This window comes from Bradyrhizobium sp. B117, from assembly GCF_038969555.1.
Lineage (GTDB): Bacteria > Pseudomonadota > Alphaproteobacteria > Rhizobiales > Xanthobacteraceae > Bradyrhizobium.
Window position 1 is genome coordinate 7508751 of record NZ_CP152414.1, and the last position, 54466, is coordinate 7563216.

Sequence of the window (54466 nt, forward strand, 5' to 3'; positions counted from 1 at the left end):
CCGAATTCCTCGCCAACATGAGCCACGAGCTGCGCACGCCGCTGAACTCGATCCTGATCCTGGGGCAGCAGCTCACCGACAACCCGGACGGCAACCTCACCCCCAAGCAGGTCGAATTCGCCCGCACCATTCATGGCGCCGGCACCGACCTGCTCAATCTCATCAGCGACATTCTCGATCTCTCCAAGATCGAGTCCGGCACGGTGACGGTCGACGCCGAGGAGATTCTGACTGCGAACCTTCTCGAGACCGTCGGCCGGCCGTTCCGGCACGAGGCGGAGAACCGCAATCTGTCGTTCAAGATCGACGTCGATCCGAACCTTGCGCGCAGCATCGTCACCGATTCCAAGCGGCTGCAACAGGTCCTGAAGAACCTGCTCTCCAACGCCTTCAAGTTCACCGCCGAAGGCGAGGTGCGTCTGACGGTCGCCGGCGCAGTCGGCGGCTGGGGCACGGATCACCCGGTGCTGAACTCCGCGCCGGCCGTGATCGCGTTCGAAGTGTCCGATACCGGCATCGGCATTCCCCTGGAGAAGCAGAAGCTGATCTTCGAGGCGTTCCAGCAGGCCGACGCCGGCACCAGCCGCAAATACGGCGGCACCGGCCTCGGTCTAGCCATCAGCCGCGAGCTTGCAAGCCTGCTCGGCGGCGAAATCCATCTGCGCAGCGCGCCGGGCAAGGGCTCGACCTTCACGCTCTATCTGCCGCTGAAATATTCCGGCCCGACGCTGGCGCCGCGCGCGTCCGCGCCGCAGGCCTACAGCCAGCCGCCCGCACTCCAGCCGTCCGCGCCCGAGCAGCAGCGCGTCATCGAGCAATTGCCCGACGACCGTCTCAACCTCGAACCCGGCGACACCATTCTGCTCATCGTCGAGGACGATCCTCACTACGCGCGCGTGCTGGTCGATCTCGCCCGCGACAAGGGCTTCAAGGTCCTGGTCGCCGCGCGTGGCGCGGAGGCGCTGGAGCTTGCCAAGCAGTATCAGCCACGGGCCGTCTCGCTCGACGTGTTCCTGCCCGACATGCTCGGATGGACGGTGCTGAGCCAGCTCAAGCACAATCCGCTGACCCGCCACATCCCCGTTCAGATCATCACGCTCGACGAGGACCGCCAGCACGCACTGGCTCGCGGCGCCTTCTCCTTCGTCAACAAGCCGACCACGACGGAAGGCGTGGCGGCCGCGCTGTCGCAGATCAAGGAATATGCGCGGCCGCGGCGTAAGCGGCTGCTGATCGTCGAAGACAACGAGGCCGAGCAGCTCTCGATCCGCGAGCTGCTGCATCATGACGACATCGAGATCGTGGCGACCGACACCGGAGCCGGCGCGCTCTCGACGCTGCGCGAGGCGCCCTGTGATTGTGTCGTGCTCGACCTCAGGCTGCCCGACATGAGCGGCTTCGAGGTGCTCGACCAGATCCGCAAGGACGAGGCGCTGTCGAACATTCCGGTCGTGGTCTTCACCGGCCGCGAGCTCTCCGCGGAGGAAGACGCGGAACTTCACACCATGGCGCGCAGCATCGTGGTCAAGGGCGTGGAATCGCCGGAGCGCCTGCTCGACGAGACCGCTTTGTTCCTGCACCGCGTGATCACGGAACTGCCGGTCGAGAAGCAGCGCATGCTGGAGAAGCTGAACAGTTCCGACGAGGATTTGATCGGCAAGACCGCCCTATTGGTCGACGACGACGCCCGCAACATCTTCGCGCTGTCGAGCGTGCTGGAACGGCGCGGCATGAAGGTGCTGACGGCGACGACCGGCAGCGAGGCGGTCACGCTGGTCGAATCCAACCCGGAAATCGCCATCGTGCTGATGGACATCATGATGCCGCAGATGGATGGCTATCAGACCATCGGCGTCATTCGCGAAAACCCGGCCTTCGCCCGGCTTCCGATCATCGCGCTGACCGCCAAGGCGATGAAGGGCGACCGTGAAAAATGCCTGGAAGCCGGCGCGTCCGACTACCTCGCCAAACCCGTCAACACCGATCAATTGCTGCTTGCGATCCGCATGTGGCTGCATCGTTGAGCTGGATCCGCGAATGGACCACGAAAAGGTCAACATCCTCCTCGTCGACGACCAGCCGGCCAAGCTGCTCGCCTACGAGGTGATCTTGAAGGATCTCGGCGAGAACCTCGTAATCGCTTCGTCCGGTCGCGAGGCGCTGGAGGTGCTGCTCAAGACCGAGATCGCGGTGATCCTGGTCGACGTCTGCATGCCCGAGCTCGACGGTTTCGAGCTCGCCGCGATGATCCGCGAGCATCCACGCTTCCAGAAGACCGCGATGATCTTCATCTCGGCGATCCAGGTCAGCGACATCGACCGGCTGCGTGGCTACGAGATGGGCGCGGTCGACTACGTCCCCGTGCCTGTCGTGCCCGAGGTGCTGCGCGCGAAGGTCAAGGTATTTGCTGAGCTCTATCGCAAGACGCGGGAGCTCGAGCGGCTGAACCAGGACCTCGAGGACCGCGTCCGCGCCCGTACCGCGGAACTGGAGAACTCCACCGCGAAGCTGCGCGAGAGCGAAGAGCGGCGCAGCATGGCGATTGCCGCCGGCAAGATGGGCTCCTGGGACTGGGACTGGGTCACCGGCGACTGGATGTGGGACGAGGGCCAGTACCGCATCTTCGGCGTGAGCCCCGAGAGTTTCGACGTCAACCCCGCCAACGTTCAGGCCCTGTTGCATCCCGACGACGTCGATCAGCTGCGCAATGCCGTCGCCGAATTCAACAAAGGCACGCGCGCTTACGAGACGGAGTTCCGGATCGTGCGGCCCGACGGCGAAGTGCGCTGGTGCGTCGGCACGGCCGCCGCGACGGCGGACAATAGCGGCCGTGTCGTGCGCGTGAGTGGTGTCACGGTTGATATCACCGAACGCAAGCGGGCCGAGGAGCGGCAGAATCTGCTGGCGCGGGAGGTCGATCATCGCGCCAAGAATGCGCTGGCGCTGGCGCAATCGATCGTGCGTCTGACCCGCGCCGACGAGGTCAAGGCCTATGTCAACGCCGTCGAGGGCCGCATCAACGCGCTGGCGCGCGTGCATACGATTCTGTCGCTGTCGAGCTGGCAGGGCGCCGAGCTCTCCAGGCTGATCGACGAAGAGCTAGCGCCCTACTCGCTCGGCGGCCAGATCAAGCTCGCAGGTCCCGAAGTTCAGTTGCTGCCGGCCACCGCCCAGACGCTGGCGCTGGCGCTGCACGAGCTTTTCACCAATTCGGCAAAGTATGGCGCGCTCTCGACGCGGTCGGGGCGGCTGATGATCGGCTGGCAGGTCGAGGACGACCTGCTCAAGCTGACCTGGGAGGAATCCGGCGGCCCGCTGGTCAGGACGCCGAAATCGCGCGGCTTCGGCACGCGGAGCCTGCTTGCCAGCGTCGAGTCCCAGCTCGGCGGACAGGCGCAATTCGATTGGCGGGCCGAGGGCCTGTTGTGCCGCCTGGACGTGCCGCTGACACGCAAGTCAGCAGCAACGACGACACCCGGCAAGTTCGAGGCGCCCAGCTCCGTCGAATTGCAGCGCGCATCCGGTTAGCCTGACGCCGCGCTGGTCCTGCGCTGCGCCGTCCGCGGTTCGCGCGCGACGCGCCCCTCGAGCCAGGCTTCCGTTCGGGCGAGATCGCGTAGCGCCTTCGCATAGCGGCGGGCCGCGCTTCGCTCCGCGCCGCGCGGCAGCTTGCGTGCTTTGCGCAGGATGTCCGCAGCGGCATTGCGATAAGCCAGCGAGCGGTAAAGAAAAACTACCTTACCCATATCGAATGTTCCCGTGTTGCTGGCCCATATCCTCGCAAGCCCGGCATGAACGTCGGATGAAGCGCGCGACGAAATTCCTTGATCCGGAGGGAACCAAAGAACGTGTCGCGCATTTGTCTGCTGGATTCGGGACGCGGTTCCATGCGCACGAAAAAGTCGTCGGATCTGATTTCTCCCACTGGCCTCATCAAGCTGATGACGCATGCGATGATGGGCGCAGCCCTCGGCCTCGCCTTCAGCCTTGCGCTCATCCTGTCCAATCCAGCCGTCGCCAACCTCGTGAATGACGGCGGACGTCAGGCGGTTCTCGTCTTCACCCTCACGCTCGTGACGACCTTCGCGATCGGCGCGACGCTCACCGGCGTCGTGTTCATCCTCGCGGAGGACAAGCAATCTTGAAGTTTGCCTGACACCTGGGACATCTTTGTTGGGAACTCCTGCGGCCAACGGCGGTTGGCAGCCTGCGTCATTTTAACCCAGGGAGTTCCCCCGCATGAAGACAACCAAGCTCGCTCTCGCCGTGATGCTGGCAACCGGCCTTGCAGCCGCTCCGTTCGCCGCGCAGGCCAAGTCGCACAAGGCCAAGCATGGATCCTCGATGTCATCGTCGCAGACTACCGGCGCGAACACCAAGCCCTCGAAAGGCCCCGACGCCTCCGGCCAGGGCGGTTCTGGCCCGGGCTCCGATCAGGGCGGCACGATGACGAACAGCAAGGGCGGCATGAGCAAGTAAGCTCACATAGCTTCGGCCGCATCTCAAACAAAAGCCCCGCGGCAATGCGGGGCTTTTCGTCGAAGCGGTGCAGCAAAGGTCACGCAGCGCTGCGCTGGACGTGACGGCCTTCCTTCACCTCTTCGATGATCTTGGCGCTGAAGGCGTCGAGGTCGCCGGGGTTGCGCGAGGTGATGACGCCTTGGTCGACGACGACTTGTGAGTCTTGCCATGTCGCGCCGGCGTTGATGACGTCGGTCTTGATCGACTTGTATGACGTCATCTTGCGACCCTTGGCGATGCCGGTCTCGATCAGGAGCCAGAGCGCGTGGCAAACGGCGGCGACGATCTTCCTGGCGTTGAAGATCTCCTTGATGAAGGACAGCGCCTTCGGCTCGACGCGCAAGAGGTGTGCGGCTTCGCGCAGCGGCATGATGGCGGTCAAATCACCACGCCGAGCGCTAGCGCCACATCGTCGGTGCGCGGACCAGAGCATCTCGCGCAGCCTGCTTTAGATCCTCGATCGAGCGGCGTCCTGTTTGCGCGGCGTCACGCAGCCGCGTGGCGACACGCTCGCGCGTCGCGAGTTCGGAGAGAGGAAGCCCGGCGCAGACGTCGTCCAGCACGGCCTGTATCAAAGCGGCCATTTCGGCATCGTGCATCGGCGAGCTCCAGCGTGTCGCGTAGCGCGCTCGCTTTAGCTGCGTCGGATGTCAGGGATGTTAAAGGCGCCCCGGAGCGTTGGCTTTCACGAGCTGCTCGAGCTGCGCTCGCTTGCGTGCAATCAGGAGCTGGGCCGCAGCATCATCGAGCCCCTCGCGCTGCAATTGCCGGATCGCGGAGCCGAGCTCGAGGATTTCGGCGCGCAGTCTTAGAATCCGGTACGTGTCCGGGTCTTCCTCCACCGCGCGCCTCCGGAACTATCAGCGGCGCGCGATGGCGCGCACCGGATTGACGGCTGTCTTCATGGGACGAAGGCGCACCCGGTCGCGGACTTCAGGCAGGACGTCGCCACCGCCGGCGGCTTTCCATTCGCCGATCAGCAGATTGATCCTCCGGCGCAGATCCATCTGCGCCAGGGCCTTTTCGGTGCAGTCGCGATCGCGATTGACGAGGTCGCGGACGGACGCCTCGATATCGGCCATCTCTCGCCTCAAGGCACTGATTTTACGTCGAATTTCATTAATTCTGTTGTCCATGGCTTGTTAGAACAAAATAAGAACATATAGTCAAGTCACGATTTCAGGACGGAGCAGCGACATGCAGGTTCAGGGTAAATACGACGCCAAGGCTTTTCTCATGGAGCAGATGACCCGCGCGCAAGGCTTGAGGTTGAAGCGGCTCAGCGAGGAGACCTACCAGCCGGCACAATACGATCGGGATCTGTCCTTCGCTGAAGCTGCGCGCCGCATCCGCGCGCTGGAGGCGGAGATCGAGCTCGCGAATTCTTTCTAGGCAGGCGGAACGCTCCGCACGCTCAGGGAACCATGCTTGTGTCCAATGGTTTTTCCCCGGCCAAGGGAGAAAATGCATGGCACGCAAGGCAAAGAAACGCCGCTACTCGCGCAGCTCCGGCAGCGACGTCGAAAGCGAGATGCGGCGCTACAAGAAGGGCACCGCGAAGAGCGGACGTGGCGGTCGTGGCGGACGCGTGAAGAGCCGCAAGCAGGCGATCGCGATCGGACTGTCGAAGGCGCGCAAGAAGGGCAAGAAAGTCCCGAAGAAGGCGTCGAAGCGCAAGACGTCCAAGAAAAAGACGTCCAAGAAGTCATCCAGGAAATCATCCAAGAGGTCGTCGAAGCGCAAATCCTCCTAGCGCTCGCGCCGGTCCGTGTCAGATCATGCTGCCCGGCATGAAGCAGCGGATCGAAATCCCGAACGCCGTCTTCACCGGCCACACCATGGTGCGGCCGGCCCGGTTCGGCTCGGTAATAACGGCTTCATCCGGCACCTCGACCCATTGCCCGTCGAGCCGCACCCGATAATGCCCGTTGTGCGACTCCCAGTCGGGATCGGCAACGGCAAAACCATCCGCATCCGAACAGCACGGGCCAAGATGGCTGCGCAGGCTGTCGAACCATGGCTTGAGCGGGGAGTCGGCGTAACGGCCGTCATCACGCCCGAGGGCGTTTCCGCTCCACAGCACCAATGGCGCCACAAGCAACGCACGCCTCAGCGAGAGCTTCAATCGATCCATGTTCGGCACCGATCAAATGCGAACCACCGACCGGTTCCAAAAAGCGGCGGCAGTTCGAAGGTCCACGCTTGCAACCGTCTCGGCGGCTCCGTTGCCGCCAGTCAGATATACGACTCGGAACAGTGATCAGCGAACACGGCTTTTTCGGACGAACCGCGTCATCGTCCCTGCCGTTAACGAGAATGTTATCGGATATCCCGGGTACTTCTCAAGGCGAACAGAAAAGGCGGCCCCAAGGGCCGCCTTTGGATTTGGTCCGGTCGACGTTCGCCTTACGCGAGCGGCACCGCGACGAACCGGGTCGCCTCCGCGCTCTTGACCTGCAACAGCACGCTGCGCTTACCGGACGACTTCGCCTGCGCCAGCTCCGAGCGGACGTCGCCGACATTGGCAACGGCCTTGCCGCCGACATTGAGGATGACGTCGCCGGTCTGGATGCCGCGCTGTGCCGCCGGCCCTTGCGGATCGACCTCGGTGACGACGACGCCTTTCTGGCCGGCGCCCTGCACCTCGCCGGCCGGAGCCAGGCTCAGCCCGAGGCGCGGCGTGCCGGAATCAGGCTGCACCTTGCCCTCGCCGGTCTTGCCTTGGGCCTGCCGCTCGTTCGGCAGCTCGCCGAGCGCGAGCGTCACCGTCTTGGCTGCGCCCTTGTGCAAGACGTCGAGCTTCACGGAGGTGCCGGGCGCCAGCGTGGCGATGGTGCGGGCGAGATCGCGGGAGTCCTTGATCGCGGTGCCGTTGACGGCGGTGATGACGTCGCCGGCCTCGATGCCGGCCTTCGCCGCCGGGCTGCCGTCCTGCGGATTGTCGACGATCGCGCCGCGCGCTTCCTTGAGGCCGAGGCTGTCGGCGATCTCCGAGGTCACCGGCTGCACCTGCACGCCGAGCCAGCCGCGCGTCACCGCACCCTTGTCCTTGAGCTGCGCGACGACGAGCTTCGCGGTCGAGGCCGGAATGTCGAAGCCGATGCCGACTGAGCCGCCGGAGGGCGAGAAGATGGCGGTGTTCACGCCGATCACGTTGCCGCTCATGTCGAAGGCCGGACCGCCGGAATTGCCCTTGTTGATGGGCGCGTCGATCTGGATGAAGTCGTCATAGGGTCCGTTGCCGATGTCGCGGCCGCTGGCCGAGACGATGCCGGCCGTGACGGTGCCGCCGAGGCCGAAGGGATTGCCGACAGCGACCACCCAGTCGCCGATACGCGGCTTCTGGTCGGAGAACTTGACGAACGGGAAGTCCTTCTTGCCGTCGACCTTGATCAGCGCAAGATCGGTCTTCGGATCGGTGCCGACCACCTTCGCGGTGTAGACCGTGCCGTCATCCATCGTCACCTGCACGGACTCGGCATGATCGACGACGTGGTTGTTGGTCACGGCATAGCCGTCGGCGGAGATGAAGAAGCCGGAGCCTTCGCCGGTGATGACCTGATGGCGCTGGCGCGGCATGCCGTTCATGCCGGGGCCGCGGAAACCGAACTGCCGCGAGAACTGGTCGAACGGCGAATCCTCGTCCGAATCCATCCGGTTCTGCTGCATCATCGCGCTCTTGTCGTTGTCCTGGTCGATCTTGACCCGCACCGAGATGACGGCGGGTTTGACCTTGGCAACGAGATCACCGAAGCCCTGCGGGGTCGCGGCGCCTTCCGCGGCCTGGGCCGGCGCGACGAAGGAGGTGATGCCGAATTGCGAGGAAGCAGGAGAGGCTGCGAGCACGGCCACGCCGAGCGCGGCCACGGTGCCGAGCAGCGCGAGCCGGCGCGGCTTCAGGATCGTGCGGGGGGTGTCGGAATTGACGCGATCGTTCATGTCGAAATGTCCATGTTGGGTAAGTCGCCTTGAACCCAACATGGACATCGTCACCTTACGACGTCCCGTCCACGCGATTAAATCTTGGCAAAGAAAGGCGCAGCCGAAATCGACGACGGACGCCCGAATCGCTCGGCCTGCTGCCCGCCCCTTCTAACGAGGCGGTGCCAACAAGCTCTTCACGCGGCGACGTGAGTCTCCCACGCTGCGGCCGCGGCGGCGTCCTCGTCGCGTTGTGCGTTGCAGGCGTCGAAATGCGCCTTCAGCTCGGTCTCGGCGAGATGTTCGAAATGCTCGGCCTGGCCGAGGAGTTCCCAGTTCTGGAGCGGCCGATAGGCCGCCTGCTGACGACAGAGGGACGCCAGTGCCCGGTAGCGACGTACGTTCTCCATGAGACCCTCCCTCGCATTCACTGGGCTTATTGCCCTGATTTGCGTCAGGCCGATGGCGGCCGTGCAACAGATTTGCTGCACGCACGGCCGGCCGGATCAAAGTTAACTTTTCAGAAATGCGCAAGCGAAGATTGGTTCCTAGCGCAGAACCAGGGTGGAACTCGCAAGGCCTCAGGCGTAGCGGCGGCGCTCGACGGTAATGCCGATCAGATCGAGATACCGTTCGATCGGTTCGGGCCGGCCGATGAGGTAGCCCTGCATCTCGTCGCAAGCCTCCCCCGCCAGGAAGGCACGCTGGGCTTCCGTCTCCACCCCTTCGGCGACGACAGGAATGTTCAGGGCGCGCGCAAGGCTGAGGACCGCGCGGACGATCTCGGCCGATTGCGGACTCGCCTCGAGATTGGAGATGAAGCTGCGGTCGATCTTGATCTTGTCGAACGGAAACGACTGGAGATAGGACAACGACGAATAGCCGGTGCCGAAATCGTCCATGGCGATGCGGATGCCGAGCGCCTTCAAACGCCGCAGCAGATTCAGCGCGCGCGTGAAATCGCCGATCAGCACGCCCTCGGTGATCTCGACCTCGAGCCGGCCTGGCGCGAGGCCCGTCTCCACTGGTGGATCGAGCGCTCGAGGTCGCCGGCCTGGAACTGGACCGGCGACAAATTGACCGCGACCGGCAGCGGCCGCGGCCAGGACGCCGCCTCGCGGCACGCTTCGCGCAGGACCCATTCGCCGATCTGGATGATCAGCCCGTTCTCCTCGGCGAGCGGAATGAACTGGTCCGGCGGCACGAAGCCGCGCGTCGGATGGTTCCAGCGCAGCAACGCCTCGAAGCCGACGACCTCGCCATTCATCCGGGCCTGCGGCTGGAAGTAGACGAGGAGCTGGTTCTGCTCCAGCGCCTGACGCAGATCGTGCTGCAACAGCCTGCGGTCGCGCAGCTCCTGGTCCATCTCGGATTCGAAGAAGCGGACCCGGCCCCTGCCCTCGCGCTTGGCGCGATAGAGCGCGGAATCGGCGTTGGCGAGCAGTGTCGCCGCGTCCACTCCGTCATCGGGGTAGACCGCGATGCCGACGCTGAGGCCGACATGGGAGAGATAATCGTCGACCTCGAGCTCGGTGCCGATCGCCTCGACCAGACGCTCGCCGAGCGCCAGCACCGCGTCACGGCGGGCACCGTCCGGCATCAGGATCATGAATTCGTCGCCGCCGACGCGGGCGATGAAGGCGCCGTCGGCCTCCGCTGCAAGACGGTCCGCCGCCGCCCGCATCAGCATGTCGCCGACGGGGTGGCCGAATACGTCGTTGACATCCTTGAAGCGATCGAGATCGAGGCTCAGCACCGCAAAACTGGTCGAGGCCTCCTGCGCCCGTTCCAGCCGCTCCGCCAGCGCGACATTGAATGCACTGCGGTTGGGCAGATCGGTCAGCACGTCGTGATGTGCGAGATGGCTGATGCGTTCCTGCGTGTTGACGCGCTCGGTGACGTCCTCGATCACGCCGACCAGATATTGCGGCTCACCCGCGCCGTCCGTGATCAGCATCTTGCGCGAATTGACGACGCGGTCGTGGCCCTTGACGCCGACTTCGAGCAGGTGCTCCTCCAGGAACATCGGCATCCCGCTGGCGACCACCCGGCGGTCCTGCTCGTTGACCATGCGGGCGACGTCGGCCGGGAAGATCTCCTCGGGAGTCCTGCCCAGCATCTGCTCACGCGGCACGCCGTAATAGTCTTCGCCGGCGCGGTTGAGCAGGATGTAGCGCGAATCCTTCGCGCACTTCGCGAACACGGCGATGGGAATGTTCTCGACGATGGTGTCGAGGAATTCCTGGGTCCGCAGCAGATCCTGCTCGACCTCGTCATGGGTGTGCCCGCGCACGTCCGTCAATCTCTGACGGCCGCGATCGCTAGCCTCATAGGCCGCGCTGACGAGCTCGCCCAATTTGACGAGATCGACCTGTCCGGCGGCATCGGTGGCGCAGCGGAGCTGCTCGGCGAACAAGCGGTGCATCATGCCATCGCTCCGCGCCGCGTGCAGGCCTCATGCCTGCAAATATCTGCGTTCCGCATCCCCGCGCTCTCATAGCGTTCCTGAACCGCAGATTGAGGCGCTCAGCATTGCGTGGGCGTTAATCGAACTCGCGTCCCGGCCGCGTTGGTTACCCCGGCCTGAAAGGAATCGGTCGGTTTGCGCGGCATCCTCCGTAGAACCCCGGAGAAAGATGGCGCGCTTGGGCACGATCGGAACCGCGACGACATCGCCGCGCGTCTGATCCGTCGTCTACCGGATGAGCGCGCCCTCTCCGGCCCGCATCGGCTGGGCGGAAATTTCCTGCAATTTCGGAACCCGCCCGACTTCCGCAGCAGCGCGAATGGCGGCAATGTTGGTGGCATAATCGGCGCGGCTCCTGCCGCGGAACACCGCCGATCCCGCGACCAGCGTATCGGCGCCCGCGGCGGCGACGGCACCAGCATTGTCGCGCGTGACGCCGCCATCGACCTCGAGCCGTATCGGCCGGTCGCCGATCATGCTGCGAACCCGCCTGATCTTCTCGATCTGGGAGCCGATGAAGGACTGGCCGCCGAAGCCGGGATTGACCGTCATCACCAGCACCAGGTCGAGCCGATCGAGCACATATTCGATCACGCTTTCTGGTGTCGCCGGACACAGGCTGACGCCGGCCTTCTTGCCGAGCGCGCGGATTGCCTGGAGCGAGCGGTCGAGATGCGGGCCGGCCTCGGCGTGGATCGTGATGACGTCGGCGCCTGCCTTTGCGAATGCCTCGAGGTAGGGATCAGTCGGTGCGATCATCAGATGCACGTCGAAGATCTTCGACGTCACCGGCCGGATCGCCTTGATGACGTCGGCGCCAAAGCTGATGTTCGGCACGAAATGTCCGTCCATCACGTCGCAATGGATCCAGTCGGCACCGGCTGCGTCGATCGCTGCGATCTCCTCGCCGAGACGGGCGAAATCCGCCGCCAGGATCGAGGGGGCGATGATGATCTCCCTGCTCATGGCTTTGCACTCCGCGCATCTGCTCCACCGGTGAACACGCGGCTTGCAAGGACATCCATAGGATCGATGGTTTCGAGATCGGCGACATCGAGCATGCGGTCGAGATCGGACACCAGTCGATCGGCCTGGCGCAGGCGGATGCGGTCCACAGCGTTGCGGATCGAGCGCGCATTGGAGAAGAACGGCTGGGTCCGGCGCAGCGCGATGTATTTTTCGAACGCTTCCCGCGCTGCCGCCGAGAAGCGATAGCCGCGCTCCTTCAGCATCAGCTCGGCGATGACGAGCAGCTCAGATTCGGCATAATCCGGGAATTCGATGTGGTGGGCGATGCGCGAACGGAAGCCAGGATTGGAGGCGAAAAAGCTCGTCATCCGCTCGCCATAACCGGCGAGGATCACGACGAGATCCTCGCGCTGGTTCTCCATCACCTGGAGCAGGATCTCGATCGCCTCCTGGCCATAGTCGCGCTCGTTGTCTGGCCGGTGCAGATAATAGGCCTCGTCGATGAACAGCACGCCGCCCATCGCCTTCTTCAGGATCTCCTTGGTCTTCGGCGCGGTGTGGCCGATATATTGGCCGACGAGATCGTCGCGCGTCACCGAGATCACCTGCCCGCGCCGCACGAAGCCGAGCCCGTGCAGAATCTTCGCCATGCGCAGCGCCACGGTGGTCTTGCCGGTACCGGGATTGCCGGTAAACGACATGTGCAGCGTCGGCGGCGCGGCGGCAAGGCCCGCGCGCTGCCGGATGCGCTCGATCAGCAGCAGTGAAGCGATCTGGCGTACGCGGTTCTTCACCGGCTTGAGCCCGATCAACTCCTGCTCGAGCTGTTGCAGCGTGTCGGTGACTCCGGCGGCTTCAGCTTCCTTGCGTAAAACGAAACTGGTCTCGCCGGGTTCGGTTGTCGTGGCGTGGGGGACATCCAGCATGGCTACCCTCGAAGAAAAGAGCTTCGCCGCGGGGGGATGCGGCGAAGCAGTGGTCCGCCAAGGAAACGGAGCAGCGAGTGCTCCGCGCGGAGGGAGAATGGCTATTGAGAAGCGTGCGCGGCGAGCTTCCGCACGGTGGTGTAGCGGATGGCGCGTCCGCCCACCTCCTGCCGCACCAGCTCGAACTCCGCCTCTTTCGGAGGCCGGTTGACGATGAACGAGATCCGCACCGATTCCCAGCCATGACTGGAATCGAAGCCGCTGATGCGGATGTAGCGGTCACCATACACCCTGCGGCATTCGGCGAGCTCCATCATCACGCCGGCAGCGTCCTGGAGGTCGAACATCGGCAGGCCCCACATCTCCCAATAGGTGCTGCGGGGATGCGGGTCGTCGGTGAACTCGATGTTCACCGCCCAGCCGTTCGTGAGGCAATACTGCACCTGCTTGTAGATCTGGTCGTCGGTGAGATCAGGCAGGAACGAGAAGCAGCCCTGGGTCAGTTTCATCTCAAAACTCCTCAGACGGTTTCCAGCGCCGTCGGCACGAAGTCCGGCGTGTCGGTGGATTGATAGTTGAACGTGACGTCCTTCCAGACCTCGAGCGCGGACTTCAGCGGCGTGCAGGTCTGCGCAGCCTTCGCCAGGATCTCCGGGCCTTCATGGACGTAGTCGCGGCCCTCGTTGCGGGCGAGGATCATCGCCTCAAGCGCAACGCGGTTGGCGATCGCACCGGCGGCGATGCCCATGGGGTGGCCGATGGTGCCGCCGCCGAATTGCAGCACGACGTCCTCACCGAGGAGATCGAGCAGCTGATGCATCTGGCCGGCATGGATGCCGCCGGAGGCCACCGGCATCATCTTGTTCAGGCTCGCCCACGACTGGTCGAAGAACAGCCCGTGTTCGAGCTTCATCGGGTTGAAGTCCTCACGGCAGACGTCGTAATAGCCGCGCGTGGTGTTGGGATCGCCTTCGAGCTTGCCGACCACGGTGCCGGCATGGATGTGGTCGACGCCGGCGAGCCGCATCCATTTGGCGATGACGCGGAACGACACGCCATGGCTCTTCTGCCGCGTATAGGTCGAGTGACCGGCGCGGTGCAGATGCAGGATCATGTCGTTGCGGCGCGCCCATTTCGCCATCGACTGGATTGCGGTGTAGCCGATCACGAGGTCGATCATGACGATCACCGAGCCGAGCTCCTTGGCGAATTCCGCGCGCTCGTACATGTCCTCCATGGTCGCCGCGGTGACGTTCAGATACGTCCCCTTCACCTCGCCCGAGGCGGCCTGCGCGCGGTTCACCGCCTCCATGCAATAGAGGAAGCGGTCACGCCAGTGCATGAAGGGCTGCGAGTTGATGTTCTCGTCGTCCTTGGTGAAGTCGAGTCCGCCCTTCAGCGCCTCGTAGACGACGCGGCCGTAGTTGCGCCCGGAGAGTCCGAGCTTCGGCTTCACTGTTGCACCGAGCAGCGGCCGGCCGAACTTGTCGAGCCGCTCGCGCTCGACCACGATGCCGGTCGCCGGCCCCTGGAACGTCTTCACATAGGCGACCGGGAAGCGAATGTCCTCCAGACGCAGCGCCTTGAGCGGCTTGAAGCCGAACACGTTGCCGATGATCGACGCCGAGAGATTGGCGATCGAGCCGGGCTCGAACAGGTCGAGGTCATAGGCGATGTAGGCGAAATAGGAGCCCGGCGAGCCCGGCACCGGATCGACGCGGTAGCACTTCGCGCGGTATTTCTCCGCAGCGGTCAGGCGATCCGTCCACACCACCGTCCAGGTCGCGGTCGAGGATTCGCCCGCGACTGCGGCGGATGCCTCGATCGGATCGACGCCCTCCTGCGGCGTGACGCGGAACAGAGCGATGACATCGGTGTCCTTTTGCGTGTAGTCGGGCTCCCAGTAGCCCATGCGCTTGTATTCCATCACGCCCGAGCGATATCTCTCCTTGCCGCGGACGGTTCCTGCGTGTGCATTCATGGCTCTCTCCTGCTCTTCTCTCTCTGAATGATTAGGCTGCGACCGGCTCGCGGGCGCCGATGCGCGGATCGAGCTCGCCGGCGCGGTAGCGCCGCGCCATCTCGCTCAGGGGAATGACCTTGATCTTGCTGGCATGGCCCGCGGTTCCGAACTGCTCGAAGCGGTCGCGGCAGAGCTCGCGCATCGCGTCCATCGCGGGCTTGAGGAACTTGCGCGGATCGAACTCCGAGCGCGCCTCAGTCGCGACTTTGCGAAACACGGCGGTCATGGCCAGGCGACAGTCGGTGTCGATATTGACCTTGCGCACGCCACTCTTGATGCCGCGGACGATCTCCTCCACCGGCACGCCCCAGGTCTGCGGCATCTCGCCACCGAACTGGTTGAACATGTCCTGGAGCGGCTGCGGCACCGAGGAGGAGCCGTGCATGACGAGATGCGTGTTCGGCAGCCGGCGATGAATCTCCTCGACCACCCGCATCGCCAGGATGTCGCCATCCGGCTTGCGGCTGAACTTGTAGGCGCCGTGCGAGGTGCCCATCGCGATGGCGAGCGCATCGACCTTGGTGGCGCGGACGAAGTCGACGGCCTGGTCGGGATCGGTCAACAGCTGATCGTGGCTGACCTTGCCTTCGACGCCGTGACCATCCTCCTGCTCGCCGCCGCCATGTTCGAGCGAGCCGAGCACGCCGAGCTCGCCCTCGACGGAGGCGCCGGTCCAATGGGCGAGATCGACGACGCGGCGGGTGATCGCGACGTTATAGTCGTAATCAGCCGCGGTCTTGGCATCGGCCTTGAGCGAGCCGTCCATCATCACAGAGGTGAAGCCATAGGCGATCGCGGAGGCGCAGGTCGCCTCGTCATTGCCGTGATCCTGGTGCATGCACAGCGGGATGTCCGGATAGGTGCGCTCCAGCGCGTCGATCATGTGCGACAGCATGAGATCGCCGGCATAGCTGCGCGCGCCGCGCGAGGCCTGCATGATCACGGGCGCGTCGACCTCGGCCGCCGCCTGCATGATCGCGATGCCCTGCTCCATGTTGTTGATGTTGAACGCCGGCACGGCGTAGCCGTGATTGGCGGCATGATCGAGCAATTGGCGAAGGGTGATACGGGCCACGGGCAGTTCTCCTTATTGCTTCTTGCGTGCGATCGCCCGGCGGGCGGCTTCGGCAACGCTTTGCGGCGTGATGCCGAATTCGCGGTAGAGCACCGGTGCCGGTGCCGAGGCGCCGAAGCCGCGCATGCCGACGAACTCGCCGTCAGCGCCGATCCAGCGATGCCAATCGCCGGCCACCGCCGCTTCGACGCCGACGCGCGGCGCGGTGCCCAGCACGGCAGCGCGGTAATCGTCCGGCTGCTCCTCGAACAACGCCAAGCACGGTGCGGAGACCACGGCCGCACGCACGTGCTCGGTCGCCAGCAACCTGGCCGCTTCCAACGCGATCGACACTTCCGAGCCGGTCGCCATCAGCGTGACGTCGCGGCCACCATCGGGCGAGACGATGAGATAGGCGCCGCGGGCGACGCGGTTCCGGCCGCGGACATCGCTGCGGAAAGTCGGCAACGCCTGCCGCGACAGGCAGAGCACGGAGGGACGATCCTCCTCTTCAAGTGCGCAGTCCCAGGCCTCCAGCGTTTCCACCGCATCGGCCGGCCGGAACACCAGAAGATTCGGAATCACCCGCAGCGCGGCGAGATGCTCGACCGGCTGATGCGTCGGTCCGTCCTCGCCGAGGCCGATGGAGTCGTGCGTCATGACATGGATGACGCGCAGCCGCATCAGAGCCGCAAGGCGGATCGCGGGCCGGCTGTAATCGGAGAAGGCGAGGAAGGTGCCGCCATAGGGAATGAACCCACCATGCAGCGCGAGGCCGTTCATCGCAGCCGCCATGCCGTGCTCGCGGATACCGTAATGGATGTAGTCGCCGGCGAATGCGCCACTCTTGACCGGGACTTGCGCCTTGGCGTGCGTCAGGTTCGAATGCGTCAGGTCGGCGGAGCCTCCGATCAGCCCGGGAATCGTTCCGGCGACGGCCTCGAGCACCTGTTGCGAGGCCTGCCGCGTCGCGAGCTTCGGCCGCTCGCTGGCAAAGCGTTCGCGCAATTTCGCCGAGGCCTGGGCATAGGCGTTCGGCAGGGCAACGGCCTTGCTCTCGACGAACAGATCGCGCTGCTCCGGCGTCGCGCCTTCGTAGCGATCGAGCCAGGCGAGACGCTCGACCTGCCCGCGCTGCCCGATCATCCGCCACGCCTTCGCGATGGGAATCGGCACCACGAAGGGCTGATAGTCCCAACCAAGAGTTCGGCGCGCTGCCGCGATCTGCTCGGTGCCGAGCGGCGCGCCATGCGCTTTCTCGGTCCCCTGCCTATCCGGCGCGCCGTAGCCGATGATGGTGCGGCAGGCGATCAGCGACGGTTCTGCAGTTTCGCGCTCCTCCGCAATCGCCCGCGCAACGGCCTCAGAATCGTGCCCGTCGACGCGGCGCACCGACCAGCCGGAGGCAGCGAAGCGTGCGAGTTGATCGTCCGAGGTCGCAAGCGACGTCGGCCCATCGATGGAGATGCCGTTGTCGTCAAACAGCACGATCAGGCGGCCGAGCTTGAGATGACCGGCAAGCGAGATCGCCTCCTGGCTGATGCCCTCCATCAGGCAGCCGTCGCCGGCGATGACATAGGTGAAGTGATCGACGAGGCCGTCGCCATGCCGCGCATTGGCCATGCGCTCGGCGAGCGCCATGCCGACCGCGGTCGCAATGCCCTGTCCCAGCGGACCCGTCGTGGTCTCGACGCCGGGCGTGTGGCCATATTCGGGATGGCCCGGCGTCTTCGAGCCCCATTGCCGGAAGGCCTTGATATCGTCGAGGCTGACCGCGCCGCCGGTGAGATGCAGCAGCGCATAGAGTAGCATCGAGCCGTGCCCCGCCGACAGCACGAAGCGGTCGCGGTCCGGCCAGTTGGGATGGGCCGAGTCGAACTTCAGGAAGCGCGAGAACAGCACGGTCGCGACATCGGCCATGCCCATGGGCAGGCCGGGATGGCCGGACTGCGAGGTCTCGATGGCATCCACCGCGAGAAAACGGACGGCGTTGGCGAGATCGTTGTGCGTGACCGCGGTGAGGTCGGCTTCGGCGTGGACGGAGATGTTCATCGGGTTGTCTCCTCGTTCACTTCAGGCTGCGCTTGCGCTCGATCAGCTGCATGATCAGCGGCGTCAGGATGAGCTGCATCGCGAGATCGAGCTTCGCGCCCGGACACACGATGGAGTTCGCGCGGGACATCCAGCTGTGCGGCAGCATCGAGAGCAGATAGGGAAAGTCGATGCCGCGCGGATTCTTGAAGCGGATCACGACCATCGATTCGTCCGGCGTCGGGATCCAGCGCGCGATGAACGGATTTGACGTGTCCACCGTCGGCACGCGCTGGAAGTTGATGTCGGTCTCGGTGAATTGCGGGCAGATGTAGTGGATGTAGTCCGGCATCCGGCGCAGAATGGTGTCGGTGACGGCCTCGGTCGAATAGCCGCGCGCACTGCGGTCGCGATGCAGCTTCTGGATCCATTCGAGATTGATGACGGGCACGACACCGATCTTCAGATCTGCATAGCGCGCGACATTGACCTTGTCGGTGACCACGGCGCCATGCAGGCCTTCGTAGAACAACAGGTCCGAACTCTCCGGCAGCCGTTCCCATTCGGTGAAGGTGCCGGGCGCAGCGCCGTGCAGCGCGGACTCCTCTGCGTCGTGCACGTAATGCCGCGTCGTCGCCGTGCCGGTCTCGCCATAGTCGCGGAACGCGCGCTCCAGCTCCTCGAACAGATTGGTCTCGGGGCTGAAATGGCTGAAATGCTTGTTGCCGCGCTCGGCCTCCGTGGCCATCTTCGTGCGCATCTCGGCGCGGTCGTAACGATGGAAGGCGTCGCCCTCGATGTAGACGGCGTTGACCTTCTCGCGGAAGAAGATCTGCTCGAACGTCTTCTTGACCGAGGTGGTGCCGGCGCCGGAGGAGCCGGTGATGGAGATGATCGGATGCTTCCTGGACATGGGACGCCCTCCTACAGCCGGAAGAAACCGCGTCGCGCGAACAGCGGCGCGGCGACGCTGGCAACCAAAAGCGGATCGCAATGCAGCTCCTCGACGCGCCGCACCTCGTTGCTCGAGCCCATGATCAGCGGCACGCGCTGATGCAGGCTTTGCGCCGACAGATCGAGGATACGCTCGCGCCCGGTCGAGGCCGAGCCGCCGGCCTGCTCGATGATCATGGCCATCGGATGCGCCTCATAGGTGAGGCGCAGGCGGCCGTCGCCATAGCCGGGACGCGCATCTGACGGATACAGGAACACGCCGCCGCGGGTGAGGATGCGATAGGCCTCCGCCACCAGCGAGCCGATCCAGCGCATGTTGAAATTGTGGTTCGCGGGCCCCTCGACGCCGGCAAGGCACTCGTCGATGAAGGCGCGCACCGGCGGATCCCAGTGCCGGCGGTTCGACGCGTTGATCGCGAACTCCTCGCACGCCTCGGAGATCTGCACGGCGCTGCGTGCGAAGCGGAAGCAGCCAGCCTTGCGGTCGAGCGTGAAGATGTCGACGCCGTCGCCGAGCGTCAGCACCAGCGAGGTCTGCGGGCCGTAGGTGACAAACCCCGCGGCAAGCTGCGCCGAGCCACGCTGATGGAAGGCAAGGCTCAGATCGTCGGGCGCGGGCAGGATCGAGAAGATCGTGCCGACCGTCATGTTGATGTCGATGTTGGAGGAGCCGTCGAGCGGATCAATCGCGACACAGACGCGGCCTTCGCGATCACCGATCTGCGGCTCGCGCATTTCCTCCGACGCCAGCGCCGCGATCGGGAGCTTGCCGAGGCAGCGTCGCAGGATCGCATCGGCCTGGACGTCGAGATCGCGCTGGACGTCGCCATCGCTGTTGCGGCCGGTGGTCAGGCCGGAGGCGTCGGCGAGATCGCCGGTCGCGATGAGGTCGGCGATCTCGATCGCCGCCGCCGCGATGGCGTCGACTGCGGCCGCAACCGCGAGCGCATGCGGCGTCGTCTCGGAATACCGTTGAAGGTGGTCGTCCAGCCTGAGTTGCCCGGTCATCTGCGTCCATCCCCTTGCTGGCGCCGCATCCAGTTCCCTCCCCGCTGGAGGTCGGTGCGGTCAGTCCCAGCACGATGAGATTGACAGGGCCGGCTTAATAAGGAAAATTTCTATTCATAATGAGCGCCAAAGAATTTTCTTATAATGGCCCTGGCCATCCGGCGGCCCAGCTCCGGCATCTGACGATCCGGCAGCTTCGCTCGCTCGCGGCGCTCTCCGCCAAGGGCAGCGTGACGGCGGCATCGAGCCAGCTCGGCCTGACCCAGCCGGCCGTGACCCAGCAGCTGCGGCAGCTTCAGGACCTTGCAGGGTTGCCGCTGGTGCAGCGGACTGGCGACGGCATGCTGCTGACGGAGGCCGGCCGGGAAGTGCTGGCGCTCGCCGAGCGAGTCGAGGCCGCGATCATGGACTGCCAGGGCGCGCTCGACCTGCTGGCCGGCCGCACCGGCGGCACCGTCCATCTCGGCGCCGTCTCGACGGCGAAATATTTCGTACCGCATGCGATCGCGACGTTCTCCAAGCGCTATCCGAAGATCGAGATCAAGCTCACCATCGGCAATCGCGAGGATATCCGCGAGGCCATGCACGGCTACGACCTCGATTTCGCGGTGATGGGTCGGCCACCGGCCGACGTCAGCGTCGACGTGCGTCAGCTCGGGCGCAATCCGCACATCATCGTCGCGCGCAAGGGGCACTGGCTGGAGAAGGATTCCGGCCTCAGCCTGACCGACCTCGTGCACGAGACCTTCCTCACCCGCGAGCCGGGCTCCGGCACGCGCACGCTGATGGAGGGCATGTTTCAGAAGTCGGATCTCGAGCCGATCATCGGCATGGAGATGAGCAGCAACGAGACGATCAAGCAGGCCGTCATTGCCGGGCTCGGCATCGCCTTCATCTCGGCCCACACCGTGGCGCACGAGCTCGCCGAAGGCCGCCTCATCGTGCTCGACGTCGCTGGTCTTCCGATCGTCCGGCAATGGTACGTGATCCGCCGCAGCGACAAGGTGCTGCTGCCGCCGGCGCAGGCGATGTTCGATTTTCTCGGCTCGGAAGGTTCGAACTATCTGCCCGACGTGCCCGAATTCGGCGGACGATAATTCGCCGGCGCTCAGCTCATCAGCTTCATGGCGATGGTCGCCGCCAGCACGACGATGATCTGGAGCAGACGCTCCGTCGTGAAGATGCGGTTGAAGGTGGTCATCGCTTGCCCCCGGCCGATTTGAAGATGATCTCGGTCGGCCGTTGCTAGCACAGGCGGCCAGCGAGAGAACTCCGTAGTCGCCACGGGCCGCCCCCCTGACCGGACCGATCGCGCCGCGCCTGGCGCGGCTAACGATCAGGCCGCAAGCGGAGCGGCGTAATCCACGCGCGTGGCAAAATAGGCTTCCAGCTCCGACAGCGCCCGCGCTTCCCAGTCCCGCGCCTGCTCCAGCAGCGACCAGCTCTGGCCCGGGCGGAATGCAGCGGTCTGGCGATAGAGCGATGCGATGCCGCGATAGCGACGCACGTTCTCCAAAATGGCGTGACCGTTTATTTGGCCGTTCATCGAAAACTCCCTCGTCATTCCCGGGGGAGAAATTGCGGCCAAATCTTTTTCGAAAAGTTAGCGGCGCGCAGCAAGCTCGCGGATGGTTGCCAGACTGTTGCGCACGCGCAACGCGCGCGATCCGGCACCGCTGATTTATTGCGAATTCGTTGCCGCGCTTTCGCCCGAGGGTTTTAGCCCGCCGCGGCTGATGATCGCCATCGTCTCGCGGCAGAGATCGGCAAGGCCAATCAGGAGCACCGCGAGCAGGCAAAACAGGTTGATGGAATCCGCATTCGCGCTGGTCAGCGGCATGAACTCGAAGAAGGGGGGTATAAACGCCCACCACACCAGCGGCACCGTGAGCAGCGCCGCGAACACAGCCGCCGGCGCGCCTGCGACGATGCCGAGCACGAACAGGCTGGGCAAGAATGCCGCGAAATAGAGCTTTGCGCCGAGCGCGACGCAGATGCCTTGAATCGCAGCCGACGCTGCGACGACGCCGAATCCAAGCAGGAACGCCTGCCACGACCATGGCCGTACTCGCGGTACGCCAAACAGTCCCGCACGCTTCATCAGCCTCCCCCTGCCGCCCGTTAACCAAGGCCGCTTGCGACCAAAGTACTACAGCGCTCCGGAAATCGCGAGATCGAAATTCGGCCGCCGGCCGCAGCTTGGTAAACGCCCGCATCGCACAATCGCGGCCCTACTCGGTGGCGGCATAGAGCAGGCCCGCGACTGGCAAAGCAAGGCCAATGGCCGATGCGACCGTCCAGCCTCCTTGCGCGAAGGCCCAGGCGCCGACCGCCGAGCCGGCAGCGCCGGCGGCGAAGAACGTCGCCATGTAGAGGCCGTTGAGGCGGCTGCGGTGCTCGTGCCCGAGCACGAAGATGGCGCGAAAGCCGAGCACGACGTTGCCCTGCACGCCGATATCGATGGCGATCGCGGCCACGACGAGGCAGGCGAGGTTCAGCATCGAGCCGGGCGCGCCGAGATAGGTCACGAGGAAGCCGGCGGCGGCGAGCAGCATGGCGACCCGCGTCGCGATGCGGCTGTGGCCGCGATCGGCGAGCCGGCCCGCGATCGGAGCTGCGAACACGCCGGCGACACCGGCGAGCGCGAACAGTGCGATGCCGCGCTGGGTGAAGCCGAATTCACTCGCGAGCTGGAGCGGTGCCACGGTCCAGAACAGCGTGAAGCAGCCGAACAGGCTCGCCTGGTACAGGGCGCGGCGCCGGAGCAGCGGCGTGGTCAGGGCCAGATGCGGCATCGACAGCAGCAGCGTACCGTAATGCATGCGCACGACTGGCTTCCGCTTCGGCAGCGTCATCCACAGCACCGCCGCGAGCACGATCATCAGCGCGGCCGAGCAGAAGAACACCGCATGCCATGAGGCGGCTGCGGTGACAAAGCTCGACACCGGCCGCGCCAGCATGATGCCGAGCATCAGGCCGGTCGAGACGTTGCCGACGACGCGGCCGCGGATCGCCTCCGGCGCCATATGCGCGGCATAGGGAATGATGATCTGGACCGCGACCGAGCCGAGGCCGATGAACAGCGCCGCGATGAGGAACGGCAACGCGTGGGTGGCGAACGCGGCCGCGATCAGCGCGGCGGCGCCGAGCGTGATGACGGAGCAGATCAGCGTGCGGTTCTCGACGAGGTCGCCGAGCGGCACGATGAACAGCAGGCCGACGCCGTAGCCGACCTGCGTCATGGTGACGATCAGCCCCGCCGCCTCGTGCGACAGGCCGAGCGCGGCGCTGATCGGGGCGATCAGCGGCTGGGCGTAGTAGATGTTGGCGGCGACCATGCCACAGGCCGCGGCCAGCACGAAGGTCAGTCGCTGCGACACCGCATCCGGCCTGGGCGCGGTCTCGATCGTGGCATTCATCGTCATTTCACGTGGTCTCCAAACAATCGGGAACGATCATTCCCTAATAGGACATGAATTCAGGCGAACAGCTTCATCGCGATGCCGACGAGGCGCATGCCGTCGAGCGGCAGGCGTGCCTTGCCGACGACGCGCATGCCTTGCGTGATGCAGATCATCAGCCGCGCGGTGTCGTCCGCCTCGACATGGCCGGGAATCGAGCCGTCGGCCTGGCCCTCGCGGATCAGGCCGGCGATGAAGCTTTCGTTGGTCTCGAGCTGGGCGCGAACGCGGGCGGCGACGGCGGAATCGACCGCCGACAGCTCGACCGCGCTGCCGACCACGAGGCAGCCGCGCCGCCCCTCGATGCCTTGCGAATGCGCGACATAGGACAGCAGCACATTGCGCAGCCGCTCGCGGCCGTTGTCGGCGCGCGCCGCGGCGCTGCGGGTCTGCTCCTGGCGCAGCGCCGTGTAGCGCTCGAAGGCGGCGAGGAACACCGCATGCTTGTCGCGAAACGCCTTGTAGACGCTGCCGGTGGCGAGCCGCATTGCCGCGGTGAGGTCGCCGATCGAGGTAGCATGATAGCCGCGCTCCCGAAACACGCGCACGGCGCGGTCGAGCGCGGTATCCATGTCGAACTCCCGGGGACGGCCGGGCGGACGGGCTGCGGGCTGGGATCGGCGGGCGGCTTTTTGCATTGCGGAATAATAGGGAATGATTGTTCCCGAATAAAGACACGTGGCTGTGATGGGGGCATTGGCTGTTTAGCGGAGCCCTGCAACTCTCGTAAGGGGCGCGGGCTTCGTTCTCCCAACTCCGCTGTCATTCCCCCGAAGGCGGGGAATCCAGTACGCCGCGGCCTATCGGTTCAATCACGACAGCCTCGGAATACTGGATCGCCCGGTCAAGCCGGGCGATGACAGCGAGTGTGTGGTTGCAGACATGCGTATTCGCCCTCGCGGCGCAATTCGCCCGAGCTTTGCTTGATTGCTCCGCCCTCGAAGCCAAGAGGGCGCAGGGAAGGCCGGGTGCCAGCTCGCACCCGCGGTCCGCTGCGCGAAAGGTAGCGCAAGGAGACCGCACAGCAGCATACAGGTGAAGCCCAACACACGGCCTTCCCTGCGCGATGGTCGGACGGCTTATGCCGTGCTCTCCCGGGAGCCGAGTTCGTTCTGGCCTCCCTCGCCCCAGCGAAAGTCGCCGGCAGCGCGCCGGTTGACGCGACTGCCGCATCCGCAAGGGCTTGACCGTAGCAACGACGGCCAGGACCACACGTCTATATTTTGGCATTCGGTGAAACACGCCGAAACTAACAAAACCCTTCAAAACAAGCACTTTTCGACTACGCTGATGCGGGCTGTTTCAGCGGGCTTCACCAAAACAAGGGCCCGGCCCTAAGCCTTTCAGCGTCCGCACGACAGACTGAAAGCCCCAAAGCCGAGCCCTTTGGTCCCAAGCCTTAGGAGCCGAAACCACATGGATACTACCACTGTCCCCTCCCCCGCCCGCAAGCGGGGCCGCAACAGCAGCGTCATTCTGACCGACCGACTGTGCGAGAAGCGGGTCGCAAAGCGGTCCAAGTTCTACGACCGCAAGTGCCGTGGCCTGTACGTCAGCATCACGACCGCCGGGGTTGCGACCTTCTCCTTCAAGTTCACCGACAGGCAGACCGGCAAGCAGCGGACCGGCTGGCTCGGGGTCTATAACCCCGAGACCTTCACGGTCGAGGACGCCCGCAGCAGGGTCTACGGCCTCAAGGCCATGGGCGGCGAGGCACTCGTCGAGACTTTCCCCGACCAGAAGGTCGCGAAGGCCAAGCGCGGCAGGACCGTCGGCGAGATCATCGACGAGCGCATCAAGTGGATGAAGACGCCGGTCAAAAAGCCGGACGGCGAGATGCGGCCCCGGCTGGAAAGCTGGGATAACACCGCCAGCCACCTCAACCGCTTCATCCGGCCGCGGCTCGGCAAGAAGCTGGCCATGGAGGTCACCAAGCACGACATCGCCACACTGTCGAACGACATCATCGCAGGCAAGTTCGGTAGGCCATCCGTCAGCAACGCGCGTCATATGCGCAAGGCCGCCTCGGGCCTGTTCAATTGGGCAGCCGAAGCCGGCCGCGACTATGTGACGGCCAGTCCCTGCGTCAATCTGCCGAAGCTCGATCCGGAGCACCCCCGCACCCGGGTCCTATCCGAGGACGAGATCAAGGTGTTCTGGCATGGGCTCGATGACGATGTTCTGCTGGCGTCATGGGACCGCCGCACGCGGCTTGCCTTGAAGTTCGAGCTTGTGACCATGCTGCGGTCGCGCGAACTGCTCGGCGCGCGCCGCGACGAACTGGCCGACCTCGATGGCGACATCCCGCGTCTGGACGTCCCGTTGAAGCGGGTAAAGAAGCGGCGCGTCATCCAGCAGCCCTTGTCCGATTTGGCGGTCGAGATCGTCAGGGAAGCTCTGCGGGGGTCGAACAAGCAATTCGTCTTCGCCTCCCCGCTCGGCGATCAGCCGCTGCATCGGAAGGCCATGGCGGACGCGCTGCGTGGCGACAAGCGCAAGGGCAAGGTGAGGACGCCCGGCATCTGCGCGCTGCTTGGCCTCAAGCCGTTCACCCCTCACGATCTGCGCCGGACGGCGGCCACCTTGGCGGGCGATCTCGGCTTTGACGATGCATGGATCGCGAAGTGCCTCGATCACGCTGCGAGCAAAAAGTCCGAGGTCGTCGTGCCGAGCGTCACCGGCAAGGTCTACAATCACAGCAAGCGCATGAAGGAGAAACGCGCGGTGCTGGATGGGATCGCCGCCGAGCTGCGACGGATCGTCGGTGCGTCTGCACCTGGCATAGATCCAGAAAAGCACCAGCCGAGGCTCGCGGCCTGAATGCGTCGCCCATTGGGATCTCAATCAGATCCCTCAGGTGGGCCTTCGCTTGCACTCCCCTGCGCAGGGAGTTCTTGGCGAGGAAAAGCCAAGTAAAATCACCATCCTGTGCGAGTCGTATCCTCCCTTGTGTCGCGATTTCATCGCGGTTGTAGAAGATGTGGATAATATCGGCCTCCCCCCGGCGCCCGTACCCAAGCCGAGCCCCCTTGATGCGCACGAAAATCCTTGGGGATCGACCTGCCCTCCGACCGAAGTCGTACTCGCGCATAACGCGAGTCCGCGCATAAGATCGCCCGATGGGGTGGAATGGCATCGGTTGGTTCATCGCACTAGGACTCGGCGCACTTGGAAGCGCAGTCACTTACCTTTGGCCGAGCTTCCGCGAGTTCGGCTACTTCCTCGTGGCAGTGGGAGTCCTCGCCCTAGTGGTGGCGATCCAAACGCGCCGGGAAAAATTCTTGGAGTCGACGCTAAAACGTTCTTAGAAAGTTGGCGAAAGGGAATGCCGCGCACCGCGCACACGACCTCTCATTCTTCCGGCCGCTCTGTAACTTGTTTAAGAGTGCAGAGTTCCCCTATTTTGGCGCTTGGTAGCCAAAGCGGTTGCGATAGAATCTCGCCGTCCCTGAGGCGAAGACGCAGCGCGCTTTCTTTCCTGGAGCATAAATCCGGAAGGAGCGGCGAGGGCGAAACGTGAGCGGAACTGACTTCTTCATAGCGTCCGCTGCGTCTTTTTTGCCGGAAGCCGCGACGGATTTGCGGGTGGATTTAGGTTTTTTGTTTCTCGCCCGCGCTTTTTCCATCGGAGCTCTTAGAGTGCTCTTCGAAACGATCAGCACCCTTAGCTAGATCGTGCCCCATCTTGCTTTCGTTTTTTGCTTCCTCGTTGGAAGCTGCTTCGCGCAAGCCTTCAGCGGCCCGTTTCCCCGCTTTTGATGATTTTCGTTCGTCGCCCATTGTAGCTCCTCCCTCATCAAGATGCTTCCAGCGAACTGCTCGTCCTCAGCTGGGATGGGCAGAGTTCCAATTAGATCGCCTGAACATTGTTCCAAGTTTTCTCAAGCAGAATCTGGCCCGACCTATGGAAGTGCAAAAGCCAATTTAGGCAGACCGACGCTGCGACTTCGTGGCTACTGGCCTTTTCGCTTTTGTCTCTTTGGCCTGCTTCTTACCGGCTATGGGCATCAGCATTTCCTTCTGGCCGGCGAAAGCCTTCTTCGACTTCTTGGCGGGCTTCTTTTGCTCGGCTGCCGCACCGCCCACGCTTTTGCGCAACGCATCCATCAGATCGACGACGTTCTCACCCTTCGGCCGCTCCTTCGGACGGATCACCTTCCCTGCCCGCTTCTCGTTGATCAGTTCGACCAGTGCGCTCTCATAGTGGTCCTCGAACTTTTCAGGATCGAAATTGCCTGCCTTCTGGATCACGATGTGCTTGGCAAGGTCGAGCATGTCTTTGGTGACTTTAACGTCCTGGATCTCGTCGAAGTACTCCTGCTCGCTGCGAACCTCATAGGGGTATCGTAGCAACGTTCCTACGAGCCCCTTGTCCATAGGCTCAAGCGCGATGATGTGCTCGCGATTGGTCAATACCACGCGACCGATGGCGACCTTGTTCATCTCGCGAATGGTCTCTCGGATCACTGCGAAGGCGTCGTGGCCGACCTTGCCATCAGGTCGCAGATAGTAAGGACGGATCAGATAGCGCGGATCGATGTCGCTCTTGTCGACAAATTCGTCGATCTCGATTGTGCGAGTGGACTCCAGCGCGATCTCTTCGAGCTCTTCCTTGGTGACCTCGATGAATTGGCCCTTCTCCAGTTCATAGCCTTTCACGATGTCTTCGTTGGGCACCTCATCGCCTGTGTCCGCATCGACCTTGAGGTACTTGATCCGGTGACCCGTCTGCCGGTTGAGCTGGTTGAAGGAGATTTTCTCGGACTCAGATGTCGCCGGGTAAAGCGCCACCGGACAGGTCACGAGTGATAAACGCAGGAAGCCTTTCCAGTTGGCGCGCGGGGCCATGTACGCAGTACTCCGTTCCGAGGCGGCCTGGATTCAAGACGATCCAAAGCAGCTGGTTCCGACACCTCCGGCGCCAAATTTTTCAGCCAGCCTCCTTTGGTCGGACTCGACTTTTGTTCCCTTTATGTTCTAATTCGCAGCATGAGCGATCGACCTGCGAGTTGGCGGATGCCCACCCCAAAACAGATGGAAAAGCTAGCAAGCTCAATGGGTCATCGGGCCGGACAGGTGCGCCCGCTTGGTCCGCAGGACGAGATGCCGGAGGAATATTGGCGCTCCATCCTTGATGATTGCCCGGCTGACGCCGAGCCCGTGGGACGGAGCGCAGGGCTCCGTCTGTCCGAGCTCCCGCAGCACGTTCTGCGGGTTTCCTGCCGCAGGTGCGGGCGCATTGTCGAGATCCAGAAAGCGGACGCGGTTCGCCTGTACGGGCAACACGCCACCTGGAAGGAGGTCGGGCAACGGCTGCTGAACAACACCTGCCAGAGCCGGACGGGGCGCTATGAGGAGGACGGCTGCTGGCCGGCCTTCGAGCCTGTCTGAATTGATAAGCCGCGTCCCGGATGGCTCCGAAGCATCACCCGACGCCACTCTCCGGTGGCGACCGAAAGGCTTTAGGCAAGGAGCTCGGCAAGGCACGCGCGATGACCACCATTCTGGCCGCGCAGTCCGCAGCGGCTCGCGCCCAAGGCGAAGTGCTGATCAAACAGGCCGATCGCCTTCTCTGCGAGAGCTGGAACGAACGGATGTGGGCGAACGGCGAGCCCATCGATCCCTCACCTACGGTCGATCAGGCGATCAACGGCGGCTACCCGTGGCTCGAGATCCAATGCTCCCGCTGCAAGACCCGTCGCGATGTTGATCTGGCAGCATTGCCGCACGCCGCGACAACTTTTGTGCACGATCTGGCCGGCAGGCTCCGCTGCAACAAATGTGCTAAGGCGGGTCGTCGCCCTTCCGCAACGCTGCTGCAACTCGCGCACCACCCCCGCTCCTCTTCCTCCGAGACCTGACGATGTGCAATCTCTACTCGATGACGAAGAACGTTGACGCAATCCGTCAGTTGTTTCGAGCGCTGAACAGCCACGTCGGAAATCTGCCGAGCATGCCCGGCATCTTTCCCGACTACCCTGCCCCTATCGTCCGCAATGCTGCAGACGGGCGCGAGATCGTGAAGGCGCGGTGGGGAATGCCTTCGTCGCCGAAGGTCTTGATGGAAGCAACGAAGAAGCGCGCGCAGAAGCTCGAGGCCAAGGGCAAGACGGTTGAGTTCAAGGAATTGCTCCGGCTAGAGCCGGACAGCGGCATCACCAACATCCGTAACACCAGCAGCAGCCACTGGAAGCGCTGGCTGGAGCCTGACAATCGCTGCCTGGTGCCCCTTACATCGTTTTCCGAGTACGACACGATCGAGGGCAAAAAGGTCCCTGTGTGGTTCGCTCTTAATGAATCTCGTCCTCTCGCCGCCTTCGCCGGCATCTGGACGAACTGGACGAGCGTGCGCAAGGCGAAGGAAGGCGAGGTCAGCATCGACGTCTTCGGATTCCTGACGTGCGAGCCCAACGCCGAGGTTAAGCGCGTGCATCCCAAGGCTATGCCGGTGATCCTGACCACGACCCAGGAGTACGAGGTGTGGATGCGGGCGCCGTGGGACGAAGCCAAGGTGCTGCAGCGACCGCTGCCGGATGGCGCTTTGAAGATCGTGGCGACTGGCGAGAAGGAAGACCCCACGCCGCCAGCGTAGCGTTCTGCATAGGCGGTGCGGAACAGGTGGACAAGTCGCAGCCCTGACGATTGCGAATCCCTGCCCCGTGCTAACCGCCTGGAACGGGCACGGGGCCGAAGGGATTCGGCCCGGCAGGAGCCAACGCGATGCTGATGACCACGCAAAGACGGAGTGCCATACGGACACTGAGAGGGTGGGCAATTAGCGTGCTTCAGGAGGCGGGCGCTATCCACGAATGCGAGGAGCATGGCTGGGCGATGGATCGCGCTGACCCGCACGCGCGCGACCGCGCCCTCAAGATTGCGGAGCAGGATCCGCCCTCGGACGTCTCTCCTGACGACGCCGTCGCAGAAATTTGCGATGTCCTGGATTCGTTCGGCGACACCTGTCCGGAGTGTTCGCCCCGCTAATTGCCCACAGCGCCTGGTCCGATCGCGAGTCGATCAGGGCAACAATGGCGCCGCCGCCGTACCGAGGTGACCCGCAGCGGCCCGCATGCGCGCAAGGAGCCTGCCCACGCTTCTCGCGGCTTCGTTCATCGTTCGGCGAAGCAGCGCGGTCGGCCATCGTGGTGTGCGCATGTTGGCCTCAATGCGGCTTGCCGAGTACGAAGATAAAGGGAACGACGAACAGCTCATCGCCCCGGTCGTCGCTGACATGCAGAACCCAGTCACGCCAATCCTCGAGGCTGTGCTCGCTGACGAAGGATTGCACGAGACGGGTCGCATGATCGCGTGCCTCGGCGAGATCGTTCACCACGGCGCCGTGGTGATCGAGAAAAACCTTCTTCGTGGTGGAGCGGTGAAAATAGACCTGGGTCATCTCCGGCTTCCTTCAAGCGGCGCTGCGGCATCGGCGGCGGCACGAGCCCGGTTATGCAGGATTTCCCTGGTCGCGGCTTTGCTATGGTTGCCGCGGTTTTGTCATGGATTGCTGCCGACGCTGGCCGGCGCATCCGGCTGATGGGCCCGTGACATTCGCTACGGGCGAGGGTTCCTCCACCGGACAGGCGCGACGGTGCCCCTCAACGGCGACACTGCCGGAAGACGTGTCCTCAATGCTCGCGTCCGCCGTCACAGTTGCCGGTCGCGCATTTCCTCGAATTCCTCGCGACAGGCCTCGCTGAATTCGCGCAGCAGATCGATGGATCCGCATTTTGCCATGTCACGCAGTTCGCCGAAACTCTTGTCCGGTTCCAAATAAGTATCCATGATCGTTTGGGCGATGTGCTCGGCGCTCCGCACAACCGGCTGCGAGGACAGCACTCGCATCCTGTTGAGCTTTGCGTACAGGGCAACCAGTCCCGGGGCGCCGTCGCTGACCTCATGATGCTGAAGCGCATCGATGTGACATCTCGCGGCTTCCTCGATGAAATCCCTGTAGAGGATCTGCCGCCGGCTCTTCTCATGAAGCAGCCATTGCGCGCGGACCTGGCTACGATGGTTCAGCCAATTGGCCACCCCGCTCGTCAAGCCGCCAATAGTTGCGCCGGAGAGGGCCGCGAGTGCAGAGATGATGGAAGCGTCCATGTGGCTCAGCGCTGCATTTGCAACTTCATTATCTCGCCATGTGCCATCATGTTCTCGTTCAAGTTGGCCATGATCACAAGGGAACCCGCCAGGACCAAGAATACGATGAGCACGCCAAATGCCAGCGCCAGGACATTGTGCGTGCTGTCCGGTCCCGTGGTGATATGAAGAAAGAAGACCAGGTGCACTCCCATCTGAGCGATGGCCAGGACAGCGAGCCCGGCCGGCACACCGGGCGCCCAGATCGCCGAGGTGTTGGCCACCCAGAAGGATGTGACGGTCAGGATTGCCGCCAGCAGCAAGCCGATCGTGTACACGAGAACGCCGGAAGACGCGGCCCGCTCTGCGGTCGGAATCGCCGGCCTGTCTCCCGGTGCAATAACATCCCAACGCGTTTCAGTCATGGAAGGACTCCCATCAGGTAGACAATCGTGAATATCAGGACCCAGATGATGTCGAGCGCGTGCCAGAACAGGGAGAAGCAGTGCAAGCGGCGAACCACGACCGCTTGAAATCCCCTCAGCGACAGTTGAACCATCATGAGAACGAGCCAGGCCAGCCCGATCGCCACGTGCAGTCCGTGACAACCGACCAGCGTGAAGAAGGCAGACAGAAAAGCACTGCGCTGCGGGGATGCCCCCACCGCAATCATGTCCTGGAATTCGCTGAATTCGAGATTGAGAAATGCTGCACCCAGGAGGATCGTCACCACGGCACCAATGAAGGTGCCGAGTTGATGGCGCGAAATGATGGCCAGGGACATCAGTCCGCAGCTGTAGCTGGAGAGCAGCAGAAGAGCAGTCTCTATCGCGGCGTTGCGTTGATCGAACAACTGGGCGCCGGTCGGGCCGCCCGCACTCGCCTTTGCGAGCACGGCATAGCTCGCAAACAGCGCCGAGAACATCACGATGTCGCTCAGCAGGAAGATCCAGAACCCGAAGCCGGCGACGATTCGTTTGGATGCGGGACCCGCCTCGCTGACGTCAAGCAGTTCGCTTGCGCGGACTGCATTTGCATCGACCAGGACGTTCATTACGAGACCTCCACCTGATGTGCCCGATCGAACCGGACAAGTTGATCTGCCGGGATCTCGACCTCGTCCTCGACACGGAACATGAAGGCAAGCCACGTCACGGTCGCGCCGAGCAGTCCGACACCTGCAATCCACCAGATATGCCAGATCAGGGCGAAGCCAGTGACCGCTGCAAAGAACGCAGTCGCAAAGCCGGCCGGACTGTTCTTGGGCATTTCGATCGGCTCGTACCTGCGCTGCCGCCCCGCGGCGTCCTGTTTCGCGAGCACGCGCTGCTTCCTGGTCCAGAAGGCATCGATGTCATCGACGCGCGGCAGGACCGCAAAATTCCACGCCGGCGGCGGCGATGCGGTGGCCCATTCCAGGGTGCGGCCGTTCCACGGATCGCCTGTCGTGTCGCGCAGCTGTTCACAGCGGCGAATGGACACCACGAGCTGCACGACCTGGCAGATGATTCCGGCCATCACGATGACCGCGCCCGCCTCGGCGACCAGCAGCCAGGGTTGCCAGGCGAGGACGTCGTAGTGCTGGAGACGGCGGGTCATCCCCATCAGCCCGGTCACGTAGAGCGGCATGAAGGCGAAATGGAAGCCGATGAACCAGCACCAGAAGGCCGCGATACCCCAGCGCTCATCCAGCCTGAAACCGAATGCCTTGGGAAACCAGTAATTGTAGCCGGCGATGGCCCCGAACAGCACGCCCGGGACGATGACGTGATGGAAATGGGCAACCAGGAAGACACTGTTGTGCACCTGCCAATCAACCGCCGGTAACGCCAGCAGGACCCCGGTCAGGCCGCCGAACACGAACGTCACCATGAAGCCGATCGTCCAAAGTACCGGCACCGTGAACCGAACGCGACCGCCATACATCGTGAACAGCCAATTGAAGACTTTGACGCCCGTGGGCACGCCGATGATCATGCTTGTGATGCCGAAGAAGGCATTCACACCCGCGCTTGCGCCCATGGTGAAGAAATGATGCAGCCATACGGTGTAGGAGAGCACGCAGATCGCCAGGGTCGCACCGACCATCGACCGGTAGCCGAACAGCGTCTTTTCGGAGAATGTCGCGCTCACCTCCGAATAGATGCCGAAGGCCGGCAGGACCAGGATGTAGACTTCGGGATGACCCCAGACCCAGAACAGGTTCACGTACATCATCGCGTTACCGCCGGCGTCCAGCGTGAAAAAGTGAAAGTCGAGGTAACGGTCGAGCAGCAGCATCGCGAACAGGGCGGTGAGCACCGGAAAGGCGGCCACGATCAGAAGATTCGAGGCAAGCGCAGTCCAGCAGAACACCGGCATGCGCATAAGGTTCATGCCAGGCGCCCGCAACTTCAGGATCGTCGTGACGAAATTGACGCCGCTCAACAGGGTCCCGATGCCCGAGATCTGCAGGGACCAGAGATAGTAGTCGACGCCGACCCCTGGCGAGAACTGCAGCTCGCTGAGCGGGGGATAGGCAACCCAGCCGGTCTTTGCGAACTCACCGACGAAGAGCGAGACGTTGATCAGCAGGACGCCTGTCGCGGTCAGCCAGAGGCTCGCGGAATTCATCGTCGGGAACGCCACGTCGCGGACGCCGAGCTGTAGCGGCACGGCAAAATTCATCAGTCCGATGACAAAAGGCATGGCCACGAAGAAGATCATGATCGTGCCGTGCGCCGAAAAGATCTGGTCGAAATGCTCGGGCGGCAAATATCCCTGCGCGCCGCCGGCGGCGACCGCCTGCTGCGTCCGCATCATGATTCCGTCCGCGAAGCCGCGCACAAGCATGAGCAGTGCAAGGACGATATACATCACGCCGATACGCTTATGATCGACCGATGTGATCCACTCCCGCCAGAGGTATGGCCAGTATCCATTGACGGTGACCCATGCGAGAACCGCCAGAATGACGGCGGCGACGCTCGCCACCGTTCCCATGATGATCGGCTCATGAAATGGAATGGCGGCCCAGTCGAGTTTGCCCAACAGGTTCATCGTTCTGCCCTCATGGATTTAGGATAAGCGACGCAGAGACCCGCGGCCGGCTGCATCGCGGCATTCGCTATGTCGACGAAAAGGCCGCCCGCAACCGATCGATAGGTAAAGGGCGCAACCGCCTTGCTCGGCTTGGCCAGCGCGGCATAGGATTGTGCGTCGAGCACCGGTCCGACGCTGCGCGTCGCATCGGCCCATTGCGCAAAGCTGTCGGGCGCCACCGCGTCGACCTTGAAGACCATGTCGGAGAAGCCGGCGCCGCTGTAATTTGCCGACATCCCGCGATATGTGCCGGGATGGTCAGCCACCAGGTTTAGGCGTGTCACCATTCCGGCCATGGTGTAGATCTGGCCTGCGAGCTGCGGCACGAAGAAGCTGTTCATGACGCCTGAGGACGTCAGTTCGAAGTTGACCGGCGTGCCGGCCGGGATCGTCAGATGATTGACGCTCGCGACGCCCTGCTCCGGATAGATGAACAGCCATTTCCAGTCGAGCGCGACGACCTGGATCTTGAGCGGCCTAGTGGAAGAGGCAATCGGCTTGGGTGGATCGAGATCGTAGGCGCCGATCCAGGCCACGGTGCCGACCAGGAGCACGGTCATCAGCGGGATCGACCAGATCAGCATCTCGATGCGACCGGAATAGACAAAATCCGGCCGATAGCGTGCCCGCTCGTTCGAGGCCCGGAACCAGAAGGCAACACCAAGCGTCGCAAGGGCCACCGGGATCACGATCGCGAGCATGATGCCGGTCGCATTGAACAGGATCTGCCGCTCGGCAAGCGCAATGGGCCCCTTGGGATCCAGCACGCCATCGCAGCCACCGAGTGTCGCGGCCGCCAGCAGGAGCGGAGTAAGCGAACCGTACCGCATCTCACGCCTCCCGAACCCAGAAGGTGCGCGCACTGTGCGTGGTGCCAGGCTGTTGCGCGGTCAACGAAGATACATTCGATCGGCTATCCAGCGCCTGACGTGTCGGCGCCGGCGCATTGTTGTTGTGGTCAGCCAGAAGGCTTGCAAACAGCAGGAACAGGTAGGCGATGGAGAAGACGAACAGCCTGTAAGCGACGTGGCGATCCGTTGCAGCGCTACTGTTCAGTTTCAATGCAAGTAAGAGGAAGATCGCACCACCTAAGGCGACGACCGTCCCGTAGAACATGCCTGCAGACCCAATAGCTACGGGCAGCTCCGAAGCGAGAATGAGGAGACCGCTGTAGATCAGAATTTGTCGCGTTGTTGCCTCACGTCCGGCAACGACCGGCAGCATGGGAACGCCGGCACGTGCATAGTCCTCCGTGCGATTGAGCGCGAGCGCCCAGAAATGCGGCGGCGTCCAAAGGAAGATGATGAGGAAGAGCGCCAGCGGCTCGAGCCCGATCTGACCGGCAGCCGCGGCCCATCCGATCACGGGTGGAAGGGCGCCGGCAGCGCCGCCGATGACGATGTTCTGAGACGTGACCCGCTTTAGCCACGCCGTGTAGACGACGACATAGAAGAGGATCGTGCAGGCCAGCAGCGCGGACGCCGCTAGATTCGTCACCAAGGCGAGAGCCGTGACGGCGACAACGCCAAGGACCAGTCCGAAGACAAGCGCCTCGCCTTTCGAGACTTTACCGCGAGGAATTGGCCGCATCGCAGTGCGAGCCATGACCGCGTCAATATCGGCGTCGTACCACATATTCAATGCGCCGGCGGCTCCGGCTCCGGCCGCAATCGCCAGAATGGCGATGAAGCCAGGGAGCGGTTCGGGGCGTATCGGCGCAATCATCAGTCCGACGAATGCGGTGAACAGCGCGAGCGCCATAACGCGCGGCTTGGCCAAACTGGTGAAATCGGGCAGTCGCTCTACCCAGCCTGACCGCGAAGTCAACCGAAGGCGTGAGATCGACATCGCAATGCCATTCACCATGTCGGTTCCGTCGGCGACCCGGGCAGTGCGGCTATGGCCGCCCTGATCATGGGCGATGGCGCGGTTGCCATGATTGAGGATGAACCGCCCGTGCGGGTCGTCCCAATCGTCGGATGACAGCGGCGATCCACCGCTGAACACGACCGGCTGCCCTCTGCCGCGGTCCTTAGAGACGAACTCGATGCGGTCCTTCGCTGCGATGGTGGGCACGGTCGTATCTCCGTTGTCTTGCTTCGGCTACTCGTCTGTGATGCGCGGCCAGCGCGCGAAAGGCGCCGGCCGCGGCGATCAGCCGCTATGTCTGCTTCAGCCTGGTAATCGTTGTCCCGGGAACGCCCGCGAAGTTGTTGCCCAACAAGTAACGCGGACTGGATTTCACCCATTTGGTGAGGTCGATCTCTTCGAACTTGCCGTTGTCCCAGGTCTGCACGATCTCAAGATCATCGTCCCCGACGTTCTTGATCGCATGTCCATAGCCCTGCGGAATGTACGCAACATCGCCCGGCTTGAACTCCGCCACCTTGCTTCGCCCGCCCGAGCCGAACAGCACCACTTGCGCCTTGCCTCGCAGATAGTAGTGCCATTCGTTGGCGTTCACATTCCAGTGCAGCTCCTTCATGGCCCCCGGCTTGATGGTCATCACGCCGCCCGACATGGTCTTCGAGATGGGCCACTCATCCACCGTCGCGAGACGGAAAGTGCCACCGTCGAACTCGCGCACAGCACGATTGTCGTGCAGGAGGCTGAACTTGTGCGTCGATTCCCCGGGCCAGGGCGCGTCGAGGGCCTCCGAGGCCGGCAGCACCGGTCCCGCCTGGATGTAGGTTTCCCCCTTTGGGAAAGCGTCGAAGAGATCCTTCGGCACGCCGAAATTGAGCGCCAGCAGATCCTTGGGCGTTACGTCGATCCAATCCGTGATCGAGAAGGTGCCGTGCTCCGAAAAGGCGCCATTATCGAAGGACAGGATGAAGTGACACGGTTTGTCGCCGATGGTCTGGATCGAGTGACCGTGGCCCTTCGGGAAATACCAGAGATCACCGGGGCCGTAGTTGTTGATCTCGCTCGCACCCGACGGATCGAGAACCACCGTCTGGCAACGGCCATCGATGATGAACGCCCATTCCGCCGCGATGGCGTGCCAGTGCAGTTCGCGCGACGCACCGGGCTCGAGGAACATGTGGACGCCCGCGATCCCCTTGCTGATGGGGAACTGGTGGACGGTCGCCTCCTTCGCCCAGCCGCCTGACGTCACCTTTGGGACGGTGCCATCGAGCGAGAAGTGAAAATCAGAGAGTTCCGCCACGTCCTTCGGATCGTGGTAAGCGACCTTCTCGCCCGGGGGCAGCTCGACCGCCTGGCGCGCGAATCCGCCGTTGCCCGGCTTGAACTTCAAGGGTCCGGCGGCTTGCGCATTGGCAAGTGCGGTTGTCGTCAAAAGACCGCCGGCAGTGGCGGCCAGCATGTGCCGTCGTGAAAAGTTGTTCATGGTATCTCCTGTGGAATCGGTCCTTAGGTGCGGGACTTTGAGGCAGTGTTTGCCCTGGCAGCGGTCCTCATCAAAGCAAAGGCGAAGCGCCGAATCGGTCGTTGCGATCCGAATCTTCGACTGGTGCGTCAATCGGTGCGATTTCGAATGCAGCGACTATCTTCGAACGGCCGGCGCGTAGCTCAAGGAGACCGAGAAGAGTTTCATCTCTCTCGGCTTCGAGCTCTTCGATGGTGCGCGATCCGACCTCGGCATGAACACCGTCGATGAGCTTCTTCTGGATCTCGGGCGTGAGCTCGGGCGAGCCGAGGGTCTTCCACGATGCGCTCAGCGGACCGGCAAACTGATGAAGGAAATGCTCGATGCCGCCCGGACCGCCTCCAAGATGATTGAGCATCATGTTGCCCATGATGCCCCAGCGCAGACCTGGACCCCAGGACAAGGCGTCATCGACGTCGGCAGCACTCAGCACGTCCTCGGCAACGAGGTAGTAGACCTCCCGCGCCAGCGCGCCCTGCAGGCGGTTGGCGACATGGCCCGGCATTTCCTTGTTGAGCCGAACGGCCTTCTTCCCAATCGACTTGTAGAACGCGATCGCACGCTGGATCGTCTGCTCCGAGGTCTTGGCCCCGCCGACGACTTCAACAAGAGGGATCAGGTGCGGCGGATTGAAGGGGTGACCGATGACGCAGCGTTCAGGATGCAACGCTGCGCCCGACTGAATGTCGCTCATCTTGATCCCGGATGAGCTCGACGCGATGATCACATCCGCCGGCAGCAGCTCATCGAGCTGCCTGTATAGCTTCTGTTTGAACTCCAGCCGCTCAGGCCCGTTCTCCTGGACGAGGTCGACACCGGCGAGCGCCTCGGCAAGGTCGGCGGTGAACTTCAGGTTCGCCTGCGATGCGCCAGGTGACAGCCCCAGCCGTTCGAGGGCGGGCCAGGCCGACTTCACGAACTTTCGCAGCGCTGTTTCCGCGTCAGGCGCGATGTCCGTCGCGACGACTTCGAGCCCCTTTGCGAGGTACAGCGCGGCCCAGCTCGCACCGATCACGCCGGTGCCGATGATTGCGACGCGGCGAATGGATTTGGTTTTGGTCATGGGAATTCTCCGATGCGTTTGTCAGACTTCGACGTATGTGATGCCGGTGAGATTTCCTTGGGCGGCAAGAAGCATCCGCTTCTCCGTCCCGTCGAGCTTCGCCGCATAGAGCGAGCCGGCGAAGTCGGTTACGAACATGCGGTTGCCGGGGACGTCCAGCGCGATGCCGATGCCTTCCATCAGGTCCGAGACCACGATCTGCGGCACGTTTTGCGCGGGCCTCGCGTCGATCGGCGCACGGTTCACCGTATTGCCGCGCGGGGGATTGCCGCGGTCGGTCCAGTAAAGGATGCGATGTTTCAGATCGATTTCGAGATCGATCGGCTCGGGGAGTCCGTTGAAGAAGACCTCGATGTCGCTGCGATCAGCCGCCGTCTGGCCCTTCGGGATCTCGATCCCGGCGCGCAGGATACGTCCGACTTCGGCGTTGTCCCCGCCCTTCTGCGTCCAATAGATCTGCCCGCGTGCGGGATCGACGGCGATCCCGACGCACCATCTTGCCTGATCGCGCCGGTCATTCTCGCCCTGGCCGGTCTGGACGAGCGTCTCGATCTGCGAGCCGTCGAGATTGGCGCGCATGACTCGCATCCCTTCGCGATCGGACCAGTAGAGCTTGCCGTTCACCTTATCGAGATGAAGCTGCTTCGGCGTGAACGTGCCACCGGGGGCAACGATGAACCTGCGATTGCCGCCATCGAGGTCGGCGCGTTCGATCGAGCCGTCGTTCCGGCTGGGAACGCCCATATTGGTCCAGTAGACGTGACCAGCCGCCACGTCGACGACGATCCCGTCTGGATGCGGACAGTCGGTCGCGATGACGTGGGGATGCGAGCCGTCCGAATCCATCGACAGGACGCGCCCGCCGCTCAGGTCGAGAAGAAACAACCGGCCGGGTCGGGTCGCGCCCGGTACGGCTTTTGTCTGCGTGGCATGGAGTACGGTCATGGGTCTGTCCTTTTGTGTCGCTTCGCTGGCGCCGACTATTCGGCTGCCTGCGGCTTCGGCAGGTTGTCGAAATTAGGCGCGCGCTTTTCCCGGAACGCCGTGAAGGCTTCCGTGGCTTCCGGGGAATGGATCCGCTCGCTGAACTCCCGGCTTTCGGATTTCGCAGCCGCTCTGACCTGATCGATCCAGGCCTGCTTGATGAGCCGCTTGGAGGCGCGCAGCGCGCCGGCCGGCTTTGCAGCAAGCTTCTGCGCCGTGCCGGTGGCGGTGGCGAGCAGATCGCGATCAGGCACCACGCGGGTCACGAGGCCGAGCTCTGCCGCCCGCACGGCCGGGAACGGTTCGCCGAGCAGAAACATTTCTGCAGCCCGGAGATGCCCGACTCGCGCCGGGATCGAAAAGCCCGAACCGAACTCCGGCACCAGCGCAAGATCAATGAACGGCAGCTTGAACTTCGCGCTCTCGCCCGCGTAGACGAAATCGCAGTGCGTCAGCATGGTGGTCCCGCCACCGACAGCGGCGCCCTGCACGGCCGCGACGATTGGCTTTTCGAACGCGATGAACGCATTGATCAGGATGGATTGCGGGGATTCGCCTGGCCCGGGCGGATTTTTCAGGAAGTCCCCGATGTCGTTGCCGGCGCAGAACGCGTTGCCGGCGCCGTGCCAGAGCACGACACGGACCGCCTCGTCCTTGTCGGCTTCACTGAAGATGCCGGCGAGGCTCGCGTACATGCCGGCCGTCATCGCATTCTTCTGCGCCGGGCGATTGAGCTCGACCCGAAGAATGCCGCCGGAGATTTCCGTGATAATGTCGCTCATTGCGTGCTTACCTTTTCGATGGTCCGCCGTCTATCAGACTGCGCTTTCCCGCTTGCTCGGTGGCGCCGCCTTCGCGATGGCGCCGTTTTCGCGCAGGTTGATGATACTGTTTGCGTCGAAGCCGAGTTCACCGAGGATCTGCTCAGTGTGCTCGCCGAGGTCGGGCGCGCGCCGGGCCGGAGCCTTGGTGACGCCATGCACCGTGATCGGGCTCGAGATCGTCGAGGTCAGCTTGCCGCCGGCGCCGTTGAGCGGAACGACGATATCGTTGGCCGCGAGCTGCGGGTCGTTGACGACCTCCTGCGGCCCGCGCACTTCGCCAAAAGTGACGTTCACGCCGGAAAACACTTCATGCCAGTGCGCCATCGGCTTGGCGCCGAAAACCTCGTCGAAGATCGCCGTCAGCTGCGGCATGTTCGCGACCAGCTGCGCAGGATCGGAAAAGCGCGAATCGGTCAGCAGGTCATGGCGGCCTATTGCATTCACGACTGGGACAAGCTTGTCCGGCGTGACGATAAGGACGAACCACGTGCCGTCGGAGGAACGATAGATGTTCGCCGCGGCGTTGGCCGGATGCGTGCGATCGTGCATCGGCGGAAACTTGGCGCCGGCGAGAGCTGCCTGAATGGAAACGCTTGCAGACCACACGCCCTGGGCCAGCAGCGAGGTCGTGACATATGAGCCTTTTCCGGTGCGCTCACGCCAGTACAGGGCGGTGACGATCGCGGCATAGAGGCCGACGGCCGTGGCATTGTCGCCGCTGCCGCCCACCGGCCAGGTCGGCGGCGCACCGGCATCGCGCGTCAGCGACAAGAGACCACTGCGTGCCCAGTAGGAGGTGATGTCGAAGCCGGGCAGTTCGGCGTCCGGCCCGCGCTCGCCAAAGCCGGTAAGATCGGCATAGATCAGGCGCGGATTCCATCCCGCGACGTCCTCATATTCGAGCTTCAGCTTCTTGCGAGCATGGTGCGGCGTGTTGACGATGAACACGTCGGCCCAGTTGGCAAGCTCGAAGATGATCTGCTGCGCGCTCGGTGACTTGAGATCGAGCGCGATGCTGCGCTTGTTGCGGTTGGCGAGATGCCACTGATAGGGATCGTGGGCGTTCGGCTGGAACGGCACCTTGTGCCCATTGCGCCAGGGGTCGCCGTGCGGCGGCTCGACCTTGACGACATCGGCGCCGAAGTCGGAGAGAATCACGGCCGCGCCTGGTGCGGCGACGAAGCTCGAGAAGTCCACGACCTTTAAGCCCGAGAAGATGTTTTCGTTTGCCATTGGTAGCTCCTGAATTCGATTTGGTTTCTGGTTTGCAATCTCAGCGACCATGAAACTGCGGCGCGCGCTTCTCGAGGAAGGCCGACGTGCCCTCCTTCTTGTCTTCCGTGCCCGCGCACAGCCCGAAATAGGAAGCTTCGAGGACCAGGCCTTCGCTCTGGCTCGTCTCCATTCCCTTGTTGGTGGCATCCAGCGCGAACTTGACGGCGAGCGGTGCGTTGGCCGCGATCTCGTTCAGGATCGCCTCGGCGCGCTGGATCAAGTCGGATGCGGGGATGATCTCGTTGACGAGCCCGATGCGGTACGCCTCCTGCGCACTGATCAGTCCGCCTGACAGAATGAGCTGGAGCGCCCGGCCCTTGCCGACGAGACGTGGCAGCCGCTGCGTGCCGCCACCACCCGGAAGCAATCCGAGCTTCACCTCCGGCTGGCCAAACTTCGCGTGCTCCACCGCGATGCGGATGGTGCAGGCCATCGCGGTCTCGCAGCCGCCGCCGAGTGCAAAGCCGTTGATCGCCGCGACTACTGGCTTGCCGAGATTCTCAATCAGATCGAGGACCTGCTGTCCAAAGCGGCTGGACCGCTCGGCCTCGATCGCGCCCGCTTGCGCCAAACCGCTGATATCGGCGCCGGCGATGAAGGACTTGTCGCCTGCTCCCGTCAGGATGACGCCGCGCACGGTCGGGTCGCTTTTCGCATTCTCGAATGCGGTCGACAGGTCCTGCCAGGTTGCTACGTTGAGAGCGTTGAGCACCTTGGGCCGATTGACCGTTACATAGGCGATCGCGCCTCGTGTCTCGTAGAGGACATTCGCCAGCGGCGGCGCGGCAACTGCTGATGTTAACATGTTGATCGATCCTGGCTGAGGGATGGGCCGGCAGCCGAGTGCCGGCCCGTTCGTGACATCAGACGAAAGCACTGAACCCGGTGATCGCCTTGCCGACGATCAGGTTCTGCATCTGGTAGGTGCCTTCGTAGGAGTAGATCGCTTCCGTGTCGGCGAAGAAGCGCGCGACGTTGTAGTCGACCACGATCCCGTTGCCGCCCAGCACCTCGCGGGCCCAGGCGACGGTTTCCCGCGCCTTGCTCGTGCAGAACGCCTTGACGATCGCTGCCTGCGCGTCCGTAAGCTTGCCCTGCGTTTCGAGCTGCACCGCGCGGGCCAGCATGGATTGACAGGCCACGATGTTGCCCAGCATCTTCGCCAGCAGTTCCTGGATGAGCTGGAACGAGGCGATCGGCTTGCCGAACTGCAGGCGCTCCTGGGCATACTTGAGGGCGTTCTCGTAGGCGCCCATCTGCGCCCCGGTGATCTCCCAGCCGACGCCATGCCGGGTGCCGCGCAGCACCAGCGCGGGATCGCGGAACGTCCCTTTGCCTCCCTGAAGACGGTTTGCATCCGGCACGCGACAGTCGGACATCGTGATCTGGCCGTTCTGCACGACCTTCAGCGCGATCTTGTTCTCGATCTTCTCGACGCTGAACCCGGGCGTCGTCTTGTTCTCGACGATGAACCCCTTGACCTGGTTGTCGGCCACGTCGCGCGCCCAGACGATCGATATATCGCACCACGGCGCGTTGCCGATCCAGCGCTTCTGGCCGTTGAGGACCCAGGTATCGCCCTCGCGCTTCGCAGTGGTCATGAGACCTGCGCCGGTGCCCGAGCCCACCAGCGGTTCGGTCAGCGCGAAGCATCCGACCTTTTCCATGCGCGCCATCGGCGGCAACCACTTCTGCTTCTGCTCCTCGGTGCCCGCGAGGTAGATGGATTCCATGGCGAGGCCGGTGTGGACACCATGGAAGGTGCAGAACGAAACGTCGGTGCGCGCGATCTCCAGGGCGACCAGGGCGACCAGCAGCGGGCTTCCGCCGGGGCAGCCGTAGCCGTTGATGCCGAGGCCGGCGATGTTCAGTTCCTTGTAGGACGGGAGCAGCTCGAACGGGAACGTGTCATCAACCCAGTGCTTGTTGATGATGGGCGCGACCTTCGTATCCATGTAGGCGCGCACCTTCTTGACGATCGCCCTCTCCTCCTCGCTCAGCGTGTCGGCGAATTGAAAGAAGTCGGCGTTCGGCGGCGGAAGCTGTTTCGGTTCCGAAAGCTTCAGTGCAGCAGCGGTGGCCATTTCGATCTCCGTTTTGATGCGGGGCCTGCGACTGCAGCAGGCGTCTCGTTCCAGTGCATCGAACATAGGGAAGCAACTGGCTGACGGCTTTGCATCTCATGCTGTCGTTTTGTCATTTGTTGCTGGCGAGCGAGACGGCAGATGCAATGCGGGATAATGGCCGCGCCCTACTCAAGACTGTCTGACGTATGGGGGTTACAAATGCCGAAGTCGCGCGTGCTGCCCAGAGCAAGGAGCGCAAGTGTTCCAGCCCCCGTCAGGTGACGAAGCTCTTGCACCAGATGACGAGGCTGACGGAGGCAAGCACGCTTCAGCGCCCAGCGCAGGTCGAACCGCTAGCAAGTGGGATTATACGGTCTCCCGAACAACGCGACCAACGACGCGCGTATGGCGCGGAACGGGAAGCCTTTGGCAGCTCCTCAGCTAGGGTGCTACCTGCTACTCTTGCCTACGCGGAGTCATCTCCTTGCGGCTCGTAGCTTCGGCCGACTTGACAGGTTTTGCCGGCTCCGGAGAGGTCGCAACCACGCTGCTTACGAAGCGACCCTGCACCGGTTTTGGCGTCAGCTCGACCGTTGCTGTATTGGGGCCGCTTGCCTGAACAACCATATCGGTGGTGACGAGATTGGTCAGTCGCAACTCATCCCGAGACAGTTCATGCAGATCTTCCCACGGTGGTACGTTCAGCGACAGCGACAACAGATCGCCCGCGCCGCCCATATCGAAGGTGTACTTGGCGAGACGCCCGATATCGCGTTCCACGATCATCAGATCATCTGCGCTGTAGGTTGCGCCCTTGGCGTCATTGGCACGGTCGCCAAGCCAGATCTGATGTACCCGAACATGGGCACTCTCGGGCACGTAACGCGTCTTGCCCGACAGCAGAAGAAACACGCACATCGATTCGCAATAGGCTACGGGCGCCATATTGGCAGGAGCACTTTGGGCGGTATTGGTCTGGACGCTGACGCCAACGGTGGTCAGTGCACCAAGCTCGCGGAAACGCCTTCCAAGCGCGATTGAGGCGTTGACCGAACCGCCGCTGGAATCCAGCACGATGGTCGCGCCGCCGAGTTGTCGGCCATGGGCGAATTCATCAAAGTCCCTTGGACTGTCGGCGGTCACGATCCCGGCTGCACGGACCCAGCCCCGGCAATTCGGGTGACAGTCGACCCAAGTGAACTTCATCGGCAGTTTGCGGTCTTCGAGGGCGACGCCGGCATGGACCGAACCGCTCAGCACAGCCATCAATGCGATGCAAAGGAAGGCGCCAACGAGCAGCATCCATCCCCGGATTTCCGCCCAGCGAGTGCGATTATTGGCTTCGCCGGAGATGCGAATGCGCTCCGAGGATTCGACTCTTGAAATTGTCGCCAGGTTGAGGAGGAGCGAGACCGAAAGCAGGTACACGGCTATCACGAACATGATTGCATGACCTCGACCGGCTATCGGGTAGGGTTGGCCGTCCCGAGGCGGTGTACATACACTGGCGACAGCTGATGGTGTCCGGCAGACGGTGCCGCTTCAGAACCGGAGCTTTGCCAGGGTTGATGCTTGGCCCGCCATTTTGGGCCGGGACCGCGCATGTAGTGAAGTTCGGGCCGGTAGCTGTCGCGCACATCCATGATCAGATTGTGAACGACCCTGCTGAAGTCGTATGCCGTCTTGCGAACAAAACCTGACAATGCGCTTGCATCAATGATGCTCATCACAGAACTCCTCGGTCGACTTGCCGTTCGATGTCGGCGCTAGGCAATCGCTGGACGTTTCGTGCGCCTTGCTTCGTCGCGATCGACCATAGTTAAGGGACCGGGCGATTTCTTTGCGTCGCATGCTTTCGTTTTGTCATTTGTTGCTGGCCAAAGAAGACAAATGCAGATGCAATAATGGCCGCGGGTATTTCAGAGCGGTGATGACGCGACCTCCGGATTCACGCCAGCATCGGAAGAGCCTGCCTGATATCAGCCGGCGACGAATCGTGTTGCCGCGATCCAAACTCGCGGCGATATTGGCCGGGCGCCCGGCCTGTTGCTTGCCTGAATGCGCGGGTGAAACTGGCTTGGTCGGAAAAGCTGAGCGCCAGCGCAATATCCGCCAATGATCGCTCACCTTGCACCAACAAGGCTTTCGCACGGTCAAGGCGCTTGGCGCTAACGTAGCGATGAGGTGGGTGCCCGACAGCTTGCTTGAACGCACGGGCAAAGTGATATCTGCTCAGACAAGCAATGGATGCCATGAGATCGAGGGTGAGATCGCCTTCCAGGTTCGCCTCAATGTAATCCAGCACACGCTGTAGTCTGCGGCGATCAAGCGCTCCACTAGCAAAAGAGACAATGGACTTGCCGCTTGATGCCCTAATGCACTTTTGAATCAACCTCGCCGCCAGACTGGATGCAAGGCCTTCAATGAGCAAACTGCCGACAGAGGTTTCGGCCTGCAGCTCCGATGCGATTGCACATCCGATTTCGGCCAGCAGCGGATCTTCGAAAGCGCTCTCGTAGCTCAGCGCGCGGACTGCGGCCGGATCGATATTTATGTCGGAATTTCCGGGCGAGAAGTGGCTGAGTGGAAGATAAATATGTAGAATTCCCGACATATCCTCGGCGATGTCAACCGAACCTTCCTGCAAACCGGGAGGAGACAGCCAAACCGTGCCTCGCCGTGCGATGATCCGGCTCTCGACGCCTGGCGCCCGCCGGGTAACCAGCGACTCGTTGCCGCGAGTATCGACGCAAATCCTGATATCAGATTGTGGAGTTCGCCATGGGATCACCCCTTTGCGAACTGTCCCACACAGCTGGGCCGACAGGCCGGACCACCCTCGATCCGGCGCAGATGAGAAAATCCCCTCGAATCCGTAGTGCTCCAATCTAGATCGAGTTGCAGTCGCCGCCTGATCATGTCGGATGTCCAAGACACGCTCCTCGCGAGTTAGAGCTTCAACGTCGTTCCGCCCGCGATTCGGGGACCACGGTCCTGACACGAGCGGCGTCTCTCATGATGGTCTGTTTTCCAAGCTAAGCTTCCTCACGCAGCGACTTTGCGCAGAACAACGAGCTTGGCCTTCTGAATCAAAACAACGTCTCCCCGTTGGTTCATCGTCCGACTGAGCAGGACTATCGTTCCTCGGTCTGGCCGCGAGCGTGATGGCGTGACCTCAACGACTTCGCTCTCGACATGGAGCACGTCGCCGGGACGGACCGGTGCCGCCCAGCTCACCTCGCCCCCGGCGCCGACGAAGCCGCCGGCGAGCGGCGGACCGCTCTCGACGTTCAGACGCATCGTGATCGCGGCGGTGTGCCAACCGCTCGCCGCCAGGCCCTTGAAGAATGTCCGCTCGGCGGCGTGTTCGTCCGTATGAAAGGGTTGCGGATCGAACTGAAGAGCGAATGCCTTGATCTGCGCTTCGTCGAGCCTGTGCGTTCTGGTGGTGAAGCGTTGTCCGACCTGAAGGTCGTCGAGATAGAGCTGTTCTGCTGGGATTTGTCTTGCAGCCTCGCGGCTCACTTGGACCATGGTCATGTCGGCCTCCTCAGGCTGCGATGCTTGAGCGGCCTGCATTCGCGCGACCCGCCTTGTTCCGGGCTTCGATGGCCCTGACGGAGTTTTCAAACGCCTTATCCAGAACCCGCCTCCCGATCGTCCCGAGCACGAAGCCGAGCAGCCGCCCCGTCAGGTGCTTGCCGTCGCGTGTAACGACCACATCAATGTCCGTCGTGCCGTCGGGCTGACGCGTGAAGGTGTAGACGTGACCCGACGCCCCTCCCCACACGTTGGAGTCGATCGTCGTGAGGACGACGCGGGCTGGATTGGACCAGTCGTAGTGCAGGCGCTCCCAGATTCCGCCGGAGCCCTCCGTGATATCCGCATGCGAACCGCTCTGATGATGCACCTTGAGATACGCATCGCTGCTGTTGTCAAAGAGCTTCGAGCGGCCGGGCCCGAAATCGGTAAGGCCGGCGACGTATTGTTCGGGCGTCGCGGTGGTCCTCCGATGAAAGTGAATGGTGGACAATGTAGTTTCCTTTGCTGTATTCCGCTCAACGAGCGCAACCGTTCAGGTCGAGGTTCAGTTCGAGGTTGTGTTCAGTTTGCGAACGAGCACACTGTCCCCTTCCCGGCTGATCTCGATGACGCCCGCCGGTTGCGGTGTCGAGAGAAGCACGCGCTGACCAGGTGTAAGAACAGACACGACGCGGATCGGTGTTCCTGTCTCGCCCTGTGCCAGGGTGGCAACCACGCGGAATCCGTCGCGCTCGACGGTGTAGTAGGCGACCCCCGATATCGCGCCGAGGTCGATGCTCCTGGCCTCGATCGGACGCAGCCCTTCTGCCTGGGCGGCCGTGAGGGAGGCGATGCCGAATGCAGCGGCGAAAAGCGTGTTGCGGATTGACATGACGATTTCTCCTAATGGTTGACGGTCGGGCACTGCGAAGTCGTTGATCACGACAACGGTTCGCCGCCCCGATGAATCCAGGATCCGTTGACGACGATCGGTTTGCTGTCGGGCTGCCCGTTGACCGGATCGGCCGGCGGGAAGACGCTGTCGTAGATCGCGCGGGCTTCTCGTATCAGGCGGAGCCGTTCGCGCTCGGCCTTCGGGATAAATTGGATGACTTCACCCATGTTCGCCTCCAGTTCGTGCCGCCGTTTCCGGCAGGTCATGCCTGGGAGGTGGGGCGAAAGGCCTGGGTCAACAGGCCGGAAAACCGGGAGTCATCCTTCCGGATTTTGGAAGCCCGACAGCTGAGCGAGTACCGCTTCGGTTTACTCCGCGAAAACCCGCTTCAGCCGCGGTGCTGCAAAGTCCAGGAACGCTCTGACCTTGATCGGCAGAAACCGGTTGGCCGTGTAGACGAGATTAACCGGCATTGACGGTGGCTGGAATTCATCCAGCACGGTCGTCAATGCTCCCGCTTCCGGACCGGCCTCGAGTTGGTAGGCAAAGGCGATGGAAATTCCCACGCCGGCGCGGGCGGCCGTGCAAGCCGCTTCCGCGCTGCCGACGGTGAGCCGCGTACGCACCGGCGCTGCGATGGTCGCCTTGCCTTTGAGGAATGTCCAGACATCGGGGGGCGAAAAGCCGGGATAGCTGATACAATCATGCCCGGCCAAATCTTCCGGCGTGCGCGGCGTTCCGCGCGCCGCCAGATAGGCGGGACTGGCGCACACCACCCGGCGCGTCCTGCCGAGCCGCAGTGCGACCAGGCTCGAATCCGGCAACTCGCCGATGCGCACCGCGACGTCGATTTGCTCCTGGGCCAGGCTCAGCTTCTGATCGGTGGGGATCATCCTCACCTTGATGTCCGGATAGGTCTTGAGGAAGTCCGCGATGATCGGCATCAGAATGATGCGCCCAAGGCCCAATGGGGTCGTCACGGCCAGCTCGCCCGTCGGCGTGGTATACTCGCCGGACGCCGTACGCTCCGCTTCGAGCACATCAGTGAGGATGCGCTTGCAGGCCGCAACGTAGGAGGTGCCTGCATCCGTCAGCACCAGCTGCCGGCTCGATCGGTTGAAGAGCTTGGTCCGCAGGTGAGCCTCGAGCTCGGATACGTTGCGACTGACTGTTGTGAGTGGCGTTTTCAATCGCCTCGCCGCCGCCGACAAGCTGCCCTGCTCGACCACGGTCAGAAAGGTCGACATCGCTTCCAGGCGATCCATCGGATCCCCTTCCATAATTCGGGAGGACACCTCCCGATTTTGCCATATCGCCCCAGACTGCGGAAGAAGGCGTTGCTTAGAGAGAGCGGCTTGGCTGTCGAACCTTCCGCTGCCTGGAAGGACGCTTTCCACGCAGGGACCTGTCCAAAGCGGGTCCTTCAAGCGATCTCCTTGAATGATGGCATGAGAAACGCCGTCCTCAGCACCGACAAGGAGACTTCAATGACAAGGCCTCTCGAATCCTACCGGTACGAAATCCAGCACGGCGATGACGCCGACTTCATCGCCTATCAGCGCAGGTCGAGCGACGGCGTGTGGCAGACGGTTTCGGCGTGGATGATTCCGAATTCGACGGATTACTGAGTGCCGGCCGGCAGTTGCGCGGCCCACCGCCTTTCGCCCCGTTCCCCAACCCCATTCGGACGAGGCCTCAACACATTGTCCTCAGTGCAATGACGGCGCTGAAGCTGCTGTGGGACGGGGTCTCCGGCTATCTCGTGTGAGCCGATGTTGGTGATGTGTGAGCCTCGCAAACCCTAACAGCCTCTAACAATCGATAACGAGCAAATTGCGCTGCCCGTCTTAAGTTGATCTCATAGGCAATGACGAATGCGATCCGGAGGGCCGCATGCAGGTTCAATCAGTGCAGTCGGCCGCTGGCCGGTATGAAGCGTGGCCGCATCGCGGGGCATGGGAGCGGGACTGTCCCGGGCAGCTCCTGCTATCTTCGGCGAATCGGAGCTGGTTCGGCCTGTCCGCCGAACTGTGCACAGCTAGAAGAGGCGAGTTCCCGTGGAGGACCCCACACTCCGATATCAGGATCTGCGTCGCCACCCGCAGCAGCCACACGATTGTCACTCGGCAAGCGCCAGGCATCGAAAGTCAGATCATCGCCGGGCGCGGCACGGTTTGGCTTTCGCCTCCTGGTCTGCGAACCGGCTCGGTCGATTTCGATCAAGAACTGCCGGAATTCCTGCACATCTATCTACCAGTCAGCCAGTTCTCGTCGAGCAAATCCAATAACGACACCGCCAGATCCATAATCGAGACTCTACACTACGAAACGGCTTGCGAAGACCCGCTGCTGGCCGAGATCGGCTACGCCGTCGCCTCTGAGCTGAAGACCGAAACTTCCACCGGCGGCATGCTCGTCGAATCGCTCGCATCCAGTCTGGCGGCCAGGTTGCTTCAGAAGCGGACCGACGCGTCAGGCGCTCAGCCCGTTTCTTGTCGCACGCACCAGGGGCTCGATCAGCGCAGGCTCGACCGCGTGCTAGATTATATCGACGCAAACCTCGAAAGCGACCTCAGCCTCGAAAGCATCGCAACAATCGCGTGCCTGAGCAAATACCATTTTGCGCGCGCCTTTCGCCAGGCCGTAGGAGACCCTCCCCATCGCTACGTCAGTGCTAGGCGCCTCGAGCGCGCGAAAGCCTTGCTGATCCGTGGCGACCGCTCGCTGGTCGACATTGCGCTCTCGCTCCGCTTCTCCAGCCAGGCCAATTTTACCCGGGCCTTCAGGCAGGCGACCGGCCAGGCGCCTGGTCGATATCGTCAAGCAGGCGGATCTATCCACTCGCATTCTCTCTGAGCGATCTCTGGCAGTTGCTTCCGGCTCCGGTTTGAAATTGCGGTTCACGCTTCGGCGGACAGCAACAGAGGACAAGACAAGAGCACGCGATGCAAAGCCCGTGGGCCGTCGTCCGCTTATCTTCGCCGGGCTAGTCATTCACTGAAAGGCCGCTCGACGTGCCTATACGTCAATACTTCGTGTGGGTGGGAGGCGCCCTCCTCGTGTTGCTGTTTGTGGCCGACTGGCTGCTTCCGGCGCCCCCTGCCTATTCATATTCCGCGATCACTCCGAGCGAACGGGCCAATCTGCGCATCCGTTCGGACCAAAAATGGCCGGAGCGGGTGGTGTTCGACACCGCTCACCCGCCAGTGACGCACATTGCCGAGTCTGGCCTCGAGCCGGACCTCGTGCACGAGGACCTTATCCAGGCCGCGCGGCGCAGCCCACACGATGCGTTCGCTGCAGTGGAAGAAGCTGCGGCCGCCGCTCCGACAGCAAGAAATGAAAATGCATCGGCAATCCGCGCAAAGCCGCAGCAGCCCAGAACTCGTATGACGAGTGCAGCCAAGATCCATTGATCGAGAGCCGACATGAAAGACGCTCTGTGCCTGGCGGTGTTCGCTGGCAAAATCCTGTGCCTCATGATGTTCGTCGCGTTTCTGAAACCGGACTTCGTCGGCGTCGTCGAGACGTCGACGACGCCCGTCGACTGCAGGATGAATCGCTCGGGATTGCAGGAATGCGTTTCGAACGGATTAGCAACAGCTTCGCTGGCCGACGCGAAGTCCTGCATCGCACATCGACTCCTCGCTCACTGCTGACGCAACGGTCCGCCGACGCCATGACCCAATCTGCCTCATTCCGGGACCGACATACCGCCGTGGTATTCGCGCTGCGGACCTTCGCAGCGGCTATGCTGGCATTCTCGATCGCGCTGCTGCTGGACATGCCGCGTCCCTATTGGGCAATGGCGTCGGTCTACATCACTTCGAACCTGTTCACGGGCGCCACCAACTCCAAGGCCGTCTATCGCATTCTGGGCACGCTGATTGGCGGGGCAGGAACGATCGCGCTGGTCCCGAACCTCGTTAATGCGCCGGAGCTGCTCAGCCTGTGCATCGCGCTGTGGGTCGGCATCTTTCTATATCTGTCGCTGATCGACGGCACACCACGCAGCTACGTCTTCCTGCTGGCCGCCTATACCGTGGCCCTGCTCGGATTCCCCATCGTCTCGACGCCGCAGTCGACCTTCGACATCGTGGTTTCCCGCGTGCAGGAGATCATGCTCGGAATCGTCTGCGCGAGCGTCGTCGCGATGCTCGTGCTACCGCGCAGCGTCGCCTCCGCAGTCGCCGCACAAACCGATGCATGGCTCGCCGGCGCGCGCCGGCTTGCCGCGGACGTCCTGACGGGCCGTGGCAGCGATCAGGAGCGTGACAGCGAACGCATGCGTCTTGCCGCTGCGGCCTCCGAAATCGACCAGCTTGGGCGCCATCTCGGCTATGAGGCGACCACTTCTGCAAATACCGGGCGAGCGCTGCAGCGCCTCCGGCAGCATATGCTCTCGCTGCTTCCGCTGCTCGGATCGATCGAAGACCGCAAGCTGCCTCTCAGCTGGCATGAGGAGGCGGCTGCACGCGTTGCCTGCATGTGCACAAAGACAGCGGCATGGCTCGAAGCGGGCGGGCGCGATGGACAGGAAGCAAGCGCGCTGCGCACAGCACTCGATGAAATCCGCCCGGTGCTGGACGTAGATGCCGACTGGACCGACATTGCGATCTCCGGTCTCGTGGTCCGGCTGCGCAACCTTGTCAACGTCATGCAGGATTGCCAGCTGCTGCGCGAGGCTGTCTCCGAGGGGCGCAATCCCGAATCGCTTCCTCTCGTCTTCTCTCATGGCGCCGCGACGGTTGCCCTCCCGCATCGCGACCACTGGTCTGCGCTCCTGGCGGCCGGCTCCGTAGCCCTTGCGGTGCTTTGCTGCAGTTGCTTCTCCATTGCGACCGGCTGGTCGGACGGGGTTGCCGCCCCGCTCTTCGCCGCCGTCGTCGGCAGCGTTCTGGCCGGCGTGGACGATCCGCTTCCGGCGTTCCGCAATTTCTACGGCGTCTTCCTCATCGTTATCGCCGTTCATGGCATTTACCTGTTTGGCGTGTTGCCGCGGATTACGACTCTCGAGATGCTCATCGTCGCTTTGATGCCGACTTTCGTGCTGTTCGGATGGATGGCTGCGCGGCCCTTGACCGCACGCCTCGGCGCCATACTCGCCATCTATCTCTCGGTGCAACTGGCCTTGACTGAGACCTATTCGGCCGACTTTACCTCCTATGCCAACTCCAGCATTGCGCTGATGCTGGGCGTGGCGCTGACCGGCTTGACTTGCGGCATCGTTCGCCTGGTCGGGGCTGACTGGATCGCTAGACGGTTGCTGCGAAGCAATTGGGCCACGCTTGCGTCAGTCGCCGAGCGCACGTCCGATCAGGATCCTTTCGCGCTTGCCAGTCTCATGCAGCATCGCCTTGCCCTGCTTGCCGCGCGTATCACCGTCGTTCCTGCCGATGCAAAGAGCGGCGCCGCCAATCTTCGGCAGCTTCGGACGGCGCTCAACATTCTTGGCGTGAGGCGAGCGAGCCTCGGCCTGTCACGCCGCACAAGAGCGGCAACCGAAGCGTTCTTCGCTCGTCTCGCTCCGATTTGCAGGACCTACGCGGCGGGGCCACTCCCCGATGACCTAGTGGGGCAGCTCGACAGCACAATTGCATTGACGTTGCAGGAACCCAGGAGCGAAGCCCGCGATCACGTGCTGGTCGGTCTCACCGGCGTTCGTTCCGGGCTCTTTCCGGAGTCGCCGGCCTATCAACCTCAGCAAAGCGAACCTGGGACGATCGCCGCATGAGATACGAACTCGACCTTTTCGGCGTGCTCGTTCCGACGCTCCTGCTCTGGAGCGTCGTTGCCTACGTGCTTGGGCGCCTCGCCAGCAAGCTGATTGCCCGGATCGGTCTCTATCGATGGATCTGGCATCCCGCACTGTTCGATTTCGCGCTTTTCATCTGCCTCGTCACCGGTCTGGTCCTCGGCTCCACGGAGTTATTCTCATGACGGCACCC

The 54466-nt window shown here is 63.1% G+C and carries 62 protein-coding genes and 2 pseudogenes (2 of these 64 only partly in view); 19 read left to right on the top strand and 45 right to left on the bottom strand.

The features are described from left to right. A protein-coding gene (locus tag AAFG16_RS36340) for a HAMP domain-containing protein (RefSeq protein WP_342733073.1) crosses the window boundary here: on the top strand, positions 1 to 2024 show its 3' end. It extends 4270 nt beyond the left edge of the window; the window shows 2024 of its 6294 coding nt (coding positions 4271–6294); its start codon lies off the left edge, out of view; its stop codon occupies positions 2022 to 2024. A 13-nt stretch (positions 2025 to 2037) separates the two neighbouring features. Then, positions 2038 to 3528 (top strand): HWE histidine kinase domain-containing protein, encoded by a 1491-nt coding sequence (locus AAFG16_RS36345; RefSeq protein ID WP_342733075.1) that lies wholly within the window; start codon positions 2038 to 2040, stop codon positions 3526 to 3528. On the opposite strand, the gene AAFG16_RS36350 is transcribed toward AAFG16_RS36345, so the two are convergent. Next, positions 3525 to 3746, bottom strand: coding sequence for a hypothetical protein (locus tag AAFG16_RS36350; RefSeq protein ID WP_283081208.1), 222 nt, complete (start codon positions 3744 to 3746; stop codon positions 3525 to 3527). The two genes, AAFG16_RS36345 and AAFG16_RS36350, sit on opposite strands and share 4 nt — an antisense overlap. A 141-nt stretch (positions 3747 to 3887) precedes the next feature. Here AAFG16_RS36350 and AAFG16_RS36355 point away from each other — a divergent pair, with 141 nt between their 5' ends. Next, a complete protein-coding gene (locus AAFG16_RS36355; protein ID WP_283081209.1) occupies positions 3888 to 4145 on the top strand; it encodes a hypothetical protein in 258 nt (85 codons plus the stop codon). A gap of 94 nt (positions 4146 to 4239) precedes the next feature. Beyond that, the gene (locus tag AAFG16_RS36360) at positions 4240 to 4479 is read left to right on the top strand and encodes a hypothetical protein (protein WP_283081210.1); all 240 of its coding nucleotides are present in this window, start codon (positions 4240 to 4242) and stop codon (positions 4477 to 4479) included. Between the two features lie 79 nt (positions 4480 to 4558). Here AAFG16_RS36360 and AAFG16_RS36365 read toward each other — a convergent pair. The 4 genes and pseudogenes from AAFG16_RS36365 to AAFG16_RS36380 all read right to left on the bottom strand — a co-directional run. After that, positions 4559 to 4867, bottom strand: a pseudogene (locus tag AAFG16_RS36365) (DJ-1/PfpI family protein); the annotation flags it as partial. A 52-nt stretch (positions 4868 to 4919) separates the two neighbouring features. Beyond that, a complete protein-coding gene (locus tag AAFG16_RS36370; RefSeq protein WP_342733078.1) occupies positions 4920 to 5120 on the bottom strand; it encodes a hypothetical protein in 201 nt (66 codons plus the stop codon). A 60-nt stretch (positions 5121 to 5180) separates the two neighbouring features. Beyond that, positions 5181 to 5363, bottom strand: coding sequence for a hypothetical protein (locus AAFG16_RS36375; protein WP_342733080.1), 183 nt, complete (start codon positions 5361 to 5363; stop codon positions 5181 to 5183). Between the two features lie 18 nt (positions 5364 to 5381). Further along, positions 5382 to 5603, bottom strand: coding sequence for a hypothetical protein (locus AAFG16_RS36380; RefSeq protein WP_342733082.1), 222 nt, complete (start codon positions 5601 to 5603; stop codon positions 5382 to 5384). 115 nt (positions 5604 to 5718) lie between these two features. On the opposite strand from AAFG16_RS36380, the gene AAFG16_RS36385 reads away from it, so the two are divergent. Beyond that, a complete protein-coding gene (locus AAFG16_RS36385) occupies positions 5719 to 5913 on the top strand; it encodes a DUF3072 domain-containing protein (RefSeq protein ID WP_342733084.1) in 195 nt (64 codons plus the stop codon). A 76-nt stretch (positions 5914 to 5989) separates the two neighbouring features. Continuing rightward, positions 5990 to 6274: a DUF6496 domain-containing protein gene (locus AAFG16_RS36390; protein WP_283081214.1), complete on the top strand. Its 285-nt coding sequence runs from the start codon at positions 5990 to 5992 to the stop codon at positions 6272 to 6274. An 18-nt stretch (positions 6275 to 6292) separates the two neighbouring features. On the opposite strand, the gene AAFG16_RS36395 is transcribed toward AAFG16_RS36390, so the two are convergent. The 12 genes and pseudogenes from AAFG16_RS36395 to AAFG16_RS36450 all read right to left on the bottom strand — a co-directional run bounded on the left by AAFG16_RS36395 (position 6293) and on the right by AAFG16_RS36450 (position 19874). Beyond that, positions 6293 to 6655: a hypothetical protein gene (locus AAFG16_RS36395; protein WP_027558239.1), complete on the bottom strand. Its 363-nt coding sequence runs from the start codon at positions 6653 to 6655 to the stop codon at positions 6293 to 6295. 272 nt (positions 6656 to 6927) lie between these two features. Continuing rightward, the gene (locus AAFG16_RS36400; protein ID WP_342733087.1) at positions 6928 to 8460 is read right to left on the bottom strand and encodes a Do family serine endopeptidase; all 1533 of its coding nucleotides are present in this window, start codon (positions 8458 to 8460) and stop codon (positions 6928 to 6930) included. 179 nt (positions 8461 to 8639) lie between these two features. Then, positions 8640 to 8852 carry a hypothetical protein gene (locus AAFG16_RS36405; RefSeq protein ID WP_283081216.1) on the bottom strand — a complete coding sequence of 71 codons (213 nt, stop codon included), beginning with the start codon at positions 8850 to 8852 and terminating at the stop codon, positions 8640 to 8642. Positions 8853 to 9023: 171 nt separating this feature from the next. Then, positions 9024 to 10870, bottom strand: a pseudogene (locus tag AAFG16_RS36410) (EAL domain-containing protein). A 267-nt stretch (positions 10871 to 11137) separates the two neighbouring features. Then, complete coding sequence (gene rpe, locus AAFG16_RS36415) at positions 11138 to 11875, bottom strand: ribulose-phosphate 3-epimerase (RefSeq protein ID WP_342733090.1); 738 nt, start codon at positions 11873 to 11875, stop codon at positions 11138 to 11140. After that, the gene (gene cbbX / locus AAFG16_RS36420) at positions 11872 to 12804 is read right to left on the bottom strand and encodes a CbbX protein (protein WP_342733092.1); all 933 of its coding nucleotides are present in this window, start codon (positions 12802 to 12804) and stop codon (positions 11872 to 11874) included. Before cbbX ends, rpe begins: the two co-directional genes overlap by 4 nt. Positions 12805 to 12905: 101 nt before the next feature. Next, positions 12906 to 13313: a ribulose bisphosphate carboxylase small subunit gene (locus AAFG16_RS36425; protein ID WP_027558230.1), complete on the bottom strand. Its 408-nt coding sequence runs from the start codon at positions 13311 to 13313 to the stop codon at positions 12906 to 12908. Between the two features lie 11 nt (positions 13314 to 13324). Further along, a complete protein-coding gene (locus AAFG16_RS36430; RefSeq protein WP_342733094.1) occupies positions 13325 to 14785 on the bottom strand; it encodes a form I ribulose bisphosphate carboxylase large subunit in 1461 nt (486 codons plus the stop codon). 31 nt (positions 14786 to 14816) lie between these two features. Next, entirely contained in the window at positions 14817 to 15902 is a 1086-nt protein-coding gene (gene fba / locus AAFG16_RS36435) for a class II fructose-bisphosphate aldolase (RefSeq protein ID WP_342733096.1), read from the bottom strand. A 12-nt stretch (positions 15903 to 15914) separates the two neighbouring features. Further along, positions 15915 to 17933: a transketolase gene (gene tkt, locus AAFG16_RS36440; protein ID WP_342733098.1), complete on the bottom strand. Its 2019-nt coding sequence runs from the start codon at positions 17931 to 17933 to the stop codon at positions 15915 to 15917. Between the two features lie 16 nt (positions 17934 to 17949). Beyond that, complete coding sequence (locus AAFG16_RS36445; protein WP_283081223.1) at positions 17950 to 18825, bottom strand: phosphoribulokinase; 876 nt, start codon at positions 18823 to 18825, stop codon at positions 17950 to 17952. A gap of 11 nt (positions 18826 to 18836) precedes the next feature. Further along, the gene (locus AAFG16_RS36450) at positions 18837 to 19874 is read right to left on the bottom strand and encodes a class 1 fructose-bisphosphatase (RefSeq protein WP_342733100.1); all 1038 of its coding nucleotides are present in this window, start codon (positions 19872 to 19874) and stop codon (positions 18837 to 18839) included. 119 nt (positions 19875 to 19993) lie between these two features. Between AAFG16_RS36450 and AAFG16_RS36455 the strand changes: the two genes are divergently transcribed. After that, positions 19994 to 20971 (top strand): LysR family transcriptional regulator, encoded by a 978-nt coding sequence (locus tag AAFG16_RS36455; RefSeq protein WP_342733102.1) that lies wholly within the window; start codon positions 19994 to 19996, stop codon positions 20969 to 20971. A gap of 239 nt (positions 20972 to 21210) precedes the next feature. Here the strand turns inward: AAFG16_RS36455 and AAFG16_RS36460 are convergent, their stop codons facing one another. The 4 genes from AAFG16_RS36460 to AAFG16_RS36475 all read right to left on the bottom strand — a co-directional run bounded on the left by AAFG16_RS36460 (position 21211) and on the right by AAFG16_RS36475 (position 23907). Further along, the gene (locus AAFG16_RS36460; RefSeq protein ID WP_283081226.1) at positions 21211 to 21420 is read right to left on the bottom strand and encodes a hypothetical protein; all 210 of its coding nucleotides are present in this window, start codon (positions 21418 to 21420) and stop codon (positions 21211 to 21213) included. A 135-nt stretch (positions 21421 to 21555) separates the two neighbouring features. After that, entirely contained in the window at positions 21556 to 21975 is a 420-nt protein-coding gene (locus AAFG16_RS36465) for a DUF4118 domain-containing protein (RefSeq protein WP_342733104.1), read from the bottom strand. A gap of 130 nt (positions 21976 to 22105) precedes the next feature. Next, positions 22106 to 23299 carry an MFS transporter gene (locus tag AAFG16_RS36470; RefSeq protein WP_342733106.1) on the bottom strand — a complete coding sequence of 398 codons (1194 nt, stop codon included), beginning with the start codon at positions 23297 to 23299 and terminating at the stop codon, positions 22106 to 22108. Between the two features lie 53 nt (positions 23300 to 23352). Continuing rightward, entirely contained in the window at positions 23353 to 23907 is a 555-nt protein-coding gene (locus AAFG16_RS36475) for a TetR/AcrR family transcriptional regulator (protein WP_342733108.1), read from the bottom strand. A gap of 844 nt (positions 23908 to 24751) precedes the next feature. On the opposite strand from AAFG16_RS36475, the gene AAFG16_RS36480 reads away from it, so the two are divergent. Further along, positions 24752 to 26155, top strand: coding sequence for a site-specific integrase (locus tag AAFG16_RS36480; protein ID WP_342733110.1), 1404 nt, complete (start codon positions 24752 to 24754; stop codon positions 26153 to 26155). Positions 26156 to 26926: 771 nt separating this feature from the next. On the opposite strand, the gene AAFG16_RS36485 is transcribed toward AAFG16_RS36480, so the two are convergent. Both AAFG16_RS36485 and AAFG16_RS36490 read right to left on the bottom strand, forming a co-directional pair. After that, positions 26927 to 27115 (bottom strand): hypothetical protein, encoded by a 189-nt coding sequence (locus AAFG16_RS36485; protein WP_342733112.1) that lies wholly within the window; start codon positions 27113 to 27115, stop codon positions 26927 to 26929. Between the two features lie 144 nt (positions 27116 to 27259). Next, on the bottom strand, positions 27260 to 28183 hold the full coding sequence (locus tag AAFG16_RS36490; RefSeq protein ID WP_342733114.1) for a Ku protein: 924 nt from the start codon (positions 28181 to 28183) through the stop codon (positions 27260 to 27262). 168 nt (positions 28184 to 28351) lie between these two features. On the opposite strand from AAFG16_RS36490, the gene AAFG16_RS36495 reads away from it, so the two are divergent. The 4 genes from AAFG16_RS36495 (at position 28352) to AAFG16_RS36510 (ending at position 30319) form a co-directional block, all read left to right on the top strand. Beyond that, positions 28352 to 28726 carry a hypothetical protein gene (locus AAFG16_RS36495; RefSeq protein ID WP_342733116.1) on the top strand — a complete coding sequence of 125 codons (375 nt, stop codon included), beginning with the start codon at positions 28352 to 28354 and terminating at the stop codon, positions 28724 to 28726. A gap of 20 nt (positions 28727 to 28746) precedes the next feature. Continuing rightward, complete coding sequence (locus tag AAFG16_RS36500; RefSeq protein ID WP_342733118.1) at positions 28747 to 29196, top strand: hypothetical protein; 450 nt, start codon at positions 28747 to 28749, stop codon at positions 29194 to 29196. A 2-nt stretch (positions 29197 to 29198) separates the two neighbouring features. Continuing rightward, positions 29199 to 29927, top strand: coding sequence for an SOS response-associated peptidase family protein (locus tag AAFG16_RS36505; protein WP_342733120.1), 729 nt, complete (start codon positions 29199 to 29201; stop codon positions 29925 to 29927). A gap of 128 nt (positions 29928 to 30055) precedes the next feature. Further along, complete coding sequence (locus tag AAFG16_RS36510) at positions 30056 to 30319, top strand: hypothetical protein (protein WP_342733122.1); 264 nt, start codon at positions 30056 to 30058, stop codon at positions 30317 to 30319. A gap of 178 nt (positions 30320 to 30497) precedes the next feature. Here AAFG16_RS36510 and AAFG16_RS36515 read toward each other — a convergent pair whose 3' ends face one another. The 22 genes from AAFG16_RS36515 to AAFG16_RS36620 all read right to left on the bottom strand — a co-directional run bounded on the left by AAFG16_RS36515 (position 30498) and on the right by AAFG16_RS36620 (position 49783). Beyond that, positions 30498 to 30731 carry a hypothetical protein gene (locus AAFG16_RS36515; protein WP_342733124.1) on the bottom strand — a complete coding sequence of 78 codons (234 nt, stop codon included), beginning with the start codon at positions 30729 to 30731 and terminating at the stop codon, positions 30498 to 30500. Between the two features lie 251 nt (positions 30732 to 30982). Continuing rightward, entirely contained in the window at positions 30983 to 31438 is a 456-nt protein-coding gene (locus tag AAFG16_RS36520; protein ID WP_342733126.1) for a hypothetical protein, read from the bottom strand. 5 nt (positions 31439 to 31443) lie between these two features. Beyond that, complete coding sequence (cyoD, locus tag AAFG16_RS36525) at positions 31444 to 31842, bottom strand: cytochrome o ubiquinol oxidase subunit IV (protein ID WP_342733129.1); 399 nt, start codon at positions 31840 to 31842, stop codon at positions 31444 to 31446. Then, entirely contained in the window at positions 31839 to 32471 is a 633-nt protein-coding gene (locus AAFG16_RS36530) for a cytochrome (ubi)quinol oxidase subunit III (RefSeq protein WP_342733131.1), read from the bottom strand. Before AAFG16_RS36530 ends, cyoD begins: the two co-directional genes overlap by 4 nt. Then, the gene (gene cyoB / locus AAFG16_RS36535) at positions 32471 to 34450 is read right to left on the bottom strand and encodes a cytochrome o ubiquinol oxidase subunit I (protein ID WP_342741023.1); all 1980 of its coding nucleotides are present in this window, start codon (positions 34448 to 34450) and stop codon (positions 32471 to 32473) included. Before cyoB ends, AAFG16_RS36530 begins: the two co-directional genes overlap by 1 nt. 2 nt (positions 34451 to 34452) lie before the next feature. After that, a complete protein-coding gene (gene cyoA, locus AAFG16_RS36540) occupies positions 34453 to 35328 on the bottom strand; it encodes a ubiquinol oxidase subunit II (protein WP_342733133.1) in 876 nt (291 codons plus the stop codon). A gap of 1 nt (position 35329) precedes the next feature. Next, on the bottom strand, positions 35330 to 36346 hold the full coding sequence (locus AAFG16_RS36545; RefSeq protein ID WP_342741024.1) for a heme o synthase: 1017 nt from the start codon (positions 36344 to 36346) through the stop codon (positions 35330 to 35332). A gap of 313 nt (positions 36347 to 36659) precedes the next feature. Continuing rightward, positions 36660 to 37850, bottom strand: a complete 1191-nt coding sequence (locus AAFG16_RS36550; protein WP_342733135.1) for a cupin domain-containing protein — start codon at positions 37848 to 37850, stop codon at positions 36660 to 36662. Positions 37851 to 37920: 70 nt separating this feature from the next. Next, the gene (locus AAFG16_RS36555; RefSeq protein ID WP_342733137.1) at positions 37921 to 38952 is read right to left on the bottom strand and encodes a 3-hydroxyacyl-CoA dehydrogenase NAD-binding domain-containing protein; all 1032 of its coding nucleotides are present in this window, start codon (positions 38950 to 38952) and stop codon (positions 37921 to 37923) included. A 21-nt stretch (positions 38953 to 38973) separates the two neighbouring features. Next, a complete protein-coding gene (locus AAFG16_RS36560; protein ID WP_342733139.1) occupies positions 38974 to 39897 on the bottom strand; it encodes a 3-hydroxyacyl-CoA dehydrogenase in 924 nt (307 codons plus the stop codon). A 35-nt stretch (positions 39898 to 39932) separates the two neighbouring features. Next, positions 39933 to 40718 carry an enoyl-CoA hydratase gene (locus tag AAFG16_RS36565; RefSeq protein WP_342733141.1) on the bottom strand — a complete coding sequence of 262 codons (786 nt, stop codon included), beginning with the start codon at positions 40716 to 40718 and terminating at the stop codon, positions 39933 to 39935. 33 nt (positions 40719 to 40751) lie between these two features. After that, positions 40752 to 41993, bottom strand: a complete 1242-nt coding sequence (locus tag AAFG16_RS36570; protein WP_342733143.1) for a CoA transferase — start codon at positions 41991 to 41993, stop codon at positions 40752 to 40754. 40 nt (positions 41994 to 42033) lie between these two features. Then, the gene (locus AAFG16_RS36575; RefSeq protein ID WP_342733145.1) at positions 42034 to 42840 is read right to left on the bottom strand and encodes an enoyl-CoA hydratase-related protein; all 807 of its coding nucleotides are present in this window, start codon (positions 42838 to 42840) and stop codon (positions 42034 to 42036) included. 58 nt (positions 42841 to 42898) lie between these two features. Beyond that, positions 42899 to 44119, bottom strand: a complete 1221-nt coding sequence (locus tag AAFG16_RS36580) for an acyl-CoA dehydrogenase family protein (RefSeq protein WP_342733147.1) — start codon at positions 44117 to 44119, stop codon at positions 42899 to 42901. Between the two features lie 438 nt (positions 44120 to 44557). After that, entirely contained in the window at positions 44558 to 45367 is an 810-nt protein-coding gene (locus AAFG16_RS36585; protein ID WP_342741025.1) for a hypothetical protein, read from the bottom strand. A gap of 197 nt (positions 45368 to 45564) precedes the next feature. Beyond that, positions 45565 to 45828, bottom strand: coding sequence for a hypothetical protein (locus AAFG16_RS36590; protein WP_342733149.1), 264 nt, complete (start codon positions 45826 to 45828; stop codon positions 45565 to 45567). Between the two features lie 221 nt (positions 45829 to 46049). Then, complete coding sequence (locus AAFG16_RS36595; protein WP_342733150.1) at positions 46050 to 47033, bottom strand: AraC family transcriptional regulator; 984 nt, start codon at positions 47031 to 47033, stop codon at positions 46050 to 46052. 113 nt (positions 47034 to 47146) lie between these two features. Continuing rightward, on the bottom strand, positions 47147 to 47641 hold the full coding sequence (locus AAFG16_RS36600) for a MaoC family dehydratase (protein WP_342733151.1): 495 nt from the start codon (positions 47639 to 47641) through the stop codon (positions 47147 to 47149). Between the two features lie 10 nt (positions 47642 to 47651). Continuing rightward, positions 47652 to 48134 (bottom strand): hypothetical protein, encoded by a 483-nt coding sequence (locus tag AAFG16_RS36605; protein WP_342733152.1) that lies wholly within the window; start codon positions 48132 to 48134, stop codon positions 47652 to 47654. Between the two features lie 54 nt (positions 48135 to 48188). Beyond that, on the bottom strand, positions 48189 to 48515 hold the full coding sequence (locus tag AAFG16_RS36610) for a hypothetical protein (protein ID WP_342733154.1): 327 nt from the start codon (positions 48513 to 48515) through the stop codon (positions 48189 to 48191). A 47-nt stretch (positions 48516 to 48562) separates the two neighbouring features. Continuing rightward, a complete protein-coding gene (locus tag AAFG16_RS36615) occupies positions 48563 to 48745 on the bottom strand; it encodes a hypothetical protein (RefSeq protein WP_342733156.1) in 183 nt (60 codons plus the stop codon). A gap of 141 nt (positions 48746 to 48886) precedes the next feature. Beyond that, positions 48887 to 49783 carry a LysR family transcriptional regulator gene (locus AAFG16_RS36620; RefSeq protein ID WP_342741026.1) on the bottom strand — a complete coding sequence of 299 codons (897 nt, stop codon included), beginning with the start codon at positions 49781 to 49783 and terminating at the stop codon, positions 48887 to 48889. 222 nt (positions 49784 to 50005) lie between these two features. Between AAFG16_RS36620 and AAFG16_RS36625 the strand changes: the two genes are divergently transcribed. From AAFG16_RS36625 to AAFG16_RS36655, 7 genes are all read left to right on the top strand, one after another. Continuing rightward, complete coding sequence (locus AAFG16_RS36625; protein WP_342733158.1) at positions 50006 to 50146, top strand: hypothetical protein; 141 nt, start codon at positions 50006 to 50008, stop codon at positions 50144 to 50146. 265 nt (positions 50147 to 50411) lie between these two features. Beyond that, the gene (locus tag AAFG16_RS36630; RefSeq protein WP_342733160.1) at positions 50412 to 51374 is read left to right on the top strand and encodes an AraC family transcriptional regulator; all 963 of its coding nucleotides are present in this window, start codon (positions 50412 to 50414) and stop codon (positions 51372 to 51374) included. Positions 51375 to 51577: 203 nt separating this feature from the next. Then, entirely contained in the window at positions 51578 to 51934 is a 357-nt protein-coding gene (locus AAFG16_RS36635) for a hypothetical protein (protein WP_342733163.1), read from the top strand. A gap of 12 nt (positions 51935 to 51946) precedes the next feature. Next, entirely contained in the window at positions 51947 to 52177 is a 231-nt protein-coding gene (locus AAFG16_RS36640; RefSeq protein WP_342733165.1) for a hypothetical protein, read from the top strand. 92 nt (positions 52178 to 52269) lie between these two features. Further along, on the top strand, positions 52270 to 54252 hold the full coding sequence (locus AAFG16_RS36645) for an FUSC family protein (RefSeq protein ID WP_342733167.1): 1983 nt from the start codon (positions 52270 to 52272) through the stop codon (positions 54250 to 54252). Then, positions 54249 to 54458, top strand: a complete 210-nt coding sequence (locus AAFG16_RS36650) for a DUF1656 domain-containing protein (protein ID WP_342733170.1) — start codon at positions 54249 to 54251, stop codon at positions 54456 to 54458. The genes AAFG16_RS36645 and AAFG16_RS36650 overlap by 4 nt, the downstream gene beginning before the upstream one ends. Continuing rightward, positions 54455 to 54466: the 5' portion of a DUF983 domain-containing protein gene (locus AAFG16_RS36655; RefSeq protein WP_342733172.1), read on the top strand. 432 nt of this gene lie beyond the right edge of the window; 12 of the gene's 444 nt are visible here — the first part of the coding sequence; the start codon lies at positions 54455 to 54457; the stop codon falls past the right edge of the window. Before AAFG16_RS36650 ends, AAFG16_RS36655 begins: the two co-directional genes overlap by 4 nt.

What these genes read in the sequence shown, in the direction of transcription:
- AAFG16_RS36355 (WP_283081209.1), top strand. Translation starts at nt 3,888, where the DNA reads ATGCGCACGAAAAAGTCGTCGGATCTGATTTCTCCCACTGGCCTCATC.
- AAFG16_RS36640 (WP_342733165.1), top strand. Translation starts at nt 51,947, where the DNA reads ATGAAAGACGCTCTGTGCCTGGCGGTGTTCGCTGGCAAAATCCTGTGC.
- AAFG16_RS36575 (WP_342733145.1), bottom strand. Translation starts at nt 42,840, where the DNA reads ATGTTAACATCAGCAGTTGCCGCGCCGCCGCTGGCGAATGTCCTCTAC.
- AAFG16_RS36395 (WP_027558239.1), bottom strand. Translation starts at nt 6,655, where the DNA reads ATGGATCGATTGAAGCTCTCGCTGAGGCGTGCGTTGCTTGTGGCGCCA.
- AAFG16_RS36570 (WP_342733143.1), bottom strand. Translation starts at nt 41,993, where the DNA reads ATGGCAAACGAAAACATCTTCTCGGGCTTAAAGGTCGTGGACTTCTCG.
- AAFG16_RS36550 (WP_342733135.1), bottom strand. Translation starts at nt 37,850, where the DNA reads ATGAACAACTTTTCACGACGGCACATGCTGGCCGCCACTGCCGGCGGT.
- AAFG16_RS36430 (WP_342733094.1), bottom strand. Translation starts at nt 14,785, where the DNA reads ATGAATGCACACGCAGGAACCGTCCGCGGCAAGGAGAGATATCGCTCG.
- AAFG16_RS36470 (WP_342733106.1), bottom strand. Translation starts at nt 23,299, where the DNA reads ATGACGATGAATGCCACGATCGAGACCGCGCCCAGGCCGGATGCGGTG.
- AAFG16_RS36500 (WP_342733118.1), top strand. Translation starts at nt 28,747, where the DNA reads ATGGCTCCGAAGCATCACCCGACGCCACTCTCCGGTGGCGACCGAAAG.
- AAFG16_RS36465 (WP_342733104.1), bottom strand. Translation starts at nt 21,975, where the DNA reads ATGAAGCGTGCGGGACTGTTTGGCGTACCGCGAGTACGGCCATGGTCG.
- AAFG16_RS36460 (WP_283081226.1), bottom strand. Translation starts at nt 21,420, where the DNA reads ATGAACGGCCAAATAAACGGTCACGCCATTTTGGAGAACGTGCGTCGC.
- AAFG16_RS36455 (WP_342733102.1), top strand. Translation starts at nt 19,994, where the DNA reads ATGAGCGCCAAAGAATTTTCTTATAATGGCCCTGGCCATCCGGCGGCC.
- AAFG16_RS36405 (WP_283081216.1), bottom strand. Translation starts at nt 8,852, where the DNA reads ATGGAGAACGTACGTCGCTACCGGGCACTGGCGTCCCTCTGTCGTCAG.
- cyoA (WP_342733133.1), bottom strand. Translation starts at nt 35,328, where the DNA reads ATGCGGTACGGTTCGCTTACTCCGCTCCTGCTGGCGGCCGCGACACTC.
- cyoD (WP_342733129.1), bottom strand. Translation starts at nt 31,842, where the DNA reads ATGACTGAAACGCGTTGGGATGTTATTGCACCGGGAGACAGGCCGGCG.
- AAFG16_RS36565 (WP_342733141.1), bottom strand. Translation starts at nt 40,718, where the DNA reads ATGAGCGACATTATCACGGAAATCTCCGGCGGCATTCTTCGGGTCGAG.
- AAFG16_RS36425 (WP_027558230.1), bottom strand. Translation starts at nt 13,313, where the DNA reads ATGAAACTGACCCAGGGCTGCTTCTCGTTCCTGCCTGATCTCACCGAC.
- AAFG16_RS36380 (WP_342733082.1), bottom strand. Translation starts at nt 5,603, where the DNA reads ATGGCCGATATCGAGGCGTCCGTCCGCGACCTCGTCAATCGCGATCGC.
- AAFG16_RS36560 (WP_342733139.1), bottom strand. Translation starts at nt 39,897, where the DNA reads ATGACCGTACTCCATGCCACGCAGACAAAAGCCGTACCGGGCGCGACC.
- AAFG16_RS36615 (WP_342733156.1), bottom strand. Translation starts at nt 48,745, where the DNA reads ATGGGTGAAGTCATCCAATTTATCCCGAAGGCCGAGCGCGAACGGCTC.
- AAFG16_RS36360 (WP_283081210.1), top strand. Translation starts at nt 4,240, where the DNA reads ATGAAGACAACCAAGCTCGCTCTCGCCGTGATGCTGGCAACCGGCCTT.
- AAFG16_RS36505 (WP_342733120.1), top strand. Translation starts at nt 29,199, where the DNA reads ATGTGCAATCTCTACTCGATGACGAAGAACGTTGACGCAATCCGTCAG.
- AAFG16_RS36600 (WP_342733151.1), bottom strand. Translation starts at nt 47,641, where the DNA reads ATGACCATGGTCCAAGTGAGCCGCGAGGCTGCAAGACAAATCCCAGCA.
- AAFG16_RS36620 (WP_342741026.1), bottom strand. Translation starts at nt 49,783, where the DNA reads ATGGATCGCCTGGAAGCGATGTCGACCTTTCTGACCGTGGTCGAGCAG.
- AAFG16_RS36350 (WP_283081208.1), bottom strand. Translation starts at nt 3,746, where the DNA reads ATGGGTAAGGTAGTTTTTCTTTACCGCTCGCTGGCTTATCGCAATGCC.
- AAFG16_RS36585 (WP_342741025.1), bottom strand. Translation starts at nt 45,367, where the DNA reads ATGGCTGTGCTGAGCGGTTCGGTCCATGCCGGCGTCGCCCTCGAAGAC.
- AAFG16_RS36445 (WP_283081223.1), bottom strand. Translation starts at nt 18,825, where the DNA reads ATGTCCAGGAAGCATCCGATCATCTCCATCACCGGCTCCTCCGGCGCC.
- AAFG16_RS36630 (WP_342733160.1), top strand. Translation starts at nt 50,412, where the DNA reads ATGCAGGTTCAATCAGTGCAGTCGGCCGCTGGCCGGTATGAAGCGTGG.
- AAFG16_RS36475 (WP_342733108.1), bottom strand. Translation starts at nt 23,907, where the DNA reads ATGGATACCGCGCTCGACCGCGCCGTGCGCGTGTTTCGGGAGCGCGGC.
- AAFG16_RS36590 (WP_342733149.1), bottom strand. Translation starts at nt 45,828, where the DNA reads ATGAGCATCATTGATGCAAGCGCATTGTCAGGTTTTGTTCGCAAGACG.
- tkt (WP_342733098.1), bottom strand. Translation starts at nt 17,933, where the DNA reads ATGAACATCTCCGTCCACGCCGAAGCCGACCTCACCGCGGTCACGCAC.
- AAFG16_RS36580 (WP_342733147.1), bottom strand. Translation starts at nt 44,119, where the DNA reads ATGGCCACCGCTGCTGCACTGAAGCTTTCGGAACCGAAACAGCTTCCG.
- AAFG16_RS36510 (WP_342733122.1), top strand. Translation starts at nt 30,056, where the DNA reads ATGCTGATGACCACGCAAAGACGGAGTGCCATACGGACACTGAGAGGG.
- AAFG16_RS36555 (WP_342733137.1), bottom strand. Translation starts at nt 38,952, where the DNA reads ATGACCAAAACCAAATCCATTCGCCGCGTCGCAATCATCGGCACCGGC.
- AAFG16_RS36645 (WP_342733167.1), top strand. Translation starts at nt 52,270, where the DNA reads ATGCTGGCATTCTCGATCGCGCTGCTGCTGGACATGCCGCGTCCCTAT.
- AAFG16_RS36520 (WP_342733126.1), bottom strand. Translation starts at nt 31,438, where the DNA reads ATGGACGCTTCCATCATCTCTGCACTCGCGGCCCTCTCCGGCGCAACT.
- AAFG16_RS36400 (WP_342733087.1), bottom strand. Translation starts at nt 8,460, where the DNA reads ATGAACGATCGCGTCAATTCCGACACCCCCCGCACGATCCTGAAGCCG.
- AAFG16_RS36545 (WP_342741024.1), bottom strand. Translation starts at nt 36,346, where the DNA reads ATGTCGATCTCACGCCTTCGGTTGACTTCGCGGTCAGGCTGGGTAGAG.
- AAFG16_RS36490 (WP_342733114.1), bottom strand. Translation starts at nt 28,183, where the DNA reads ATGGCCCCGCGCGCCAACTGGAAAGGCTTCCTGCGTTTATCACTCGTG.
- AAFG16_RS36480 (WP_342733110.1), top strand. Translation starts at nt 24,752, where the DNA reads ATGGATACTACCACTGTCCCCTCCCCCGCCCGCAAGCGGGGCCGCAAC.
- AAFG16_RS36345 (WP_342733075.1), top strand. Translation starts at nt 2,038, where the DNA reads ATGGACCACGAAAAGGTCAACATCCTCCTCGTCGACGACCAGCCGGCC.
- cbbX (WP_342733092.1), bottom strand. Translation starts at nt 12,804, where the DNA reads ATGCTGGATGTCCCCCACGCCACGACAACCGAACCCGGCGAGACCAGT.
- AAFG16_RS36515 (WP_342733124.1), bottom strand. Translation starts at nt 30,731, where the DNA reads ATGACCCAGGTCTATTTTCACCGCTCCACCACGAAGAAGGTTTTTCTC.
- rpe (WP_342733090.1), bottom strand. Translation starts at nt 11,875, where the DNA reads ATGAGCAGGGAGATCATCATCGCCCCCTCGATCCTGGCGGCGGATTTC.
- AAFG16_RS36650 (WP_342733170.1), top strand. Translation starts at nt 54,249, where the DNA reads ATGAGATACGAACTCGACCTTTTCGGCGTGCTCGTTCCGACGCTCCTG.
- AAFG16_RS36390 (WP_283081214.1), top strand. Translation starts at nt 5,990, where the DNA reads ATGGCACGCAAGGCAAAGAAACGCCGCTACTCGCGCAGCTCCGGCAGC.
- AAFG16_RS36370 (WP_342733078.1), bottom strand. Translation starts at nt 5,120, where the DNA reads ATGCACGATGCCGAAATGGCCGCTTTGATACAGGCCGTGCTGGACGAC.
- AAFG16_RS36495 (WP_342733116.1), top strand. Translation starts at nt 28,352, where the DNA reads ATGCCCACCCCAAAACAGATGGAAAAGCTAGCAAGCTCAATGGGTCAT.
- AAFG16_RS36610 (WP_342733154.1), bottom strand. Translation starts at nt 48,515, where the DNA reads ATGTCAATCCGCAACACGCTTTTCGCCGCTGCATTCGGCATCGCCTCC.
- AAFG16_RS36450 (WP_342733100.1), bottom strand. Translation starts at nt 19,874, where the DNA reads ATGACCGGGCAACTCAGGCTGGACGACCACCTTCAACGGTATTCCGAG.
- AAFG16_RS36530 (WP_342733131.1), bottom strand. Translation starts at nt 32,471, where the DNA reads ATGAACGTCCTGGTCGATGCAAATGCAGTCCGCGCAAGCGAACTGCTT.
- AAFG16_RS36485 (WP_342733112.1), bottom strand. Translation starts at nt 27,115, where the DNA reads ATGGGCGACGAACGAAAATCATCAAAAGCGGGGAAACGGGCCGCTGAA.
- AAFG16_RS36385 (WP_342733084.1), top strand. Translation starts at nt 5,719, where the DNA reads ATGCAGGTTCAGGGTAAATACGACGCCAAGGCTTTTCTCATGGAGCAG.
- AAFG16_RS36625 (WP_342733158.1), top strand. Translation starts at nt 50,006, where the DNA reads ATGACAAGGCCTCTCGAATCCTACCGGTACGAAATCCAGCACGGCGAT.